This window comes from Streptomyces sp. 8N114 (genome assembly GCF_052245835.1).
In the GTDB taxonomy this organism is placed as follows: domain Bacteria; phylum Actinomycetota; class Actinomycetes; order Streptomycetales; family Streptomycetaceae; genus Streptomyces.
Map to the genome: position 1 here is coordinate 396,354 of NZ_JBQQBT010000004.1, position 57,671 is coordinate 454,024.

General features: G+C 71.7%; 47 protein-coding genes (2 of these 47 cut by a window edge). 31 read left to right on the forward strand and 16 right to left on the reverse strand.

What is annotated here, in order from left to right; genetic code table 11:
- Positions 1–1,031: the 5' portion of a bifunctional 3'-5' exonuclease/DNA polymerase gene (locus tag ACTWQF_RS12635; protein WP_443279414.1), read on the reverse strand. 739 nt of this gene lie to the left of the window's left edge; only the first 1,031 of its 1,770 coding nucleotides appear in the window; it begins with the start codon at positions 1,029–1,031; its stop codon lies beyond the left edge, outside the window.
- A gap of 139 nt (positions 1,032–1,170) precedes the next feature.
- Between ACTWQF_RS12635 and ACTWQF_RS12640 the strand changes: the two genes are divergently transcribed.
- The gene (locus ACTWQF_RS12640) at positions 1,171–1,446 is read left to right on the forward strand and encodes a GlsB/YeaQ/YmgE family stress response membrane protein (RefSeq protein WP_443279483.1); all 276 of its coding nucleotides are present in this window, start codon (positions 1,171–1,173) and stop codon (positions 1,444–1,446) included.
- A 135-nt stretch (positions 1,447–1,581) separates the two neighbouring features.
- Here ACTWQF_RS12640 and ACTWQF_RS12645 read toward each other — a convergent pair whose 3' ends face one another.
- On the reverse strand, positions 1,582–2,871 hold the full coding sequence (locus tag ACTWQF_RS12645) for a glycoside hydrolase family 18 protein (protein ID WP_443279415.1): 1,290 nt from the start codon (positions 2,869–2,871) through the stop codon (positions 1,582–1,584).
- Between the two features lie 355 nt (positions 2,872–3,226).
- Between ACTWQF_RS12645 and ACTWQF_RS12650 the strand changes: the two genes are divergently transcribed.
- On the forward strand, positions 3,227–4,402 hold the full coding sequence (locus tag ACTWQF_RS12650) for an acyl-CoA dehydrogenase (RefSeq protein WP_443279416.1): 1,176 nt from the start codon (positions 3,227–3,229) through the stop codon (positions 4,400–4,402).
- Between the two features lie 121 nt (positions 4,403–4,523).
- Positions 4,524–5,480 (forward strand): endonuclease/exonuclease/phosphatase family protein, encoded by a 957-nt coding sequence (locus ACTWQF_RS12655; protein ID WP_443279417.1) that lies wholly within the window; start codon positions 4,524–4,526, stop codon positions 5,478–5,480.
- 50 nt (positions 5,481–5,530) lie between these two features.
- Here the strand turns inward: ACTWQF_RS12655 and ACTWQF_RS12660 are convergent, their stop codons facing one another.
- The 3 genes from ACTWQF_RS12660 to ACTWQF_RS12670 form a co-directional block, all read right to left on the reverse strand.
- On the reverse strand, positions 5,531–6,244 hold the full coding sequence (locus tag ACTWQF_RS12660; protein WP_443279418.1) for a hypothetical protein: 714 nt from the start codon (positions 6,242–6,244) through the stop codon (positions 5,531–5,533).
- A 136-nt stretch (positions 6,245–6,380) separates the two neighbouring features.
- Positions 6,381–7,436, reverse strand: coding sequence for a Gfo/Idh/MocA family protein (locus tag ACTWQF_RS12665; RefSeq protein ID WP_443279419.1), 1,056 nt, complete (start codon positions 7,434–7,436; stop codon positions 6,381–6,383).
- Between the two features lie 119 nt (positions 7,437–7,555).
- On the reverse strand, positions 7,556–7,978 hold the full coding sequence (locus tag ACTWQF_RS12670) for a hypothetical protein (protein WP_443279420.1): 423 nt from the start codon (positions 7,976–7,978) through the stop codon (positions 7,556–7,558).
- Between the two features lie 237 nt (positions 7,979–8,215).
- Between ACTWQF_RS12670 and ACTWQF_RS12675 the strand changes: the two genes are divergently transcribed.
- The 5 genes from ACTWQF_RS12675 (at position 8,216) to fxsA (ending at position 14,419) form a co-directional block, all read left to right on the forward strand.
- Positions 8,216–8,656 carry an Lrp/AsnC family transcriptional regulator gene (locus ACTWQF_RS12675; RefSeq protein WP_443279421.1) on the forward strand — a complete coding sequence of 147 codons (441 nt, stop codon included), beginning with the start codon at positions 8,216–8,218 and terminating at the stop codon, positions 8,654–8,656.
- 92 nt (positions 8,657–8,748) lie between these two features.
- A complete protein-coding gene (locus ACTWQF_RS12680) occupies positions 8,749–10,389 on the forward strand; it encodes an amidohydrolase (RefSeq protein WP_443279422.1) in 1,641 nt (546 codons plus the stop codon).
- A 603-nt stretch (positions 10,390–10,992) separates the two neighbouring features.
- The gene (gene lnt / locus ACTWQF_RS12685) at positions 10,993–12,891 is read left to right on the forward strand and encodes an apolipoprotein N-acyltransferase (protein WP_443279423.1); all 1,899 of its coding nucleotides are present in this window, start codon (positions 10,993–10,995) and stop codon (positions 12,889–12,891) included.
- Positions 12,888–13,703: a polyprenol monophosphomannose synthase gene (locus tag ACTWQF_RS12690; RefSeq protein WP_443279424.1), complete on the forward strand. Its 816-nt coding sequence runs from the start codon at positions 12,888–12,890 to the stop codon at positions 13,701–13,703. Before lnt ends, ACTWQF_RS12690 begins: the two co-directional genes overlap by 4 nt.
- Positions 13,704–13,738: 35 nt before the next feature.
- Entirely contained in the window at positions 13,739–14,419 is a 681-nt protein-coding gene (gene fxsA / locus ACTWQF_RS12695) for an FxsA family membrane protein (RefSeq protein WP_443279425.1), read from the forward strand.
- 154 nt (positions 14,420–14,573) lie between these two features.
- Here fxsA and ACTWQF_RS12700 read toward each other — a convergent pair whose 3' ends face one another.
- Positions 14,574–14,963: an RNA polymerase-binding protein RbpA gene (locus tag ACTWQF_RS12700; protein ID WP_209238044.1), complete on the reverse strand. Its 390-nt coding sequence runs from the start codon at positions 14,961–14,963 to the stop codon at positions 14,574–14,576.
- Positions 14,964–15,276: 313 nt separating this feature from the next.
- On the reverse strand, positions 15,277–16,683 hold the full coding sequence (locus tag ACTWQF_RS12705) for an MFS transporter (RefSeq protein ID WP_443279426.1): 1,407 nt from the start codon (positions 16,681–16,683) through the stop codon (positions 15,277–15,279).
- Positions 16,684–16,926: 243 nt separating this feature from the next.
- Here ACTWQF_RS12705 and ACTWQF_RS12710 point away from each other — a divergent pair, with 243 nt between their 5' ends.
- Positions 16,927–17,721 carry an alpha/beta fold hydrolase gene (locus ACTWQF_RS12710; protein WP_443279427.1) on the forward strand — a complete coding sequence of 265 codons (795 nt, stop codon included), beginning with the start codon at positions 16,927–16,929 and terminating at the stop codon, positions 17,719–17,721.
- 20 nt (positions 17,722–17,741) lie between these two features.
- Here ACTWQF_RS12710 and ACTWQF_RS12715 read toward each other — a convergent pair whose 3' ends face one another.
- On the reverse strand, positions 17,742–18,488 hold the full coding sequence (locus ACTWQF_RS12715) for a glycerophosphodiester phosphodiesterase (protein WP_443279484.1): 747 nt from the start codon (positions 18,486–18,488) through the stop codon (positions 17,742–17,744).
- A gap of 140 nt (positions 18,489–18,628) precedes the next feature.
- Positions 18,629–19,309: a membrane protein YczE gene (gene yczE, locus ACTWQF_RS12720; RefSeq protein ID WP_443279428.1), complete on the reverse strand. Its 681-nt coding sequence runs from the start codon at positions 19,307–19,309 to the stop codon at positions 18,629–18,631.
- A 97-nt stretch (positions 19,310–19,406) separates the two neighbouring features.
- Here yczE and yczR point away from each other — a divergent pair, with 97 nt between their 5' ends.
- Complete coding sequence (gene yczR, locus ACTWQF_RS12725) at positions 19,407–21,032, forward strand: MocR-like transcription factor YczR (RefSeq protein ID WP_443279485.1); 1,626 nt, start codon at positions 19,407–19,409, stop codon at positions 21,030–21,032.
- Positions 21,033–21,119: 87 nt separating this feature from the next.
- On the opposite strand, the gene ACTWQF_RS12730 is transcribed toward yczR, so the two are convergent.
- The gene (locus ACTWQF_RS12730; RefSeq protein WP_443279429.1) at positions 21,120–22,661 is read right to left on the reverse strand and encodes a hypothetical protein; all 1,542 of its coding nucleotides are present in this window, start codon (positions 22,659–22,661) and stop codon (positions 21,120–21,122) included.
- A gap of 86 nt (positions 22,662–22,747) precedes the next feature.
- Complete coding sequence (locus ACTWQF_RS12735; protein WP_173868609.1) at positions 22,748–22,942, reverse strand: hypothetical protein; 195 nt, start codon at positions 22,940–22,942, stop codon at positions 22,748–22,750.
- Positions 22,943–23,132: 190 nt separating this feature from the next.
- On the opposite strand from ACTWQF_RS12735, the gene ACTWQF_RS12740 reads away from it, so the two are divergent.
- Positions 23,133–24,425: an amidohydrolase gene (locus tag ACTWQF_RS12740; protein ID WP_443279430.1), complete on the forward strand. Its 1,293-nt coding sequence runs from the start codon at positions 23,133–23,135 to the stop codon at positions 24,423–24,425.
- A 24-nt stretch (positions 24,426–24,449) separates the two neighbouring features.
- On the opposite strand, the gene ACTWQF_RS12745 is transcribed toward ACTWQF_RS12740, so the two are convergent.
- Positions 24,450–25,610, reverse strand: coding sequence for a pentapeptide repeat-containing protein (locus tag ACTWQF_RS12745; RefSeq protein ID WP_443279431.1), 1,161 nt, complete (start codon positions 25,608–25,610; stop codon positions 24,450–24,452).
- 119 nt (positions 25,611–25,729) lie between these two features.
- Here ACTWQF_RS12745 and ACTWQF_RS12750 point away from each other — a divergent pair, with 119 nt between their 5' ends.
- From ACTWQF_RS12750 to ACTWQF_RS12775, 6 genes are all read left to right on the forward strand, one after another.
- Positions 25,730–26,929 carry an acyl-CoA dehydrogenase family protein gene (locus ACTWQF_RS12750; protein WP_443279432.1) on the forward strand — a complete coding sequence of 400 codons (1,200 nt, stop codon included), beginning with the start codon at positions 25,730–25,732 and terminating at the stop codon, positions 26,927–26,929.
- Between the two features lie 211 nt (positions 26,930–27,140).
- Positions 27,141–28,838, forward strand: a complete 1,698-nt coding sequence (locus ACTWQF_RS12755) for a protein kinase domain-containing protein (RefSeq protein WP_443279433.1) — start codon at positions 27,141–27,143, stop codon at positions 28,836–28,838.
- An 84-nt stretch (positions 28,839–28,922) separates the two neighbouring features.
- Positions 28,923–30,029, forward strand: coding sequence for an NAD(P)H-dependent flavin oxidoreductase (locus ACTWQF_RS12760; protein ID WP_443279434.1), 1,107 nt, complete (start codon positions 28,923–28,925; stop codon positions 30,027–30,029).
- Positions 30,030–30,065: 36 nt separating this feature from the next.
- Entirely contained in the window at positions 30,066–31,613 is a 1,548-nt protein-coding gene (locus ACTWQF_RS12765) for an acyl-CoA synthetase (RefSeq protein ID WP_443279435.1), read from the forward strand.
- 163 nt (positions 31,614–31,776) lie between these two features.
- Positions 31,777–33,228: an amino acid permease gene (locus ACTWQF_RS12770; RefSeq protein ID WP_443279436.1), complete on the forward strand. Its 1,452-nt coding sequence runs from the start codon at positions 31,777–31,779 to the stop codon at positions 33,226–33,228.
- 18 nt (positions 33,229–33,246) lie between these two features.
- Positions 33,247–33,951 carry an alpha/beta fold hydrolase gene (locus ACTWQF_RS12775; RefSeq protein WP_443279437.1) on the forward strand — a complete coding sequence of 235 codons (705 nt, stop codon included), beginning with the start codon at positions 33,247–33,249 and terminating at the stop codon, positions 33,949–33,951.
- Between the two features lie 12 nt (positions 33,952–33,963).
- On the opposite strand, the gene ACTWQF_RS12780 is transcribed toward ACTWQF_RS12775, so the two are convergent.
- Positions 33,964–35,613 (reverse strand): acyl-CoA synthetase, encoded by a 1,650-nt coding sequence (locus tag ACTWQF_RS12780; protein WP_443279438.1) that lies wholly within the window; start codon positions 35,611–35,613, stop codon positions 33,964–33,966.
- Positions 35,614–35,853: 240 nt separating this feature from the next.
- Between ACTWQF_RS12780 and ACTWQF_RS12785 the strand changes: the two genes are divergently transcribed.
- From ACTWQF_RS12785 to ACTWQF_RS12815, 7 genes are all read left to right on the forward strand, one after another.
- Entirely contained in the window at positions 35,854–36,654 is an 801-nt protein-coding gene (locus ACTWQF_RS12785; protein ID WP_443279439.1) for a crotonase/enoyl-CoA hydratase family protein, read from the forward strand.
- Between the two features lie 51 nt (positions 36,655–36,705).
- On the forward strand, positions 36,706–37,671 hold the full coding sequence (locus tag ACTWQF_RS12790; protein WP_443279440.1) for a Zn-ribbon domain-containing OB-fold protein: 966 nt from the start codon (positions 36,706–36,708) through the stop codon (positions 37,669–37,671).
- Positions 37,668–38,792 (forward strand): thiolase domain-containing protein, encoded by a 1,125-nt coding sequence (locus ACTWQF_RS12795; RefSeq protein WP_443279441.1) that lies wholly within the window; start codon positions 37,668–37,670, stop codon positions 38,790–38,792. The genes ACTWQF_RS12790 and ACTWQF_RS12795 overlap by 4 nt, the downstream gene beginning before the upstream one ends.
- Positions 38,789–39,958: a thiolase domain-containing protein gene (locus ACTWQF_RS12800; protein WP_443279442.1), complete on the forward strand. Its 1,170-nt coding sequence runs from the start codon at positions 38,789–38,791 to the stop codon at positions 39,956–39,958. The genes ACTWQF_RS12795 and ACTWQF_RS12800 overlap by 4 nt, the downstream gene beginning before the upstream one ends.
- Before the next feature lie 114 nt (positions 39,959–40,072).
- Positions 40,073–40,291, forward strand: a complete 219-nt coding sequence (locus tag ACTWQF_RS12805; protein ID WP_019356239.1) for a DUF397 domain-containing protein — start codon at positions 40,073–40,075, stop codon at positions 40,289–40,291.
- Positions 40,292–40,322: 31 nt separating this feature from the next.
- Entirely contained in the window at positions 40,323–40,622 is a 300-nt protein-coding gene (locus ACTWQF_RS12810) for a hypothetical protein (protein ID WP_443279443.1), read from the forward strand.
- A gap of 37 nt (positions 40,623–40,659) precedes the next feature.
- Positions 40,660–41,157 (forward strand): hypothetical protein, encoded by a 498-nt coding sequence (locus ACTWQF_RS12815; RefSeq protein WP_443249719.1) that lies wholly within the window; start codon positions 40,660–40,662, stop codon positions 41,155–41,157.
- Positions 41,158–41,214: 57 nt separating this feature from the next.
- On the opposite strand, the gene ACTWQF_RS12820 is transcribed toward ACTWQF_RS12815, so the two are convergent.
- Positions 41,215–43,281, reverse strand: a complete 2,067-nt coding sequence (locus ACTWQF_RS12820) for an N-acetylmuramoyl-L-alanine amidase (protein WP_443279444.1) — start codon at positions 43,279–43,281, stop codon at positions 41,215–41,217.
- A 233-nt stretch (positions 43,282–43,514) separates the two neighbouring features.
- The gene (locus ACTWQF_RS12825; RefSeq protein ID WP_443279445.1) at positions 43,515–44,717 is read right to left on the reverse strand and encodes an aminoglycoside phosphotransferase family protein; all 1,203 of its coding nucleotides are present in this window, start codon (positions 44,715–44,717) and stop codon (positions 43,515–43,517) included.
- Between the two features lie 248 nt (positions 44,718–44,965).
- On the opposite strand from ACTWQF_RS12825, the gene ACTWQF_RS12830 reads away from it, so the two are divergent.
- Positions 44,966–46,546, forward strand: a complete 1,581-nt coding sequence (locus ACTWQF_RS12830; RefSeq protein ID WP_443279446.1) for a DNA-binding protein NsdB — start codon at positions 44,966–44,968, stop codon at positions 46,544–46,546.
- A 136-nt stretch (positions 46,547–46,682) separates the two neighbouring features.
- Here the strand turns inward: ACTWQF_RS12830 and ACTWQF_RS12835 are convergent, their stop codons facing one another.
- The gene (locus ACTWQF_RS12835) at positions 46,683–48,260 is read right to left on the reverse strand and encodes a PP2C family protein-serine/threonine phosphatase (protein ID WP_443279447.1); all 1,578 of its coding nucleotides are present in this window, start codon (positions 48,258–48,260) and stop codon (positions 46,683–46,685) included.
- A 302-nt stretch (positions 48,261–48,562) separates the two neighbouring features.
- Between ACTWQF_RS12835 and ACTWQF_RS12840 the strand changes: the two genes are divergently transcribed.
- From ACTWQF_RS12840 to ACTWQF_RS12865, 6 genes are all read left to right on the forward strand, one after another.
- Positions 48,563–50,041 (forward strand): HEAT repeat domain-containing protein, encoded by a 1,479-nt coding sequence (locus ACTWQF_RS12840; protein ID WP_443279486.1) that lies wholly within the window; start codon positions 48,563–48,565, stop codon positions 50,039–50,041.
- Positions 50,042–50,147: 106 nt separating this feature from the next.
- Positions 50,148–53,774, forward strand: coding sequence for a hydantoinase B/oxoprolinase family protein (locus tag ACTWQF_RS12845; RefSeq protein ID WP_443279448.1), 3,627 nt, complete (start codon positions 50,148–50,150; stop codon positions 53,772–53,774).
- Positions 53,775–53,944: 170 nt separating this feature from the next.
- Complete coding sequence (locus ACTWQF_RS12850) at positions 53,945–54,643, forward strand: GntR family transcriptional regulator (RefSeq protein ID WP_443279449.1); 699 nt, start codon at positions 53,945–53,947, stop codon at positions 54,641–54,643.
- A 120-nt stretch (positions 54,644–54,763) separates the two neighbouring features.
- Positions 54,764–56,302 (forward strand): hypothetical protein, encoded by a 1,539-nt coding sequence (locus tag ACTWQF_RS12855; RefSeq protein ID WP_443279450.1) that lies wholly within the window; start codon positions 54,764–54,766, stop codon positions 56,300–56,302.
- A gap of 19 nt (positions 56,303–56,321) precedes the next feature.
- Positions 56,322–57,206, forward strand: a complete 885-nt coding sequence (locus ACTWQF_RS12860) for a hypothetical protein (RefSeq protein WP_443279451.1) — start codon at positions 56,322–56,324, stop codon at positions 57,204–57,206.
- Positions 57,207–57,278: 72 nt separating this feature from the next.
- On the forward strand, positions 57,279–57,671 hold the 5' end (the start) of the coding sequence (locus tag ACTWQF_RS12865) for a hypothetical protein (protein WP_443279452.1). The gene runs 4,584 nt beyond the window's last position; 393 of the gene's 4,977 nt are visible here — the first part of the coding sequence; its start codon is at positions 57,279–57,281; its stop codon lies beyond the right edge, outside the window.

The following is a 57,671-nucleotide window of genomic DNA, read 5'->3' on the forward strand; positions in this document are numbered from 1 at the left end:
CGCCGCACCACCTTCGGGATCTGCAAGGCGCCGCCCCCGTTGGTCGTCCACCGGCCGGAGGCCGCACCGCCGGGTACGTACTCGGCGCGGAAGCGCCCGTCCCGGACCCAGGAGCGCAGCCAGCTCCAGCCGTGCGCGGTGTAGAGCCGGTACAGCTTCTTGTAGCGCAGCAGCGGCTCGACCGCGGGGTGGTCCACCTTCTGCAGCTCCCAGGCCCGCGTGGAGCTCAGCCGGACCCCCGCGCGGGCGAACGCCTGCAGCACGTCCGCGGCCAGGTCGGGCCGCACTCGTACGCCGGGTCCGAACGCCTGTGAGATCTCCTCCTCCAGCTCCACGAGGCGTCTGGGCAGCCCGCTGCCCGCATACCGCTCGCCCAGCAGCTCGTCCAGCAGCTCCCGGTGGATCTCCGCGCTCCAGGGCACACCGGCGTGCGTCATCTCCCCGGCCACCAGCGTGCCCGCCGACTCACCGGCCAGCAGCAACCGCATCCGGTCCGGATGCTCGGCCCGCGCGGTGCGGTCGAGCTGCGCCGCGTAGACCTTCAGCAGCGCCTCCAGCGGGTCCACCCCGTCCGGCAGCGGCACAGGGCCGGTCTCGAACAGCGAGGGCTGCGGGTCCGTCTCCCGCGGAGACGGCTGCCGGTCGGGGGGCACCGGCCGCCCGTGCAGCCGTGCCCAGGCAGCGGGCAGCGAGCGCGGCTCGCCCGCTCTGCCCTCGTGGCCCAGCAGCAGGGCTTCTGCCGTCTCCACGTCGTAGCACCGCTCCACCCGCACCCCGGAGCCCAGCAGCGCGGGCATCACCTGGGGAGTGGCACGCCACACCCAGCGGGTCGTCCCCGGCCGCGCCCGTACCGCAGCCGCCGCCGACTCCTCCGTACGCACGGGGCCCGCCGCCCGGCCCTGTGCGTCCAGCGGGCACACCCGCACCCGGCCATCGTCCGCCTGGGCCAGCGCCCACCGGCCTCCGGCAGGCGAGATACGGCCTTCGCCGGGCGCCTCCCGCGTGGCGTGCGGAACCCCCGTTTCGTTCATGTTCCGGAGTCTCTCAGCTGCCTCTGACAACGCCCTCCGGCCGAGCCGGCCCCGGCGTCACGCTCCGAGCATGCGCATATCTCCCGCCTTTCTGGACACTCGTCGGCAGCAGAGCGTCCTTCCGGCGGAGAGGGAAACCATGGACATATCGGGTGTCATCAGCGCGCTCGTCGTCGGTGTCGTCATCGGTGCGCTCGGCCGGCTGGTACTGCCGGGCAGGCAGCAGGTGGGGCTGCTGTGGACGATCGTGGTCGGCATCATCGCCGCGTTCATCGGTACCGGCATCGCGGACGGCGTCGGTGTCGCGGACACCAGGGGGTTCGACTGGATCGAGCTGATCATCCAGATCGCCCTCGCTGCGGTCGGCGTCGGCGCGCTCGAGAGGGCCCGCGCGGGGGGAGGGGTCCGCCGCTGAGAGGTGCCCGGCGCCTCTTGTGCCGGTGAGGGGGTGCCCCTGCCCGACGCGCAAAGCCCCCATGCCGGGTACGCTAGAGGCCCCGCGGCGCACCACCGCGGGGCCTCACAAGCGACTCGCCGAGAAGTGTGCTCTCTACCGGATGGACTTGATCAGCTCTCCGTCCGAGGTGTCGCCGCTCAGCTCCCAGAAGAAGGTGCCGCCGAGGCCCTGCTGGGAGGCCCAGTCACTCTTGGTGCCGACCGTCTCCGGGGTGTCGTAGCTCCACCACTGGTTGCCGCAGTGGGCGTAGGCGGTGCCGGCGGCCTTGCCGGTGGCCGGGCAACGGTCCTTGAGGACCTTGTAGTCCTCGATGCCCTGCTCGTACTTGCCGGGTGCCGGACCGGACGCGGTGCCGCCGGGTTCGGACTGGTTCACCCCGCTCCAGCCACGGCCGTAGAAGCCGAGCCCGAGCAGCATTTTGTCCATGGGGACGCCCATCTCCTTGAGCTTGGCAATGGACTCCTTGGTGTTGAAGCCCTCCTTGGGAATGCCCTCGTACGAGGTCAGCGGTGAGTGCGGTGCTGTGGGCCCCTGCGCGTCCCAGGCGCCGAAGTAGTCGTACGTCATCGGGAGATACCAGTCGACGTACTGTGCGGCCGTCTTGTAGTCGGTGGCCTCCATCTTCCCGCCCTTGGAGGCGTCGGCGGTGATCGCCGCGGTCACCAGCTTGTCGCCGAACTTGTCGCGGAGCGCCTTCATCACGTTCCCGAAGGCGTCCTTGCCGCTGGTGTCACAGCTGAGTCCGCAGGCGTTCGGGTACTCCCAGTCGATGTCGATGCCGTCGAAGAGTCCCTTCCAGCGGGAGTCGTTGAGCAGGTTGTAGCAGGACTCGGCGAACGCCGCCGGGTTCTTGGCCGCCTCGCCGAAGCCGCCGGACCAGGTCCAGCCGCCGAACGACCACAGCACCTTCAGGTTCGGGTGCTTCTGCTTGAGCTTCAGCAGCTGGTTGAAGTTGCCGCGCAGCGGCTGGTCCCAGGTGTCGGCCTTGCCGTCCACGCTCTGGTCGGCGGTGTACGCCTTCTCGTAGTCGGCGTAGCTGTCGCCGACGGTGCACTTGCCGCCCTGGACATTGCCGAAGGCGTAGTTGATGTGGGTGAGTTTGTCGGCCGAGCCCGAGGTCTCGATGTTCTTGACATGGTAATTGCGCTGGTAGACGCCCCAGTTGGTGAAGTAGCCGACCGTCTTGCCCGCGGCCGACGACTTCGCGGCCGTGGTCCGTGCCTGCCGCTTCTCGGTCCCGGCCGACGCGGTGGCCGAGAGCAGGGTCGCGGCCAGTACCGCCGCACACAGCGCGCCCAGGAAGGCGATGAGTCCGCGGCGGCGGTTAGGGGTCAGGCGTGGGGGTCTGGCGGTGAGGGAGCGTTGTCTGTCCGATCCGAGCATGGTCACCTCGCGTGTGGGGTGCGGGGGGTGTGGTGCAGCGGTCGTACGTTCGGGGAATCTAGAAGGACTAGACCAGTCCGTCAATGGTTCGTACCAATCCCCGTCCGCCGGGCCACACCTCCGGAAACGGCCCTGATCACCGTTCGGTTCAGCCCGGTACGCCGGTGACGGGCGGCCCGTGATCGGGCATACTCCAACTCGCCGCAGCCGCTGGTCAGCCACCCTCGCGACCCGACGGTGCAGTATCACGGCAGGGGCAGCGGCACCCCCGGTCCGCCCGCGGGCCGGTGTCCCTCGGCGACCCGCCCCACCCCGGCGCGGTTGCCGCAGTTCCTGACCCGAAGGAGAGCGCGCCATGCCTAAGGACGGTCCGCAGCCGGTGGAACGTGAACTGCCCACCGACGAGTCACGCGACCTACTGGGCCTCGTCCGCGATCTGGTGCAGCGGGAGATCAAGCCGGTGGCGGCCGAACAGGAGGCCGCGGGCGTCTTCCCCCGCGAAACCTTCCGGCTGCTCTCCGAGGCGGGACTCCTCGGCCTGCCCTACCCGGAGGAGTACGGCGGCGGAGGCCAGCCCTATCAGGTCTATCTCCAGGTCCTGGAGGAACTGGCCGCAGCACGCCTCACCGTGGGGCTCGGCACCAGCGTGCACTCCCTCGCCTGCCACGGGCTGGCCCACTTCGGCAGCAAGGAACAGCGCACCGAGTGGCTGCCCGACATGCTCGGCGGCGGCCTGCTCGGCGCCTACTGCCTCTCCGAGCCCTCCGCCGGCTCCGACGCCGCCGCGCTGCGCACCCGAGCCGTCCGCGACGGGGATTCCTGGGTGCTGAACGGCACCAAGGCGTGGACCACCCACGGCGGCGTCGCCGACTTCTACACCGTGCTCGCCCGGACCGGCGAGGAGGGGCCCTGCGGTATCACCGCGTTCCTTGTCCCGGCCGACTCCGAAGGGCTGAGCGCCGCAACTCCCGAACACAAGATGGGGCTGAACGGATCACCCACCGCGCAGGTCCACTTCGACGGTGTGCGGGTGCCCGAAGCGCGGCGGCTCGGCGACGAGGGCCAGGGCTTCACCGTCGCCCTCTCCTCGCTCGACTCGGGCCGACTGGGCATCGCGGCCTGCGCAGTCGGCGTCGCTCAGGCAGCACTCGACGAGGCGCTGGCCTACACGACGGAACGCGAGCAGTTCGGCCGCCCCCTCGCGGACTTCCAGGGGCTCCGTTTCATGCTCGCCGACATGGCCACCCGGATCGAGGCCGGACGTGCCCTCTATCTGGCGGCGGCCCGGCGGCGCGACGCGGGGCAGCAGTTCGCCCGCCAGGCGGCGATGGCCAAGTTGTTCTGCACGGACACCGCCATGCAGGTCACCACCGACGCGGTGCAGCTCCTGGGCGGCTACGGCTACACGACGGACTTCCCCGTCGAGCGGTACATGCGCGAGGCCAAGGTCCTCCAGATCGTGGAGGGCACCAACCAGATCCAGCGCATGGTGGTGGCCCGGCATCTGGCGGGCCCGGAGAGCAGGGGCTGAGCCGGCGTCGCGGAACGCGGCGGTCGCCGTTCGTGCCTCGTACGCGTACCGGCCACTTCCCCCTCACCCGACCGTCTGAGAATCTCCGGACATCGCGTACGCCCACAGCTGGAGGCGCCAAATGTCCGCAGCCGTACCGAACTTCACCCGCCGCCGCGGCATCCGTACGGCCGCGGCGGCGGCCCTCGGGCTGCCCCTCGCAGCGCGCGCCACGACCGCGCATGCCGCGACCGCGCCCGCCGCGCCGGAACAACCCGCGTCCGCGCCCGCGGACGAGCAGCGGAGAGCCGGGGAGGCGGCGGCGCTCCGCACGATGTCCTTCAACCTGCGCTACGCCTCCGACACCCCGCCCAACAGCTGGCCCGAGCGCCGGCCCGTCATGCGGGCGCTGCTCCGTCTGGAGCGGCCGCACCTGATCGGCACCCAGGAAGGGCTGTACCCGCAGCTGAAGGACATCGCGGCCGATCTGGACCGGACGCGCTACGACTGGCTCGGCATCGGCCGCGCAGGCGGCAGCCGGGACGAGTTCATGGCGATCTTCTACGACGTCCGGCGACTGCTGCCGCTGGAGTACGACCACTTCTGGCTCTCCGACCAGCCCAACCTCATCGGCTCCGCCACGTGGGGAAACACCGTCATCCGGATGGTCACCTGGGTGCGGTTCCGCGATCTGGCCACAGGGCGCGAGCTCTACCACCTCAACACCCACCTCGACCACCGGAGCCAGCCCTCGCGGCAGCGGTCGGCGGCGCTGATCGCCGAGCGCCTCTCCGGACTCGACCCGGCGCTCCCACGCCTGGTGACCGGCGACTTCAACGTCCCGGCGCACAGCAACCCCGTCTACGACACGCTGCTGGCCGACGGCAAGCTCACCGACACCTGGGAGGTGGCGGAGAGCCGCAGCAAGCTTTACGGGACCTTCCACGGCTACAAGCCGCTGGTCCCCGACGGCGACCGCATCGACTGGATCCTTGCCTCACCCGGCGTCCGGGTACGGCGCGCCTCGATCAACACCTATGAGCGCGACGGACAGTACCCGAGCGACCACCTGCCGGTTCAAGCCCTGATCGAGCTGTAGTCCCCCTCCGGGCCCCGGACAGGGGCCCGGCAGGCAAGCATGCCCACCCCTCATCCGCGCGCCGAGTCCCACACGTCCCTGGCCACGTCCGCGTTGAGTGCCACCCGCACCAGCCCGGCCGCCAGCGACGCCAGCTGGTCGCTCTTCACCATCGCTGCCAGCTTCTGGGGGGACTTGGGCAGGCCCAGCCGCTCCGCGCCCTGGAGCGCCTTGTCGTCCAAGTAGGGCTGGTACTCCGTCCACACCGCCTGGGCCTCCCGCAGGAAGATCGACACTCCCATGGGGCCGATGCCGGGGACCTCGCGCAGACCGCCTTCGACATCACCGCTCTTGTGCATCTTGCGCAGGTCGCCGCCCCACCGGTCCAGCAGCAGCTCGGCTCCCCGGCCGAGCTGGGTGGCGGTGCGCTCGTCGTAGCGGCGGTAGCCGCCCTCGCCGAGCGCGTCGACCCGCTGCTGCCAGGTGGCCTCCGCCATCCGTTTCGGGTCCTTCATCCCCGCCTTGATCAGCGCCCGCGCGCTGGCGACCGCGATGTCCGCGCGAATCCGTGCGCTCAGCAGCAGGGACAGCACCAGCAGCTGGTAGAGCGGCTGCGGAGTGTCACGCAGCGTGATGCCCGCTTCCTCCGCGTACGTCGTCCCGTGCCGCTTCAGCAGCTCCCGCACCAGGGCCTGCTGCTGGTCCTGCTTGCCGCCCTGCTTGGTGCTGGTCTTGGTGCTTGTCGACTTTCTCGTCCTGCTCTTCGTGCTCGTGTTCGCAGCCATAACGCCTCCTCGGCACCCGGGTCCCCAGCCGTACGGGATCCACGCCGGGCCCGCACGGAGCTACCCGGACAGCTGTTCCTCACCGGCACCCGGCCGAAAACCCGCTCGGCGGCCCGTCACCTCGCCGCGTCCCGGCTCACCATTCGGCCACCCTCGGCACCGGCACCGGGACAGAGCCCTCCGCCAGCGAGCGGGCGCCGGCCACTCCCACCAGGGAGGCGGCGACCGCGGGCCGGACCGGCACCCGGGGCGGCGCCCCCTCGGTCACCGTCCGCCGGAACGCTTCGACGACCAGCGCGGTGCCCGCCTCCGCCGGGTCCACGGGTTTGCCGTACAGCGTCGTCCGCGGCGGTCGGCGTATCTCGTCCCGCAACGAACCGCCGTTCGCCCACGGCTCGTTGCGCAGCCGTACCGACCAGGCGGACTCGCCCGGCGCGCGGAGCGACTCCGCGAGCCCGCGGGTGCCGCGTACCGACAGCCAGGACCAATGGCTGTCCGGCTCGCCCTGGAGGAACGTCTGCCGGGTGAGCGCCAGCGCCCCCGTCGACAGCTGGGTGACCAGCACCACCGCCATCGGGCGCTCGCTCGGCCCGACGGGATGCGCCGTGACCTCAACAGGCCAGGCCCCGGTCACGTCCAGCACGGGGGAGAGGGTGTGGGTGCAGTACGCGGTGGAGGCGATCCGGCCGCGCCAGTGGGTGGGATCGCCCGCCATCGCGACGACGTCCTGCGGGGCGAGGCCGTGCACGTAGTCGCACTCGATCAGCTCGACGGAGCCTACCTCGCCGTCCGTGACCAGCCCGCCGATCGCCCGCACATGCGGGTGCTCGACGTAGTTCTCCGCGAAGGAGTAACTGGCCGAGGACTTTTCGGCGGCCTCGACCAGCGCCCGGCCCTCCTCCTCGGTCACACACGCGGCGCACTCGCTCAGCACGTGCACTCCCCGTTCGAGGAAGGCGAGCGCCGGCTCGGTGTGTGCGTCGAAGTCGTTGGCCAGCACGACGGCTGACACATCGGCGCCCAGCAGTTCCTGCCAACTGCTCGCCGTACGGGCAGTGGGGAACTCGGTGGAGGCCGCCGCCAGCAGTTCGGCGTCGGGATCGCACAACGCCGCAATGTCGAAACCCGCGCGGGCGCACCAGCGGGCGAGCACCAGCCCGCGCCGCAGCCCCACCACCAGCAACCGTGTCATGCGGTCACCCTGGCCGGGCCCGCCCGCCGAGGCAACCGGATTACCGGCGGGCGGCGGTGACTTGGCGGCAGCGACCGGCGGTGCGCCAGGTCAACCCCGCGTATCGGTACGGCAGTCGGTCACTTCGCGCCGGCCCGTACCGGCCGGTCGTCGGGCCGTCCCGCGTGGGAGAACGGCTGGGTGCGCCAGTCCAGCCCCTCGGGCAGTGTCAGCAGTTCACTCACCGCGCGCTCGCGGGTCTCGCTGTCCCAGGGCGTGGCGTCCCGCACCTGGCCGCCCGAGCCCTGGCACACCGTCAGCCCGAACGGGTCCCAGGGTGAGGCGCACAGTCCGTGGCGCGGCAGTTTCTCCTCGTGGGTGAACACCGCGATCGCCTGGCGGCATTCGGGGCACTTGACGCGGAGACCTTCGTACATCTCGTCCTCAACGACCGGTCCTGTCAGCTCGGTGGAGACGTCCTGGCCGTCCGGGGGAGCGGCCGTTTCCTTCTCGAGCGTCTCGTCGTACCGGTGAGCGGAGCGGGCGGACTTCGTCGTGCGCATGTAATCCCCCTCGATGGAACGGCCGGGCGACTGGGCTCCGGCCACAGCAAGCACTTCCCGCCGTGCCACGCGCATAATCACCCCGTGCGGGAGGACGCGGGAGCATATGTGTGGCCTTCGTCACATGCCTGGGGCCCGTGCGTTCGCCCCTGACGCCCGCTCGTTGCGGCGCGCCGCCCGCTCGTGCCGGAGCGTTCTCGCTGCGCCGGGCGCGCGGGCGCAGTACGGTGATCCGCTGTGGAGGAACTCGACCGTCAGATCGTGGAACTGCTCGTCAAGGACGGGCGGATGAGCTACACCGACCTGGGCAAGGCCACCGGCCTGTCCACCTCGGCCGTGCATCAGCGGGTGCGCCGCCTCGAACAGCGCGGCGTCATCCGCGGCTATACCGCGCTCGTGGATCCCGAGGCCGTCGGGCTGCCGATGACGGCGTTCATCTCCGTCAAACCGTTCGACCCCAGCGCCCCGGACGACATTGCGGACCGGCTCGCGGACGTGCCGGAGATCGAGGCGTGCCACAGCGTGGCGGGGGATGAGAACTACATCCTCAAGGTGCGGGTGGCCACCCCCATCGAGCTGGAGCATCTGCTGGCCCGGATCCGCAGCCTGGCCGGGGTCTCCACCCGTACGACCGTCGTGCTGTCCACCCCGTACGAGGCACGTCCGCCCCGCATCTGAAACGCCGCTCCCGCGCGCCGGGGCGCGCGTGACTCCCCGTGGGCCCCCGACCCCGCGCGGGGAGGGCGCCCCGGGAGCGGGAGACTGTTCCCATGAGCGAGCGCACAACCCCGTCCCGGCCCCGTACCCTCCTGCTGCGCGGGGGCGAGGTGCACAGCCCCGCCGACCCGTTCGCGACCGCGATGGTCGTGGAGGGCGACAGCATCGCCTGGATCGGCTCGGAGGGCGCTGCCGACTCCTTCGCCGACGGCGTCGACGAGGTGGTCCACCTCGACGGCGCCCTCGTCACACCGGCCTTCACCGACGCCCATGTACACACCACGGCGACCGGCCTCGCGCTGACCGGACTCGACCTGTCCGGCGCCCCCACGCTCGCCGACGCGCTCGCCCAGGTGCGTGCGTATGCGAAGGCACGCCCGGACGACCGGGTGCTGCTGGGCACCGGCTGGGACGCGCACGCCTGGCCCGAGCAGCGCCACCCCCGCCGCGCCGAGCTCGACGAGGCGAGCGGCGGGCGGCCCCTGTACCTGACCCGGATCGATGTCCACTCCGCACTCGTCAGCACGGCCATGCTCGACCTCGTCCCCGACATCACCACTCGCGAGGGCTACCAGCCCGGCGCCCCGTTGACGGGCGACGCACACCACGCCGTACGGGAGGCCGCGTACGCCACGCTCACCCCGCGGCAGCGCACCGAGGCCCAGCGTGCCGCCCGGGCGCATGCCGCCTCGCTGGGCATCGGGGCGCTGCACGAGTGCGCAGGGCCCGAGATCTCCGGCCAGGAGGACCTGCGCGGACTGCTCGCGCTCGCCGCGGAGGAGCTGGGCCCCCGCGTCCACGGGTACTGGGCGGAACTCGTCACCTCGGCGGAGGAAGCCGCCCGCGTCCGCGAGCTCGGCGTCGTCGGCGCCGCCGGCGACCTCTTCGCGGACGGCTCCCTCGGCTCGCACACGGCGCACCTGTGCGCCCCCTATGCCGACGCGCCGCACACCAGCGGAAGCGCACTGCTGGACGCAGAGGCCATCGCCGCCCACGTCGCCGCCTGCACCGAGGCGGGGATCCAGGCCGGGTTCCACGCCATCGGCGACGGGGCGCTCCAGGCGGTCACCGAGGGGGTGCGCCGCGCCGCCGAGACCGTCGGCCTCGACCGCGTCCGCGCCGCCCGGCACCGGATCGAGCACGCCGAGATGCTCACCGAGCGCACCATCACCGACTTCGCCGACCTCGCCCTCACGGCCTCCGTACAGCCCGGGTTCGACGCTTCTTGGGGTGGCGCGGACGGTATGTACGCACGCCGCCTGGGCGCCGAACGCGCCGCCACCCTCAACCCGTACGCGGCGCTGCTGCGGGCCGGTGTTCCGCTCGCACTCGGCTCGGACAGCCCCGTCACCCCGCTCGGGCCCTGGGAGGCCATCCGGGCCGCCGCCTTCCACCACACCCATGAGCACCGGATCTCCGTGCGCGGCGCGTTCACCGCGCACACTCGCGGCGGCTGGCGCGCGCTCGGCCGCGACGACGCCGGAGTGCTGGTTCCCGGAGCGCCCGCTGACTACGCGCTGTGGCGCACCGGGCCGCTGGTCGTACAGGCTCCCGACACGCGCGTCGCCAACTGGTCCACCGATCCCCGGTCCGGCACCCCGGGACTGCCCGATCTGACACCGGGCGGTCAAGTCCCGGTCTGTCTGCGGACGGTGGTGAGCGGACGTACGGTCTACGCACGGCCGGACGAGTGATGTAGCAGACGGCGATACGGCCGAACGAGACCCCCTCTGCCCGTCGCCGTGACGCCGCCGTCTCCGCACTGACCTGGTACTTCACCGAAACACCCCAGGTGGCCGGGCTGTTGACAATGATTGCCCGGAGCCCGGTAGGTTCGGCCGCGTCCACCACAGGACGTCCGACCGGGGATCTTCCGCGCTGTCGTCGAACGCCGCTGGGCCACGGGGTGGTGTACCGCACCGGCGCACCACCACTGCGAGCCAGGTCCAGCGCCCGCGGCACCGGGACAGATGGTCACCGCCGGTCGGCGGGTGTGACCCGGGACGGGGCCCGGACGCTCAGTAGACAACGGCTTTCGGACGATCCGCAGCCAGCGGGTCCCAGGTCGGCCCGAAGGGCGCCGGGTCCCTGTTCGGGGACGAGCCGGACGTGGTGGTTGCGGGGTTCGCCGCTCCCGTCGTCCGCGATCAAGCGTCACGCTCCGCGATGCGGCAGACACCGTTCCGGTCCGCTTCCCGTGCTTTCCCGCCGCTTTACGATCCCGCGCCCCGCACCGGCCCCCGCGCGTTGTACGGTCGGCTCACACCATCGCACGACCTGCTAGGAAGGCCGCGACCTTGGCATCGGGCCCCGACACCACCTCCGCATCCGCCCCGGACGGCTCCCGGGAGCGGAAGGCGGCACCCGCCGCGCAGCGCAGCGCGCCGGGCGAATCAGCGCGCGCGGGCAGTGCCGACGCACCCACTGCCGACACGAGCAGTGCCGACACAGGCAGTGCTGACTCATCCACTGCCGACACGAGCAGTAACGTCCCGCCAGACAGTGGGCAGTCGGCGGTCCGTGATGCCGCCCGCCCCGGCCGGATGCGGCGGCTGGCGGCGCTGGTGCGGCGCGAAGCACGCCGCACCGGGCTGGCCGTGCTCAGCGGTGTCGCCCTCGCGTTCGCCTTCCCGCCGTACGGGGTCTGGCCGCTCTCGCTCGTGGCCGTCGCCGCGCTGAGCCTGCTCACCCGTGGACGGACGGGCCGCCAGGGTGCCTGGCTCGGACTCGCGTTCGGCTGGCCCTTCTTCGTCGTTCTGCTCAAGTGGCTGCATGTCGTCGGCTGGGACGCGACCATCGGACTCGCCTTCATCCAGGGGCTGTTCGTCCTCGGGCTCGGCGCCGGACTCGCCGTGACCTCGCGGCTGCCGGCGTGGCCGCTGTGGGGCGCCTGTCTGTGGCTGACCGAGGAATTCCTGCGCGACCGGCTGCCGTTCGGCGGCTTCTCCTGGGGACGTCTCGCCTTCGCCAACACCAGCTCCCCGTACACCCCGCTGGCCGCGCTGGGCGGTGCCCCGCTGGTGTCCTTCGCGGTCGCCCTGACGGGCACGCTACTGGCCGGCGTCGCGCTGACCGCCTGGCGGCTGCGCTCTCACGGAGCGCGCACCACCCGCGCGTACGCCACCGGGCTCGGCGCTCTGGCGCTCGCCGGGGTGATCACGGCCGCGGGGTTCGCGGTGCCGGTACCGACCAAGGCGGCCGACACCGTGCGCATCGCCGTGGTGCAGGGCAACGTCCAGCAGCCGGGCATGCACTTCCTCGGCCGCCCCATGCAGATCCTCAACAACCACGTCGAGGCCACTCTCGATCTGGCCGACCGGATCAAGAAGGGCAAGGAGCCCAAGCCGGATCTGGTGATCTGGCCGGAGAACTCCTCCGACCTCGACCCCTACAAGTGGCCCGAGGCGGGCGACCGCATCGACAAGGCAGTGAAGGCCGTCGGCGTGCCCGTCCTGGTCGGCGCCCTCGTCGACCACCCCACCAAACAGGGCTACGTCGAGAACCAGGGCATCGTCTGGGACCCGAAGAAGGGCCCCGGCGCCTCCTACACGAAGCAGCACCCGGTCCCGTTCGGCGAGTACGTCCCCTTCCGCGACCAGCTCAGCAAGGTGATCACCCGCCTCCAGCAGGTCCCCCGTGACTTCTACCCCGGCGACCACACCGGTGTCCTGCAGACCGGTCCGGCCCGCCTCGGCGATGTGATCTGCTTCGAGGTCGCCTACGACGAGATCCCGCGGGACACCGTCAACGACGGAGCACGCGCGCTCGTCGTCCAGACCAACAACGCCACCTACGGGCGAACCGGCCAGCCCGAGCAGCAGCTGGCGATGTCCAAGCTGCGCGCCGTCGAGCACGGCCGCGCCGTGGTGACCGCGGCGACGAGCGGCATCAGCGCCATCGTCGAGCCCGACGGCACCATCCAGCAGCGCACGGACGAGTTCACCCAGGACGTACTCAACGGGAAGCTCCCGCTGCGCGACCAGATCACCCTCGCCGACCGCGTCGGTGCCGCTCCCGAATGGGTGATCGCTATCGTGGGCGTGCTCGCGTGCGCCGGGGGATGGCTTTTGAACCGCAGGAGGCGCGGTGTCCGTACACAAGCCTGTACGGACACCGAAGCGCCGGACGCCGCCGACCGCGGGGACGGCGCCGACGAGCAAGACCGACAGGCTCAACCGGAGGGGCAGCACCAGTGACGGACGGCGGACAGCGGCGATACGGCCCGCTCGGAACGGCCCTGGTCATCATCCCGACCTACAACGAGGCCGACAACATCCAGCCCGTCGTCTCCCGGGTGCGCGAGTCGGTGCCCGAGGCGCACATCCTGGTCGCCGACGACAACAGCCCCGACGGCACCGGAAAGATCGCCGACGAGCTCGCCACCGACGACGACCACGTCCATGTCCTGCACCGCAAGGGCAAGGAGGGCCTCGGCGCCGCGTACCTGGCGGGCTTCCGCTGGGGCATCGACAACGGCTACGGCGTGCTGATCGAGATGGACGCCGACGGCTCCCACCCGCCGGAGGAGCTGCCCCGGCTGTTGACCGCGCTGGGCGGCGCCGATCTGGTGATCGGCTCGCGCTGGGTGCCGGGCGGCCGGATCGTCAACTGGCCCAAGTCCCGCGAGTTCCTCTCCCGCGGCGCCAGCACCTACTCCCGGCTGCTCCTGGACGTCGACGTACGCGATGTGACGGCCGGCTTCCGCGCCTTCCGCAAGGAGACCCTGGAGGGCATCGGCCTGGACTCCATCGCCTCCCAGGGCTACTGCTTCCAGGTGGACCTCACCCGCCGCACCGTGCACGCCGGGTACCACGTCGTGGAGGTCCCGATCACCTTCGTCGAGCGGGAGCGCGGCGACTCCAAGATGAGCCGGGACATCATGGCCGAGGCGCTGTGGCGGATCGCAGCCTGGGGCGTCGAGGACCGGGTCAAGAAGGTCCTCGGCCGCGGGGAGACCCATCGCGGGAGCCGCCGGGAAAGCAGCGGAGACGGCCGACGGGACAGCTGATCCCGGGGTTACGCGGCACCAGGCACACTGGAAGAATGACGACTCGCGCACCCTTCCCGTACGAGCCACAAGGACAGGACTCGGGCGGCGCAGACGGCGGTCCGGGGCAGGGAGCCGGGGCCCGTTCCGGCGGGAAGCCTTCGCCCCGACCGCCCCGGTCGAAGGGCCGAACCCTGCTGCCGCTGGCCGTCGCGGTGTGGGCCGTGCTGGAGATCTGGCTGCTGACCCTGCTCGGCCGGGCGGCGGGCGGGCTGATGGTCTTCCTGGTGCTGGCCGGGGGCTTCGTGCTCGGCGCCGCCGTGATCAAGCGGGCCGGACGCCGTGCCTGGCGCAATCTGGCCGACACGGTGCAGCGCGCCCAGGAGCAGGCCCGCGGGGGCGGCGAGCCCGGTGACAAACCGGCCGCCGAGAGCCGTGGCGGCAACGGGATGACGATGCTCGGCGGACTGCTGCTGATGATCCCCGGGCTGGTCTCGGACGCCGCCGCGCTGCTGTGCCTCTTCCCGCCGACTGCGAAGCTGCTGCGCGGCTCCGTGCAGCGCTCCCTGGACCGCCGCAGAGGTTTCCCGCCTGGGACCCTCGGCGACGCCTACCAGCAGGCACGCACGGCCGAGCAGCAGGTGCGGATGCACCGGCCGGACGGCAAGGTCGTCCAGGGCGAGGTCGTCCGCGACGACGAACAGCCCGGCCGCGAGGACGGGCAGCGGGGCAGCTGAGCCGTCGCTCGGCAGCGGGACGGATACCCGGTTCGGGGAGCAGTCCTGGGGGACAAATTCGGGGAGCAGCCCTGAGAGCAAAAGGGCCCGGGGCCACACGAAAACGTGTGGCCCCGGGCCCTCTCGCTGTGTTACTCGGTGCGCCGCCTCCTGGTCAGGCGGACTTGCGCTTGCTTCCGCTGTTGTCGTCGCGGGGGTGCACCGCGAGGTTCATGGTGCCGGAGCGCAGTACGGCGAGCCGCTCGGCGAGGACTTCCTCGAGCTCCTCGCGGGTACGCCGCTCCATCAGCATGTCCCAGTGCGTGCGCGCGGGCTTGCCCTTTTTCTCCTCCGGACCCTCGCCGTCCACCAGGAGCGCCTGTGCACCGCACACCTTGCACTCCCACTCGGATGGAATCTCGGCCTCTACCGAGAACGGCATCTCGAAACGATGGCCGTTCTGGCATGCGTACTCCACGGCCTGGCGCGGGGCCAGGTCGATGCCGCGGTCGGTCTCGTAGCTGGTCACCACGAGTCGCGTGCCGCGAAGAGCTCGCTCACTCATGAATTCGTGCCTCCCGGGCTGGTCGCCCACAGGACAGGTGTCGCTGTCGTCGTCATCCGGTCAACGTCCGGCCGCCGGTGAAGATTCCCGCAATCGGGAGATCGCCCACCTGTCACGCACCTCCAACCGTGACCGGAGGGCTGTGCGCCGCTGCTCTTTTGTGCCGCCGCTTCGTTGATCTGCGGTACCCCCCGGTGACCGGTTTGTCACAACTGACAGAAGATGTCACCCACTGTTCGCATCTCTTCGGCGTGCAGTAACGGTCCATCCCGGTGGGCCAAAGGCGTACACTACCGGCCCAGCACCCGCAGGTCTAAATCCGGTCCGGTGCGACGTTGCCCACGGCCGCTGCCGCACGCTGTACGGGTACCCGCAGCAGCAGCGCGAAACCGACCGCGAAGAAGACGACCAGCGACAGGATCGCATTCCGGTAGTCGCCCGTCAGCTGATACGTCACCCCGAAGACCAGCGGTCCGAACCAGCTGGTGCCGCGGTCGCTGATCTCGTACAGCGCGAAGTACTCCGCCTCCTTGCCGGCCGGCACCAGGTGCGAGAACAGCGAGCGGGACAGCGCCTGGCTGCCGCCCAGCACCAGGCCGATGGCCGCCGCCAGCGCATAGAACCAGACGGGGTTCTCGCGCGGCAGGAAGTATCCGGCGCCCACCGTCACCGTCCACGCCACCAGCGACCCCAGGATGGTCCGCTTGGCGCCGTAGCGGGCCGCGAGCCTGCCCAGCCCCAGCGCGCCCACCACGGCGAGGACCTGCACCAGCAGGATGGCCCCGATCAGCGTCGTCTGGTCCAGCCCCAGCCCCTCGGAGCCGAAGACCGACGCCTGGGTGATCACCGTCTGGATGCCGTCGTTGTAGAGCAGGTACGCCAGCAGGAACAGCAGCGTCAGCGGGTAGCGGCGCAACTGGCGCAACGTTCCCGCCAACTGGCGGAAGCCCTGGCCGAATGCCGCGCGCCCGGTCCCATCCGGGATGTGGGCCGCTGCGGGCCGTTCCCGGAGCCGCAGCAGCGGAACGACGGTGAAGATCGCCCACCACAACCCCGCGGAGGCCAGACAGATCCGTACGGCCGTCGACTCCGCGACGCCCAGTGCCTCGTGCCCCAGGAACAGCGCCAGGTTCGCCACCAGCACCAGCGCGCCCGAGCCGTAGCCGAAGGCCCAGCCGCGCGAGGAGACCGCGTCACGCTCCTCGGGCGGGGCTATCTGCGGCAGGAAGGCGTGGTAGAGCACGATGGACACGGCGAAGCTGACGTTGGCCACCACCAGCAGCACACCGCCCAGCAGATAGCGGTCGCCGTCCAGGAAGAACATCCCCGTCGTCGCCCCGGCACCCAGGTACGCGGCGGTGCCGAGCAGCGGCTTCTTGCGTCCCGTACGGTCGGCGAACGCCGCGGCCAGCGGCATCACCAGCACCGACAGCAGTACGGAGGCCGAGACCGCGTACGGGAAGAACGAGCCCGCCCGCACCGGTATGCCCAGCGGGTGCACATAGCCGTCCGCGTCGGCGGCGGCCTTGGTGACCTCGGTCAGATAGGGGCCGAGGAAGACGGTGAGAACGCTTGTGGAGAAGACGGAGTTCGCCCAGTCGTAGAAATACCAGCCGCGCTGCTCGCGGCGGCGCTCCCTCAGGTGCGCCAACTCCCCGGAATCCGCGCCCTCTTCCGGTGCCTGCGGTGCGTCCGGCGCATCGGCTGCGACCGATCCCATCCCCGTTCCTCCCCGTTGACATGTTCTGCCGTCCGGTGCCGGCGGCCTCGAACGGATCCCGGAACTCGAACGATCTTCGCAACCGGTGCGGGGAGACTACAGCCCGGCTGCCGCGGGCCGGAAAGTCACGCGCGACCAGCCCTCCGGCCTGGCATCCTGGCTCCGCCCCGAGCCCGACCGGAACCCAGGAGCCGACCCGTCATGCGCGCAGACCCTGATCAATCAGCCCCCCGAAGCGCGGAGTTGACCGAGCGCCACGCCGACATCGATGGGCGGCACGTCACTTACCTGGACACCGGCGGCCCCGGCCCTGTTCTGCTCGCCCTGCACGGCCACTTCGGGCGCGGACGGATCTACGCCCCGCTGGCCCGCGCGCTGGCGGGCCGTTACCGCGTGATCGCCCCGGACCAGCGTTCGCATGGGCGCTCCGACCATGCCAGGACGTTCTCGCCCGAGGCGTACGCCGACGACGCCGTGGCCCTGCTGGATGTGCTCGGCATCCGCAGCGCCGCCGTGCTGGGCCACTCCATGGGCGGCGCCGTCGCCTTCGTGCTGGCGGCCCGCGCCCCGGAGCGGGTCGATGCGCTGCTGGTCGCCGATATGACCGTGCTCAACCAGGAGCCCGAGGCGCACCCGGTGCTCGACTGCTCGTCCTGGCCGCGCCGTGCCCCCACCCGGGAGGCGCTGGGCGCCGCGATCGAGGCGCACGGCATTCCGGACGCGGGCTACTTCCTGCAGAGCGCGGCGCAGTTCGAGGACGGCTGGGGCCTGCTGTTCGAGACCGGCGACATGATGGCCTCGCAGCGCGCCTTCGCGGGTGACCTGAGCGCCCACTGGCGTGCCTCCGGCCAGCCGGCGCTGCTGCTGCGGGCCGAACACAGCTTCATGCTCTCCGCGCACATGGCGCGGCGGATGGTGGCCGAGCGCCCGGACACCGAACTGGTCACCTTTCCCGGCTGCGGGCACTGGCTGTACGAGGACGACCCCGACGGCTTCGCCCGGGAGGTCGGCGGCTTCCTGGACCGGACGCTCGGCTGAAGCGTCACCTCCTGGGCCGGTTACTCCTGGGGCCAGGCGCCGTGTTCCTCGAATACGTCGCGCAGCATCTCCAACTGGTCGGTCATGATTCCGTCCACGCCCAGTTCCAGCAGGGCCGCGGCGCGGGCCGGGTCGTTGACCGTCCACACATGCACCCGCAGCCCCCGTGCGTGTGCGGCCCGTACGAAGGCACGGTCCACCACGCGGACCCTGCCGTGCCGTTCGGGTACCTGCGCGCACCCCGCTCCTGCGGGCAGCCGCCATGGCAGCCGGTAGGAGCGCATCCGCAGGGCGAGCACTCCGCCGGTGCCCAGCGAGGTCAGCAGCCGGGGGCCCGCGAGGGCCCGTGCCCTGGCCACCCGCGCCTCGGCGAACGAGCCCACGCACACCCGGTCCCAGGCCGACTCGCTCTCCAGCAGCTCCAGCAGCGGGACGAGCGCGCTCTCGGTCTTCACGTCGATGTTCCAGCGCACGTGCGGGAAGGCACGCAGCAGTTCGGCGAAGAGCGGCACCGGCTCACGGCCCGCGACGCGCGCCCGGCTCACCTCGGCCCAACTGAGCGCGGCGATGGGGCCGCTGCGGTCGGTGGTGCGGTCCAGGGTGGAGTCATGGAAGGCCACCAGTGCGCCGTCCGCCGTGGTGTGCACGTCGGTCTCCAGGTAGCGGTAGCCGAGCTCGACGGCACGGGCGAAGGCCACATGGGTGTTCTCCAGCCCGGAGGCCGCACCGCCCCGGTGCGCGAAGGCCAGCGGCACGGTCGAGGCCAGGAACGGATGGCCGGCACCGGGGGAGGGGCGGCCCTTGGTCGTTCGTACGTTCGTCACTGCGGCAGTATCGCCGTCGCGGTCGCCGCCGCAGTGCGGCCGTCACCGCGGAATCCGCCCGTCCCGCCGGTACCGTCCCGCGGTCACCGTCGCAGTGTGGTGTGCCCCTCCGCGCCGCCGCCCTGGGCGACCACCCGCGACGCCTCGCCCGCTCCGGCGCTGCCCGGCAGCGCGAAGAAGCGCAGGAAGAACTGGGCGAGGGGGCCGATGGCCAGCGCGTACAGCACGGTGCCCACACCGGCCGAGCCGCCCAGCAGGATGCCGGTGAGCAGGACGACGACCTCGATCCCGGTCCGCACCAGCCGGATCGAGCGGCCCGTCACCCGGTGCAGTCCGGTCATCAGCCCGTCGCGGGGGCCCGGTCCGAAGCGGGCCGAGATGTAGAGCCCTGTCGCGGCGCCGTTCAGCACCACTCCTCCGAGCAGCAGCGGGATGCGGTAGGCCAGCGCGTCCGGCTGCGGCAGCAGCCACAGCGTCGCGTCCATCGACAGGCCCACCAGGAAGACGTTGGAGACCGTGCCCAGGCCGGGACGTTCGCGTATCGGCCACCACAGCAGCAGCACCATGGCTCCGACGATGATCGAGACCGTGCCGATGGACAGCCCGGTGTGCTCGGAGACGCCCTGGTGGAAGACGTCCCAGGGGTCCAGGCCCAGTCCCGCACGCACCATCAGCGCCGCGCTCGCTCCGTACAGCAACAGCCCTACGTACAGCTGGGTGATCCGTCGGACCAGATGCCTGTCAGAACCCCTCACTATGGACAAAGATCTACCCTTTCTCGTGCCACTGGACTGTCTGTGGCACCCTGTGGCATGGAAGCAGGCCGTTTCAATGGCCAATCCTGGAGAGGTGGACCGGATCATGGCGCACTGGAACTCCGCCGTCGGGGCCGCTCAGCTCGCGCGGCTCCTCGGCTCGCAGCACCCCGTGCGGTGGGAGGGCCCGGGGGTGGCGCGGGAGAGCTCGGCCGTGGCAGGCGCGGTCGGCGTTGCCGAAGCGCCGGTCGCCGGTGTGTCCGGCGTGGGCACGGCGCAGGCCACCCGGAAGGTGCCCGCCTACCGCTCCCTGGCCGAGGGTCTGCGGCTGCTCGTCCTGGAGGGCCGGATCCCTGTCGCAACCCGGCTGCCCGCCGAGCGGGAGCTGGCCGCTGCACTGTCGGTGAGCCGCACCACGGTGGCCGCCGCCTTCGAAGCCCTGCGCTCCGACGGGTTCCTGGAGTCCCGCCGCGGCTCCGGGAGCTGGACGACCGTACCGGCGGGCAAGCCGCTGCCCACCCGTGGCCTCCACCCCCTCCCGCCCGAGAACGAGGGCACCGTCATCGACCTGGGCTGTGCCGCGCTGCCCGCGCAGCCGCTCATGAACGAGGCGTTCCAGGGCGCGCTGGCGGCCCTCCCGCCCTACGCACACACCCACGGCGACTACCCGGCGGGCCTGCCCGTGCTCCGCGAGGCGCTCGCCGACCGCTACACCGCGCTCGGCGTGCCCACGATGCCGCAGCAGATCATGGTCACCACCGGCGCGCTGGGCGGGGTCGGCGCCTTGGTGCGGATGCTGGTCCCGCGCGGCGAGCGCATCGCCGTCGAACACCCCTCCTACGCGAATGTCCTGCAACTGCTCCGCGAGACGGGCGGCCGCCTCGTCCCCGTCCCGATGGCGAGCCACCTGGCCGGCTGGGACCTCCCTGCCTGGCACCGCACCCTGCGTGAGTCAGCGCCCCGGCTCGCGTACGTCGTCCCGGACTTCCACAACCCCACAGGCACGCTCGCCGGCACCGAACAGCGCCGCGAACTGGTCGCGGCGGCGCGCGCCTCGGGGACCGTACTGATCGCCGACGAGACCATGGCCGATCTGCCGCTGGGCCCGCCCGGTGCCACCGGAACGCCGAGCACCGGCTCTCCGGGGCTGGAGATGCCGCGGCCGATGGCCTCCTTCGACCCGGGCGGCTCGGCCGTGATCACGGTCGGCTCGGTCAGCAAGTCCATCTGGGCGGGGATGCGGATCGGCTGGATCCGGGCAGCTCCCGAGATCATCCGCAGCCTCACCGCGGCCCGCGCATACGTCGATCTGGGCAGCCCCGTGCTCGAACAGCTCGCCGTCGCCGAGCTGCTGGGCGGGAACGGCTGGGAGCAGGCCGTCACCGAGCGCCGCGCCCGGGCACGGGAGAACCGCGAGGCGCTGACGGCGGCGCTCCGCGACCAGCTGCCCGACTGGGAGTTCGACGTCCCGCACGGCGGCCTCACCCTGTGGGTGCGCACCGGCGGGCTCTCCGGTTCCCGGATCGCGGAGGCCGGCGAACAGCTCGGCGTACGGGTGCCCTCCGGGCCGCGCTTCGGTGTGGACGGTGCCTTCGAGGGGTTCGTACGGCTCCCGTTCACCATCGGCGAGCCGCTCGCCAGGGAGGCCGCGTCACGACTGGCAGCCGCCGCCGAACTGGTGCGGTCCGGCGCGCCCACCCCCTCCGACGTACCGCGGTCTTACGTGGCCTGACGGCCGGCGCCCCGTAAGGGGCGCGGGGAACTGCGCGACCAGCCACAACACGCCTGCAGCCTGCGGGCGTCGGGTAGGGGCACTCACCTAGCCAGAACCCGGGAGGGACGCGGACGCGGGGGCGCGCACCGGCTCGGGCAGGAGCTCGCGGACGGCGCTCCGCTCGGCCTCGCCCGCCGTCTCGTCCAGCGGGTCGGGGGTGGCGGGCACCTGGAGCCGCAGCACGGGCCCGTCTCCCAGGCGTGCGAAGCCCCGGCCGCGCGGTGCGTCCGGTGCCGGGGCGGTCTGCGGGGCCTCGCCCAGCACGGCGCCCGCCTGTTCGGGCGGGACGGCCCCCAGTACCACCCGGGCCCTGGTGTGCGTGAGCACCGCTTCCCCCAACTCGTCCGCACCGTGGAACTGTTCGGCCACCGCCACGGTCACCCCCGCGGCGCGGCCGTGCCGCAGCGGGACCCGCAGCAACTCCTGCGGGTCGGCCCAGCCCTCGGCCCGCGCCGGACAGCTGAGCGCCGCGGGCCGGTCCACCAGCACCCACAGCGGCCGGCGTACGTCCTCCGGGGTGTTCTCGCCGCGCTGCCGGGCCCGGCTCGTCTCCAGCAGCCTCCGCTCCGTCTCCCGTGCCGCCCACTCCAGCGCGGCCAGCGCGCCCGGCAGCGTGGACTCCACGCCGAGCACCCCGCACCGCGCCGCGAAGGACGCGAACTCGCCGCCCCCGTCGCCGTCCACGATCAGCACCTCGCCGTGGAACAGCGCCTGGAGGGCGAGCGAGCGCAGCAGCGAACTGGTGCCCGAACCCGGTGTGCCGACGGCCAGCAGATGCTGTGCGGTCGAGCGGGGACCGGTGTGCCACATCACCGGCGGTACGGCGCGGGGGGCGACCTCACCGGCGAAGTACACCGGTACCGTCCAGTTGACCTCGCAGCCGTCCGTGAAGCCGAGCAGCGTCTCGCCGGGCGCGGTCACGAAGGGCTGGGCGTGGATGCCGGTGGGCAGCGGCTCCAGCGCCGTCATCTCCAGCAGATTGCACTCCTCGTCCCAGCAGAAGCGGTACTCGCGCCCGCGGCCGGTCTTGGCCGCCAGCAGCTGTTCGACCCGTAGCCGCTCGGAAAGTTCCCCGTCGCGGAAGGAGGCCGGATAGCGCAGCAGCAGCCCGCTGATCCGCCCGTCCCGGAAGGCGAACTCCTCGAAGGCGCGCTCCCACCGCCCGTCGTACGCGTACAGCGGCTCGGGGCGCGGATCGCCGTCCAGTGCGAAGTACGGAACCAGCGCCTCGTACAGCGCCTGCAGGCGCGCCCGCTCCACGTCGGTGGGACTCTTCCGGAACGTGAGCGGCCGCCCGGCCGCGCTCTGCCTCCCGTACCAGGCCGTGGCGCCCAGCGCGCCGAGCGTCGCCAGGGCCGGGCCGTAGGGCAACAGCCACAGCAGCACCCCGCACGCCGCGACGACGAACAGCGTGGGACCCCGCCGTTCCCTGGGCGTGCGCTCCCACCAGGCCCGTCCCCTCCCGGCCAGGCAGCGCGCCCCCTTGCCGAGCACGAACAGCGGATGCAGTACGTCGAGTACCGCGTCGGTCCCGGCACGCACGGCTTCCCGTGCGTGCCACCGCGACGGCATCGGCCACCGCCCCACACTCAGCTCCTCCCGGCCCGCTGACTGATGCCCGGCCTGTCGGCCACCGGTCGCTTGTCGGCCACCGGTCCGACTGTCGGCGCCGGTCAGAGCTTGAGCCCGCCGAGCAGGCTCGCCAGGCTCTCGCCCCCCGCCTTGATGCTGGGTGCCATGGCGGTGCCCGCCAGGTAGAAGCCGAAGAGGGCGCACACCAGCGCGTGCGAGACCTTGAGGTTGTCCTTGCGGAAGAAGAGGAAGACGATCAAGCCCAGCAGTACGACGCCCGAGATCGAGAGAATCACCAGTCACTCCTGATGTAGGGGACGGTCACCATGAGTTTCACCAGCTTCACAGATCGGACGGATCGTATGAAACTGGCATCTGGGTGATTCATCGGCTAACGCCCCTGAACGGGTCGTGTCGCTGCCGGGCTCCCGGTGGAAGCCCCACCTCGAACCGCCGCAGGCAGCCCGCCGCAGAGGAAAGGCCCCCATGAACGAGAAGGACCCCATGACCGTTGCCGCGGACGCGGTGCTGGCCGGGCTGTCGGACATCCGCGAGGGCCTCGAATCCCTCTACAAGGACCTCCATCAGCACCCCGAACTCGGCTTCCAGGAGCGCCGTACGGCAGGCCATGTCGCCCAGGCGCTGAACGAGTGGGACTACGAGGTCACCGAGGACGTCGGCGGGACCGGGGTCGTCGGCGTGCTGCACAACGGTGACGGGCCCACCGTCCTGCTCCGCGCCGACATGGACGCGCTGCCCGTACGCGAGCAGACCGAGCTGCCCTACGCCTCGACCGGGACAGGTACCGATGCGAACGGTGTCGAGCACCCGGTGATGCACGCCTGCGGCCACGACGTCCATGTCACCTGTCTGTTGGGCGCGGCCCGGCTGATGTCGGCCGGGACCGACGTCTGGCGGGGCACGCTCGTCGTCCTGTTCCAGCCGAACGAGGAGAACGGTTCCGGGGCCCGCGCCATGGTCGACGACGGGCTCGCCCGGCGGATTCCCCGCCCGGACGTGGCGCTCGGCCAGCATGTGCTGCCGGCGCCCGCGGGGACGCTGCTGACCCGCTCGGGCGTCATGATGGCGGCCTCCGACAGCCTGCGGGTCACCTTTCACGGGCGCGGCGGGCACGGCTCCATGCCCGAACGGACCCTGGATCCCGTGGTGCTGGCCGCGGCGACCGTCGTACGGCTGCAGACCGTCGTCGCCCGGGAGACCGCCGCGGTCACGCCCGCCGTGGTGACCGTCGGGGCGATCCATGCGGGCAGCGGGCCGAACATCATCCCCGACAGCGCCGAGATCCAGCTCAACATCCGGGCCTTCGACGAAGAGACCCGCTCCCGCGTGCTGGCCGCGGTCCGCCGGATCATCGCCGGTGAGTGTGCCGCCTCCGGGGCTGACCGCGAACCGGAGTTCGAGACGCTCAGCGAGTTCTCGGTGACCGAGAACGATCCGGAGGCCACCGACCGGGTCGCGGGGGCCTTCGCCGCCTACTTCGGCCAGGACCGGGCGCGGACCACCGGTCCCATTCCGGCCAGCGAGGACTTCGGCGAGTTCCCCGCCGGGCTCGGCTGCCCCAGCACCTACTGGGGCCTGGGCGGCACCGATCCGGACACCTACCGGAAAGCGGAGCGGGCCGGGACCGTCGAGCGGGACATCCCCGGCAACCACAGCCCGCTCTTCGCCCCGGTGATCCAGCCGACCTTGGACACCGGCGTACGCGCCCTGGTCACCGCCTCCCTCGCCTGGCTGGCCCCGCGGCCGAAGAGCGAGTGAGGCGTAACGGCCCGGGCCCGCGGGTCAACCGCGCTCGATCCGGTCGCGTACGTCCGGGTCACGGGCCGGCTCCGGGGGGAGCTCGGTGTGCGAGTCCAGCTTCGCGGTGAGCAGTTGACGGGCCGTCACCACGGTGGTGTGCGTCGACTCCCATGCCGAATTCCCGCCTGCCGAGTCGCGGGTCCGGGCGGTACGCAGGTCGGCGCCGCGCAGATCGGCCCCCTTCAGCTCGGCGCCGTGCAGGTCGACGCCACGCAGGTCGGCGCCGCGCAGATCGGCGCCCCTCAGGTCGGCGTTCCGGAAGGACGCGTCGATGGGGCGTGCCTTACGCAGGTCGGCGCCCGCGAGCTGGGCGCCCTCCAGCCGGGCCCGGACCAGCAGCGCGGAACGCAGATCGGCGTCCCGGAGATTGGCGTCCGGCAGCCGGGAGCCGACGAAGTAGGCGCTGTTCAGCTGTGCACGGGGCAGGTTGGCGCTCACCAGCACCGCGCCGCTGAGATTGGCGTGGGCAAGCCTGGCCCGACCGGCACGGGCGCTGCGGCTGCCGGGTTCGGCGCCGCTCCCTTGGGCCGCTGCGCGGACGCTCACGTTGGGCAGGTGCGCCTCGCGCAGATCCACCGCCGCGCGGTTGTCGCGTTCCGGCCTGCGCTGCGCCAGTACCTCGAAGGCGGCCTGCACGTCCGCGGCCGGCCGCGCGGACGCCGCGTCCTTGCCCTCCGCTCCCTTCGCGTGGGTGCGGATGTAGGCGGAGAGCACATCCACGATGGAGGGCTGGTCCCGGGGGGAGTCCTTCATGATGCGCTGGAGCGCGTAGATGCCGCCGAGCCGCACTTCCGGCGCGGTGTCCCCCAAGTTGCTGACGGCAGAGGTGTAGCGGTCGGTGATCTGCCCCTCGCGGGTGACGCCCACCTCCTTGAGGGCCTGTTCACGGGTGACGAGCACGGTGGCCATGGCCGCGATGGCGGTGACAGCGACCGCCAGCACCTCGATGGCCCGGGGCCACCGCTCCTGCTTGACCGCGGGAGTGTCAGCGGCTTCGGCGGTGACCGGCGCATGTGGTGCGGGTGCACGCTCCGGCGCGCCGCGCCGCTGTCCGATCTGCCGTGGGCCGACTGGCGCGCTGCGTGCAGCTTGCCGCCGCAGGCGCTTGGCCCGTTCCCCCGACCGTGCCGTCACTCTGGCCATACGGGTATTCCACCGGACCACCGGGCTCCGCGCGAGAGTGCGGCGGCCATTCCCTTGTGGTGGAACGCGTTCTACTGTGTCGCCGCCAGCGGGCACACCGTCGTGGAGCGGAGGGGACCGTGTATCTCGAATACACCACCGAACAGCAGGAGCTGCGCACACGGTTGCGGGAGTACTTCACAGGCCCGGGCGGGCTCGTACCCGAGGACGCGCACAGCCGGTACGCCGAACCGGCGGCGCAGAAGCAGTTCTACCGCGAGACCGTACGGCAGCTCGGCCGGGACGGGTGGCTGGGCGTGGGATGGCCACGTGAGTACGGCGGGCGCGGGATGAGGGCCGTTGAGCAGTTCATCTTCTTCGACGAGGCCGCGCAGGCGGGCGTCCCGCTGCCGCTGATGGCGCTCAACACGGTCGGACCTACCCTCATGCGCTTCGGAACCGCGGAGCAGAAGGAGTACTTCCTGCCCCGGATCCTCTCCGGCGAACTGGACTTCGCCATCGGCTACAGCGAGCCCGACGCGGGCACCGATCTGGCCTCCCTCACCACCCGCGCGGTCCGCGAGGGCGACACCGAGACCGGGCACTACATCGTCAACGGGCAGAAGATCTGGACCACCAACGGTGACACCGCCGACTGGGTGTGGCTCGCGGTGCGCACCGATCCCGACGCCAAGCCGCACAAGGGCATCACCCTGCTGCTCGTACCGACCAGCGACTCCGGCTACTCGTGCACCCTCATCACCACCCTCGCCTCGCACGACACCACGGCCGGCTACTACGAGAACGTGCGGGTGCCCGCGAGCCGCCGGGTCGGTGAGGAGAACGGCGGCTGGCGGCTGATCACCACTCAGCTCAACCACGAGCGGGTCACCCTCGCCGCGCACGGCAGCATGGCCGTCCGCGCTCTGGAGAACACCCGGCGCTGGGCGCGGCAGACCAAGCTCTCCGACGGGCGACGGGTCATCGACCTGGGCTGGGTCCGCACCCGGCTGGCCCGCGCCCACGCCCGGCTGGACGCGATGAAGCTGCTCAACTGGCAGATGGTCGACGCCCTCGACAAGGGCACGCTGACCCCGCACGACGCCTCGGCCGTCAAGGTCTACGGCAGCGAGGCGCGCCGCGACGCCTACGCCTGGCTGATGGAGGTCGTGGGCGCCGCCGGCCCCCTCAAGGAGGGCTCGGCGGGCGCGGTGCTGAGCGGCGAACTGGAGCGCGGCTACCGCAGCGCGGTCATCTTCACCTTCGGCGGCGGCAACAACGAGATCCAGCGCGAGATCATCTCCTGGATCGGCCTGGGGATGCCACGCGTACGACGCTGACTCCTGGGCTGCCTCCCGCGCTTGGGGCACAAGTCGGCTCACGGCTCGGCACTTCTGTCCCACGTACGACACCGAACACCCCTGTACCGCAGCGAACCCGTCAAACGCGTACACCTCGCCACCGGTTGGCATACACAGGACGGAGCGAGGCAGCCATACTGGGCAGACAGGGGAGGGACGAAAGCGGCAACGACGGGGGCGAGAAGCAGGGATGGCGCAGAGCACCCTGATCCATGGTCGGTACCGGCTGCTCGAGCTCGTGGGGCGCGGCGGCATGGGCGAAGTGTGGCGGGCCCGCGACGAGTCACTGGGCAGGCGGGTGGCCGTCAAATGCCTCAAACCACTGGCCCGGCGGGACGACGAGGCGTTCCTGCGCGTCCTGCGCGAACGCTTCCGGCGCGAGGCGCGCGTGGCCGCCTCGCTCCAGCACCGGGGCGTGACGGTGGTACACGACTTCGGCGACGACGAGGGCCTGCTCTACCTGGTCATGGAGCTGCTGGAGGGGCGGAATCTCAGCCAGCTGCTGGAGGAGAACAAGCGGCAGCCCCTCCCCGTGGCCGAGGTCGTGGACATCGCCGAACAGGTCGCGGCAGCGCTGGCCTACACCCACGACCAGGGTGTGGTGCACCGCGATCTGAAGCCCGCCAACGTCATGCGTACCGAGGACGGCGCCGTCAAGATCTGCGACTTCGGCATCGCGCGGCTGGCCCACGACATCGGCTTCACAGCCAAGCTCTCCGGAACCGGAATCGCCATGGGCACCCCGCACTACATGTCGCCCGAGCAGATCGCGGGCTCCGCCGTCGACCACCGCAGTGATCTGTACTCGTTCGGGTGCGTTCTCTACGAGCTCGCCACCGGCGCGCCCCCGTTCGAGGGCGGCGACCCCTGGGCCGTACTCGTCGGCCACCGCGACACCCCTCCCGTACCGCCGCGTGCCCAGCGCCCCGAGCTGCCGCCCCCGCTGGAGGCCGCCGTTCTGCGGCTGCTGGCCAAAGAGCCGGACGAACGCCCCGCCGACGCCACCGCGTTGGCGGACCAGCTGGCCGCGGCACGGGCCCATCTGCCGGGCACCGGTACGCCACCGCTCGCCGGGCCGGTGACGAGTCCGGGTGCCATGACCGGCCCGGGCGTTGCGGTGGGCCCGCACGCCGCGCCGCTGTGGATGCCACGGTGGACACACGGCATGGACGGCGGCCTCCCGGCGAGCGGCACCCTCACGCTGCGGACCCCGCCCGCAGGAGGAGCGGCGGGACCGGACGGGCTCGCCGGGCGGTGGACCGGGGGCGTCGCTCCGGCCGAGCTGCCCGAGTCCGGGGAGGTCACCCGTGCGGCTCCGCGGCAGACCCCGTCGCGTATACCGCAGCAGGCCCCGCGGGTCCCGGCCCCGGCAACCTCTGAGCGGCGCCCCCAACAGCGGGAACGGCTCGCCGTGCTGGCGGGCAGGCACAATGCCGGGCTGCGGCTGGGCCGGCTCGGCCGTTGGGGGGAGGCGTACGAGGTGCACCGCGTGGTCGCCGCCGAACGCGAACGACTGCTCGGCCCGTACCACCCGGACACCCTCGCCAGCCGCTACGAGACCGGCTCGGCGCTCGCCCGGCTCGGGCGGCACCCCGAGGCACTGGAGGAGTACGTCCGCACCGCCGCGGGCCGGGTCACCGTGCTGGGCCCCGACCACCCCGACACGCTCGCGGTGCGCCACGAGCTCGGCCATGCGCTGGGGCGGCTCGGCCGCTGGGAGGAGGCGCTGGACGTGCACCGGCAGGTGGCCGCCGTCCGGGAACGGGCCCTCGGCTCCGCCGATCCCGCGACGGTGGCCAGCAGGAACGACGAGGCACACTGCCTGGAGCGGCTGGGCCGCACCGGGGAGGCGGCCGAGGTCTACCGCGAACTGGCGCGCAGGCGCTGAGAGGCGGCCCGTCCGCGGCAGCTATCTGACGCCGCATCAGAAAATGTCTTCCCTCCGCGACGCCGCTGCGGCATCCTGCCGCCCATGCAGACGGAGCTGAGCAGACAGCTGGGAGCAGAGCACGCCATCTTCGGCTTCACGCCCTTCCCCGCCGTTGCCGCGGCGCTCACCAGGGCGGGCGGCTTCGGGGTGCTCGGCGCCGTGCGCTACGGCGCCGCCGACGACCTCAAACGCGACCTCGACTGGCTGGACGCGCACACCGACGGACTGCCGTACGGCCTCGACGTGGTGATGCCCGCGAAGAAGGTCGAAGGGGTGACCGAGGACGAGATCGAAGCGATGATCCCCGACGAGCACCGGCAGTACGTGCGTGACGTCCTCGCCGAGTACGACGTACCGGAGCTCCCGGAGGGCGAGCGGGGCGGCTGGCGGATCACCGGCTGGATGGAGAGCGTCGCCCGCAGCCAGCTGGAGGTGGCCTTCGACTATCCCGTCAAACTCCTCGCCAACGCGCTGGGTTCACCGCCGCCCGATGTGATCGAACGCGCCCACCGGAACGGCATCCCGGTGGCAGCGCTCGCCGGGAGCCCCCGGCACGCGGAGCGGCACAAGGAGGCGGGCATCGACATCGTGGTGGCCCAGGGATACGAAGCCGGCGGCCACACCGGGGAGATCGCCTCCATGGTGCTCACGCCCGAGGTCGTACGCGCCGTCGACCCGCTGCCGGTGCTGTGCGCGGGCGGCATCGGCAGCGGCGAACAGCTCGCTGCCGCACTGGCGTTGGGGGCGCAGGGTGCCTGGCTCGGCTCGGTGTGGCTGACCACCACCGAGGCCGACCTCGGCTCCCGGGCACTGACCCGCAAGCTGCTGGCCGCCGGGCCCGCCGACACGGTGCGGTCGCGCGCCCTCACCGGGAAGCCCGCGCGGCTGCTGCGCACTGCGTGGACGGAAGCCTGGGAGGCCGGGGAGGGGCGGCCGGGCACCCTGCCCATGCCCTTGCAGGGGCTGCTGGTGGCGGAGGCCAACTCGCGGATCCAGCGGTACGAGGTGGAGCCGCTGCTGGGCACTCCGGTGGGGCAGATCGTCGGTTCCATGAACAGCGAACGGTCCGTTCAGGCCGTCGTCGACGACCTCACCCGCGGTTTCGACCGCGCCCTCGCCCGCCTCAACGCGACTGCGGACCGGCATTAGGGGCTTCTTCGAACTCCGCCCGAAAGGAGAGCCAAGGTGGACGCACCCAACGGGTTCTGGGCGCAGGCCCAGCGGGATCCCGGGCGTACGGTCCTCGTAGCGCCGGACGGCGAGGAGTGGTCCGCGGCCCGGCTGCACGCGGAGTGCAACAAGCTCACGCACGCCTTCAGGGCAGCGGGACTTGCGGCGGGCGACGCGTTTGCGACCGTTCTGCCCAACGGCCCGGAGTTCATCGCCGCCTACCTCGCCGCCGCCCAGTCCGGCCTCTACCTGGTCCCGGTCAATCACCATCTGGTGGGCCCGGAGATCGCCTGGATACTCTCCGACTCCGGTGCGAGCGTTCTGGTCGCGCACGCCCGGTTCGCGGACACCGTGCGGGCGGCCGCCGACGAGGCGGAGCTGCCGGACGACCGGCGATACTCCGTCGGTCGGATCGAGGGCTTCCGCCCGTACGCGGACCTCCTCGACGGCCAGTCATCCGAGCCGCCCACCCACCGCACCAGCGGCTGGGTCATGAACTACACGTCAGGCACCACCGGTCGCCCCCGCGGCATCCGGCGGCCCCTCTCGGGCAAGCGTCCGGAGGAGATGCATCTCGGCGGCTTTCTCGGCATCTTCGGCATCAAGCCGTTCGACGACAACGTCCATCTCGTCTGCTCGCCGCTCTACCACACCGCCGTACTTCAGTTCGCAGCCGCCGCACTGCACATCGGGCACCGGCTCGTGGTGATGGACAAGTGGGATCCCGAGGAGATGCTGCGGCTGATCGACCGGCACTGCTGCACGCACACGCATATGGTGCCAACCCAGTTCCATCGGCTCCTGGCGCTGCCCGAGGAGACGCGGGCCGCCTACGACGTCTCCTCGATGCGGCACGCCATCCACGGCGCCGCGCCCTGCCCCGACCATGTGAAGCGGGCGATGATCGAGTGGTGGGGCAGCTGCGTGGAGGAGTACTACGCCGCGAGCGAGGGCGGGGGAGCGTTCGCGACGGCCGAGGACTGGCTGAAGAAGCCCGGCACGGTCGGCAAGGCGTGGCCGATCAGCGAACTGGCGGTCTTCGACGACGACGGAAACCGGCTCGGCGCGGGAGAGCTGGGCACTGTCTACATGAAGATGAGCACCGGCGGTTTCTCGTATCACAAGGACGAGGGGAAGACCCGCAAGAACCGGATCGGGGACTTCTTCACCGTCGGCGACCTGGGCTGTCTGGACGAGGACGGCTATCTCTTCCTCCGCGACCGCAAGATCGACATGATCATCTCCGGCGGGGTGAACATCTACCCCGCCGAGATCGAGGCCGCCCTGCTCACCCACCCCGCCGTGGCGGACGCCGCCGCCTTCGGGGTCCCGCACGACGACTGGGGCGAGGAGGTCAAGGCCGTCGTCGAACCCACTCCGGGCCATGAGCCGGGGCCGGAACTGGCCGAGGCGATCCTGGCTCACTGTGCGGGGCGACTCGCGCGCTACAAATGCCCCAGATCGGTGGATTTCACCAACGAGATGCCCCGTGACCCCAACGGCAAGCTCTACAAGCGCAGACTGCGAGCACCGTACTGGGAGGAGCCGCAACGGCCGCTGTGACGGGCGTCACTTTGTGGGACCAGACGGGTACGTCTGGGAGTGATGCCCAACGGAGACCTCGTGGCCACTTCTCACCCCTCCCTGGCGCGGCCATGATGATCAGGCGGTGTCGTGGGTGCCGCCCACGGCGACGCCGTCATACGCACCAACGTCAGGAGGACCCATGGCCGGGCTCTGGAGCGGCGAGGGTGTACTGCGCCGCAAACCCATCGAGCACATCGAAGAGACCGAGGCAGCCGGAACGCAACTCGTCCGCACCCTCGGCCTGCGGCATCTGACCGCGATCGGCGTCGGTGGCATCATCGGAGCCGGCATCTTCAGCCTCGCGGGAACGGTCGCCAACGGCAAGGCGGGCCCCGCCGTGCTGATCTCCTTCCTCGTCGCCGGACTGGCCAGCGCGTGCGCGGCGCTCTCCTACGCGGAGTTCGCCGGGCTCATCCCGAAGGCGGGCTCCGCCTACACCTACGGCTACGCCGTTCTCGGCGAGCTCGCCGGCTGGTTCATCGGCTGGGACCTGCTGCTGGAGTACACCGCCATCGTCGCGGTGGTGGCCATCGGTATCTCCGGCTACTTCTCCTTCCTCCTCGGAGAGACGGGCATCGATCTGCCCGCCTGGATGCTGGGTGCGCCGGGAACCGGGGACGGGCACCGCGTGGACCTGTTCGCCGCGGTGCTGTGCCTGCTGATCGCCTACCTGCTCACCCGGGGCATCAAGAGCGCGGCGCGCTTCGAGCTGATTGTCGTGGGCCTCAAGGTGGCAGTCGTGCTGCTCGTGATCGTCGTCGGCGTCTTCCACGTCAAGACCGGCAACTGGCAGCCGTTCTTCCCGTACGGCCTCTCAGGCGCCTTCACCGGCGCCGCGACCGTCTTCTTCGCCGTCTTCGGCTACGACGCGATGAGCACGGCGGCCGAGGAGTCCACCGACGCCCAGAAGCACATGCCCAAGGCGATCATCTACTCGCTGGCCATCTCCATGGTCCTGTACGTGGCCGCCTCCCTGGTGCTGACCGGCATGCAGAACTACAAGGACATCGACCCGGACAGCGGCTTCTCCACCGCCTTCAAGTCCGTCGGGCTCAGCGGTGTCGCCGACATCATCGCCGTCGGCGCCATCATCGGCATCCTGACCGTGATGTTCACCTTCATGCTCGGCGTCACGCGGGTGTGGTTCTCCATGAGCCGCGACGGGCTGCTGCCCGAGTGGTTCGCCAAGACCGACCCGGTACGCCATGTGCCGGTCCGCGTCACCTGGATCGTCGGCGTCGTCTCCGCTGTCATCGCGGGCCTGCTGCCCATCCAGGAGGCTGCCGAGTTGACGAACATCGGCATTCTGCTGGCCTTCGTCGTGGTCTGTGTCGCGGTCATCGTGCTGCGGTACCGGCGGCCCGACCTGCCGCGCACCTTCAAGGTCCCCGGCATGCCCGTCACCCCGGCGCTCGGCGTGGTCTTCTCGATCTGGCTGACCACCTACCTCACCGCGGAGACATGGCTGCGCTTCGCCGTGTGGTTCCTCATCGGCCTGATCGTGTACTTCGGCTACTCCTACCGCAAATCCGAGCTGGCCAGGCGGCCCTCCGACACCTGGCCGCCCACCTCCGGGAAGCGGGACGACTAGCGGGGTACGGTCCCCCGTATGAGCGAAAACGGAACGCAGATGGTTCGCACGGGCGGCGTCCGGCTCAGCTATCGCTCCTGGGGTGCCGAGGAGGGGGTCCCCGTCGTCCTGCTGCACTGCCTCGGTGAGGACGGCGAGGACTGGCGCGGCCCCCTCATCTCGGGGCTCGCCGGCGCGCATCCCGTCCACGCGCTGGACCTGCGGGGCCACGGCGGGAGCGACTGGCCCGGCAGCTACGGCATGGACGACTTCGTCGGCGATCTGCGCGGGTTCCTGGACGAACTCGGCATCGACAAGGCGATCCTTGTCGGCCACTCCTTCGGGTCCGTCGTCGCCTACCTGTTCGCCCAGGAGTACCCGGAGCGGGTGGTCCGCCTCGTACTGGAGGAGACCGGAGCCATGCGGCCCGTACGGCCGCCGCAGGAGGTGCCCGAACCGCCGCCGGGCGCCCCGCTCTTCGACTGGGAGGTCAAGGTCCAGTGGACCCGGCAGCGCAATGACCCCGACCCGCGGTGGTGGGACCGGCTCCCGGCCATCACCGCGCCCACCCTGCTGGTGGGCGGCGGCGACCGCAGCCACCTCCCGCAGGAGGACCTGCGTCTGATGGCCGACCGCATTCCGCAGGCCCGCGTCCTGACCATCGACGGCGCGGGGCACCTGGTCCATGAGGCCCGCCCGATGGAATTCACCAGGGCGGTCCTGGATTTCCTGGCGGAGAGCTGAGGGGCCGCTTCTTCACGCCGCCCCCTCGATCAGGGTCCGGCGGGCCCAGCGGTAGTCCGCCTTGCCGCTGGGCGACCGTTGAATGTGCTCCGTGAGCACGACGGTGCGGGGCACCTTGTATCCCGCGAGCCGCTGCCGTGCATGCTCCCGTACCCCCTCAGCGGTCAGCGGCGAAGCCGGATCCCGCAGTTGGACGACGGCCGCGACGCGGTGCCCCCACTTCTCGTCGGGGATGCCCGCGACGAGCGCGTCGTAGATGTCGGGGTGGGACTTGAGGGCTTCCTCCACCTCCTCGGGGTAGACCTTCTCACCCCCCGTGTTGATGCACTGCGAGCCTCGCCCCAGCACGGTGACGACTCCGTCCGCGTCGACGGTCGCCATGTCGCCGAGCAGCACCCAGCGCGCGCCGCCGGCCTCGAAGAACGTCTCGGCGCTCTTGGCGGGGTCGTTGTAGTAGCCGAGCGGCACGTGCCCGCGCTGCGCGAGGCGCCCGATCTCGCCGGGCGGCACCGGCCGGTGGGTGGCCGGGTCGACCACGGCGGTGCGGTCGTTGACGGTGATCCGGAAGCCCTTCGCCGGGCCGGAGTCCGCCGTCGCGGTGCCGTTGAACCCGGACTCGGAGGAGCCGAAGTTGTTGATGAGCGTGGTGTGCGGCACCAGCGCCGTGAACTGCTCCCGCACCGTCTCGGAGAGGATCGCCCCGGAGCTGGAGACCACGAGCAGGGACGAGCAGTCGGTGCCGCGCAACGGTCCGCCGAGCGCGTCCACCAACGGCCGCAGCATCGCGTCGCCCACCAGCGAGACCGCGGTCACCTTCTCGCGTTCGACGGTGCGCAGTACCTCCTCCGGTACGAACTTACGGTGCAGCACCACCTTCTGGCCGTAGTTGAGCCCGATGAAGAGAGTCAGCGTGGAGGTGCCGTGCATCAGCGGGGGAGTGGGGAAGAACACCAGCCCCTCGCCGCCGGCCGCGACCCGCTCGGCCAACTCCTCGGGCCGGGAGACGGGTTCGCCGGTGGGCGCGCCGCCGCCGAGCCCGGAGAAGAACAGATCCTCGGAGCGCCACATCACCCCTTTGGGCATGCCCGTGGTGCCGCCGGTATAGATGAGGAACAGATCGTCCGGGGAGCGCGGACCGAAGTCGCGGTCCGGTGACTGCGCCGCCTCCGCTTCGGCGAATTCGGCGACGCCGATGGGAGCGACGGTGAGCGCGATGTCCGGCCCGGGCTGCCTCGTGCGCGGCCGGCCGCCCACCCGCACGAGGTGCCGCAGCTTCCGGGCACACGGTGCCGCGGCGGCCACCCGCGCCGTGAACTCGCCGTCGAAGACGAGCGCGGTCAGGTCGGCGTCCCGGTACAGATAGCTCAGCTCGTCCTCGACGTACCGGTAGTTGACGTTGACCGGGACGGCGCGGACCTTCAGACAGGCGAGCAGGGTCTGTACGTACTCGACGCCGTTGTACAGGTGCAGCCCGACATGGTCGCCCGGTGCGATGCCGGCGTACGTCAGGTGGTGCGCGAGCCGGTTGGCCGCGCGCTCCAGCTCGGCGTAGGTCAGCCTGCGTTCGGCGCCCGTACCGGGGTGATCCAGGTAGACCAGTGCTTCGCGGTCCGGGACCGTGTCGACGATCGACTCGAACAGGTCGGCAAGGTTGTACTCCACGGCGCGCTCCTCCATGCCTGGCCCGGCGTGCTCGTTTCGCGTACGTGCTCGTTCCGCGTGCGCCCCCGTGCTTGCTCGCGTACTGGTGTCTCCCGGCGTCATCAGAGCACCGGCGAGCGGAGACGGGAAGGGCTGTCGCACCAGAAATATGACGCCGCGTCAGAAAACCCTTGAACTCCGCGCGGCATTACTGCAACCTGTTCCAGGTCCTGAGGCGGCCCGCAGACGGGAGGATCCGCGATGGGCGGCACCGAACATCTGACCGTGGAGCGCGTGGGTGCCACCCTCGTGCTCACCCTCAACCGTCCCGAAGCCAAGAACGCCCTCTCCCTGCCGCTGCTCGTCGGCCTGTACGACGGCTGGCTGGAGGCCGACGCGGACGACGCGATCCGCTCCGTCGTCCTCACCGGCGCGGGCGGCACCTTCTGCGCCGGCATGGACCTCAAGGCCCTCGCCGGTGACGGCATGACCGGGGAGCACTACCGCGAGCGGCTGCGCGAGGACCCCGACCTGCACTGGAAGGCGATGCTGCGGCACCACAGGCCGCGCAAGCCCGTCATCGCCGCCGTAGAGGGGCACTGTGTGGCGGGCGGGACGGAGATGCTCCAGGGCACGGACATCCGCGTCGCGGGCGAGAGCGCCGTCTTCGGCCTCTACGAGGTGCGCCGCGGCCTGTTCCCCATCGGTGGCTCGACGGTGCGCCTCCCACGGCAGATCCCGCGTACGCACGCGTTGGAGATGCTGCTGACGGGGCGCCCGTACAGCGCCGAGGAAGCAGCACGTATCGGGCTGATCGGCCGCGTCGTATCCGACGGAGCTGCGCTGGAGGCGGCACTGGAGATCGCGGAACGCGTCAACGCCTGCGGCCCATTGGCCGTCGAGGCGGTGAAGGCCTCCGTCTACGAGACGGCGGCCATGACGGAACAGGAAGGACTGGCAGCCGAGTTGAAGCGCGGCCGGCCCCTCTTCGACACGGCGGACGCCAAGGAGGGCGCCCGCGCCTTCGCGGAGAAGCGGGAGCCCCGGTTCCGCCGGGAGTGAGAACTCCCGCCCGCCGACCTGCCTCAGCCAGCGAAGGAGAGGTACCCACCCTTGAATGCGGCCGCCTCACAGGCAGCGCTCAGCGCACCCCTGGTAGTCGAGTTCCCCTTCACGCGCTCCCTCGGCCCCGTCCAGAGCGCCTTCCTCACCGGCCTCCGCGAACGGACGGTCCTCGGCGTCAAGGCGTCGGACGGCCGCACCCTCGTACCGCCCACCGAGTACGACCCCGTCACCGCCGAGGAGATCCGCGACCTGGTGGAGGTGGGCAGCACCGGCACCGTCACCACCTGGTCGTGGAACGCCACCCCGCGCAGAGGACAGCCGCTCCGGCACCCCTTCGCATGGGTGCTGGTCCGGCTCGACGGCGCCGACACCGCCCTCCTGCACGCGCTGGATGCGCCAGGGGGCCCCGGCTCGGTGCGCACCGGCATGCGCGTCCGTATCCGCTGGGCGGAACAGCGCGGCGGCGCCATCACGGACATCACCTGCTTCGAGCCCGACGGCACCAGCGCACCCGACCACCGGGCGGAGCCGCACAGCGGTGAGTTCGCCGACCCGGTGACGGGCATCGTCGCCGAGGCCCGCCTCGACTACACCTACACGCCCGGCCGCGCGCAGACCCGCTACCTCAACGCACTGGCGGAGCACCGCACCCTGGGCGAGCGCTGTCCGCAGTGCCGCAAGGTGTACGTTCCGCCGCGCGGTGCCTGCCCCACCTGCGGGGTGCCGACCGGGGAGCAGGTCGAGGTCGGCCCGCGCGGGACCGTCACCACCTTCTGCGTGGTCAACATCAAGGCCAAGGGCCTGGACATCGAGGTGCCGTACGTCTACGCGCACATCGCCCTGGACGGCGCCGGGCTCGCACTGCACGGCCGTATCGCCGGCATCCCCTACGACCAGGTGCGCATGGGCCTGCGCGTCGAGCCCGTATGGACCGAGGGCGGACGCTATCCGGACCACTACCGGCCCACCGGCGAGCCCGACGCCGACTACGAGACGTACAAGGAGCTGCTGTGACGAGCCGAGCGGGGCACAGCCGAGGGGGGCGCAGGGACGTCGCCGTCGTCGCCTTCGCACAGACGGCGCACGTACGCGCGGCGGACAACCTCTCCGAGGTCGAGATGCTGATGCCGGTGCTGCGCGAAGTGCTCGAGAGGACGGGGCTGTCGGCGGGAGAGATCGACTTCACCTGCTCCGGCTCCTGCGACTACCTGGCAGGCCGCGCCTTCTCCTTCACCATGGCGCTGGACGGGGTGGGCGCCTGGCCGCCGATCTCCGAGTCGCACGTGGAGATGGACGGCGCCTGGGCGCTCTACGAGGCGTGGGTGAAGATCCTCACGGGCGAGGCCGAGACCGCACTGGTGTACTCGTACGGCAAGTCCTCCGCCGGCGATCTCCCGGAGGTCCTCACCCGGCAGCTCGACCCGTACTACCTCGCCCCGCTGTGGCCCGACTCCCTCTCGCTCGCGGCGCTCCAGGCCCGCGCCCTGATCGACGCCGGCGAGACCGACGAACGGGAGCTGGCCGGAATCGCCGCGCGCTGCAGGAACGCGGCCGAGGACAACCCGTACGCCCAACTGGGCGGCTCGCCCGGCGCCGGCACCCTGCTGGAGAACGCCTACCTCGTGCAGCCGCTGCGGCTGCACGACGTCCCACCCGTCACCGACGGCGCCGCCGCCGTGGTACTCGCCGCAGGGGACACAGCGCGCCGGCTGAGTGGGCGTCCCGCGTGGATCAGCGGCATGGACCACCGGATCGATCCGCACGTCCTGGGCGTACGTGATCTCACCGACTCGCCCTCCACCCGGCTGGCCGCCGAGCGTGCCGGACTGTTCGACCCCGGCGCTCCACCACCGGACATCGCCGAACTGCACGCTCCGTTCACCTCTCAGGAAGTCGTACTGCGCAAGGCGCTACGCCTCGGCGAGGACACCGCCGTCAACCCCTCGGGCGGCCCCCTGGCGGCCAACCCCGTCATGGCGGCAGGGCTGGTCCGGATCGGCGAGGCCGCGGCACGCGTGTCCCGGGGCGAGGCCCGCCGCGCGGTCGCGCACGCCACCTCGGGGCCGTGCCTCCAGCAGAACCTCGTCGCGGTCCTGGAGTCCCACGACGGCGGAGCGGAAGGAGAGCGCGCATGAGCGGCAAAGAGCCCGTAGGCGTCGTCGGCATCGGCCAGACCAAGCACGTCTCGGCGCGCCGCGACGTCTCCCTGGCGGGGCTGGTGCGGGAAGCGGCAACACGGGCGCTGGAGGACGCCGAGCTGGGCTGGGCCGACATCGAGGCCGTGGTGATCGGGAAAGCCCCCGACTTCTTCGAGGGCGTCATGATGCCCGAGCTGTATCTGGCCGACGCACTCGGCGCGGTCGGCAAACCCATGCTGCGGGTGCACACGGCCGGCTCGGTCGGCGGCAGTACCGCGCTGGTCGCCGCCAACCTGGTCGCGGCACGGGTGCACCGCACCGTGCTGACCCTCGCGTTCGAGAAGCAGTCCGAGTCGAACGCCATGTGGGGCCTGTCCCTGCCCGTGCCGTTCCAGCAGCCGCTGCTGGCGGGCGCCGGCGGATTCTTCGCGCCGCACGTCCGCGCCTATATGCACCGCACCTCGGCCCCCGGCCACATCGGTGCGCTCGTCGCCTACAAGGACCGCCGCAACGCGCTGAAGAACCCGTACGCGCACCTCCACGAGGAGGACATCACCCTGGAGAAGGTGCGCTCCTCGCCGATGCTGTGGGACCCCATCCGCTACTCGGAGACCTGCCCCTCCTCCGACGGGGCCTGTGCGATGGTGCTGACCGACCGCGCCGGTGCCGCCCGCGCCCCGCGTCCGCCCGCGTGGGTGCACGGCGGCGCCATGCGCAGCGAACCCACCCTCTTCGCGGGCAAGGACGCCGTCTCACCGCGTGCCGGCAGCGACTGCGCCGCCGACGTCTACCGGCAGGCGGGCATCACCGAGCCGCGCCGCGAGATCGACGCCGTGGAGATGTACGTGCCCTTCTCCTGGTACGAGCCGATGTGGCTGGAGAACCTCGGCTTCGCCAAGGAGGGGGAGGGGTGGAAGATGACCGAGTCCGGCGCGACCGAGCTCGACGGCGATCTGCCCGTCAACCCCTCCGGCGGAGTACTGTCCACCAACCCCATCGGCGCCTCCGGCATGCTCCGCTTCGCCGAGGCCGCACTACAGGTGCGCGGCATGGCGGGCGCACACCAGGTGCCGGGCGCGCACCGGGCGCTCGGGCACGCCTACGGGGGCGGTTCGCAGTTCTTCGCCATGTGGCTGGTCGCCGACGAGCCACCCACTCGCTAGCCGCCTGTACCCCCTCGTTCTCCCGTCCGTTTTCCCCGTGCCGCGCCCTGTCCGAGCGGCCGGGGCCGTGGTTAGGGTGGCGCCGGGACGACGTCGACCGGGAGGAGCACCAGCGTGGCCGACAGCACCATCGGGCAGCCCGAACTCGACCTCAGCCGGGCGCAGTGGCAGTCGAGCAGCCGGGGCACCGGCGATGTCGAGATCGCCTTCGTTGAGGGGTTCGTGGCGATGCGGCACGGCCGCCAGCCCGACAAGCCCGCGCTCATCTTCGATCCGGGCGAGTGGCGTGCCTTCGTGCGCGGGGCGCGCGAGGGCGAGTTCGATCTGACGTAACGCGCCTCGACAGCCTTGCCCCCTCGGCGAGTTGAGCACCGAGGCCGTTGACGCACTCGTCCGGGAGACCTTCGCAGGTGACGCCGACGCCGCGTACCGCTGCCTGGGCCGCGCACTGCGGGAGCCGCCCGCGCGGAGTGACCGCCCCGCCGTCGTGTACGAGCCTGCTGCAGCGGCCCTCCGCTCCGAAGCGCCGGCCGCCACCGTCCACCATCTGCGCGCCGCCCTCGTGGAACCCGCCTGCGAGGAGGAGCCGCGCCTCCCGGCCCTGCGCGCCCTTCCCGCCGCTGCTGCCGGGAAATCCCGCGGGCCCGCGGTAACGGGGCACTGACTGGGGGCGATCTTCGGGGGCCACGTACTATTGCGGCATGTCGTTCCTCCGCCGCCGCAGCGCCGCCGTGCCCGCAGGCCCGGACTTCGATGTCCTGGCCATGGACCCGTCCGACTGGCCGGGGAATCTCGGCGCGGGCCTGCTGCCCGCGCCGGACGGCAGCTGTCAGGGCGTCTTCCTCCGGTATGACCTGTTCGGCGGACGCGGCCCTGCGATGATCATCGGCAATCTCCCGGAGGGCTCCCCGGCGCGGGACGTCGCCGAGGGCGAGGTGCCGTTCGAGGTGGCGCAGCTTCTCTCCGCGCTGGAGAACGACGAGCATGTCGAGGTCGTCGGCACCGAGGACGACCCCGTGATGCACGAGGACAACCTGCTGATCGTGCGCCGTATCAAGCTGTCCGAAGACCGGATCTCCTGCGTCCAGTTCGACCGCAGTGACGGCGTGCTGGTCACCATCGCAAGCTGGGACCGGCCCATCACCAACGACCTGTACGCGCTCCTCAAGCCGCTGCCGGCCGAGATGTTCCAGCAGTGAGCCGGTAAGCGCACGCAGCGAGGGCGGCCGGCACCGCGTGCCGACCGCCCCGCGAGGTCAGCGGAGCACCCGGACGTCCTCCGCCTTCACGAACGCCACCCGGTGACCGAGCTGGATCTGGTAGTACCGCTGCTTGCCCCGCACGACCTGGAAGTTCTTCGCGTCGGGGTCGTATGTGACGGCGTACAAATACTCGCCCGGCGTCTTCAGGCCCGCCACGTAGCGCTGTCCGGCCGCGACCTTGTACGGCAGCGGTGAGAGCGCCTGCACCGGCACGTCCTTGGGGTACGCGGCCTCTTCCGGGTAGGCGCGCCCGTACACCGGGATCTCCTCACGCCCGGCGCGGGGTGTGATCACGGTGCCCCGCCCGGGGACGGCGGTCGGCCGGCCGGACGGGTTGTGGAACCACGCCTTCTGGCCGAGGTACCAGATGGCCGTCCAGTCGCCCTTCCGGTCCGCGACCGCGTACTGCTGACCGGTGGTCGCCCGTGCACCGGTGTCGTTCACTCCGGTGGTCGAGGGCGAGCCGTCAGGCCGCAGCCCGACGTCCTTGACCAGCGGCGAGGAGGCGTCCGGCGCCTGGTGCAGCCGCACGGCGGAGGAGCCGTGCTCGGGGCAGGGCTTGCCCGCGGACTCGCACCCGGTGAACACCGGCTTGTGCTCGTCGTAGGTTGGCCGGATCGTCACCACGCCCGACGCCGGCCCCGCCTTGGGGGCGAAGGGCTTGCCCATCAGCGCGAAGTAGTGCTGCCAGTCCCAGTACGGCCCCGGGTCGGTGTGCATGCCCTTGATGCCGGACGTGGTCGACCCCGGCACATTGTCGTGGCCCAGAATGTGCTGCCGGTCCAGCGGGATGTCGTACCGCTCGGCGAGGTACTTCACCAGCCGCGCCGAACTGCGGTACATCGCCTCCGTGTACCAGGCGTCAGGGTCGGTCAGGAACCCCTCGTGCTCCAGCCCGACCGACTTGGAGTTGACGTACCAGTTGCCGGCGTGCCAGGCGGCGTCCTTGTTGCGCACGTGCTGCGCCACATGTCCGTCGGACGACCGGAGCGTGTAGTTCCACGAGACGTACTTGGGGTTGGTGACCAGATCGAGCGTCGTTTCGTACGTCGCTTCGGTGTCGTGGACGATGATGTAGTCGATCTTCTGAGACTCGGGCCGCCGCGCCTTGTCGTGGTTGCCGTAGTCCTCTTCGCCGTTGTCGTCGGTCCACTTCTCGTACGGCGCCGGATACCACTCGCAGTCCACGCTCCGCGGGCACTCCGCTCCGCCGCCGGCGCGGCGTGCCCGTTCGGACGTCTGCGGGGTACGCAGCTTCGGCGTGGCTCCGAGAGTGACGGTCTCGCCGGTGTCGGTGGTGCGGTGCTCGCCGGTGCGCAGTACGCCGAACACCTCGTCGGCGAACGCCGTGGAGTTGGGGCTGCCCCGGCCGCCGCCCGGGAACGCGGCCACGGCCTCGTACCAGTCGGCCGGGTCGGCGCTGAGCGGATGTCCCAGCCGCCGCTGCGCGTCCGCCAGCAGGGCGGCGCCGCCCCGCACGTTCGCCTCCGTCGAGGAGCGGAGCCGGGCGGGGGAGAGCCCGGTCAGCTGTGCGGCGCGCTCCAGCGTCCGCAGCCGGGCCGGCGGCTTCCCCTTCAGCTGTGGCTTCGCGGCCTCGCGGGCGACGCGGGCAGGGCGCGCGCTGTCGCCCCTGGCGTCCTCCGTACCGCCGTGTCCCTGCTGCCGGGACGAGGCCAGCGCCGTGCGGGCGTCGGTGAGGTGCATGGGGCCGTAGCCGCCGGAGACGCTGGGCGCCCCCTGGTGCGCGTCCCAGCGCGACTGGAGGTACGAGACGCCGAGCAGCAGCTTCTCAGGTACGTGGTATCGGTCGGCGGCAGCCGTGAACTGCTGCTGGAGCGCGTCGTGGCCGGGCTGGTCCGCGGTCGCCTGCGTACTGGACGCCAGCAGCGGAACCACAAGGGCTGCTGCCGCCGCGCCGACCACCGCACGACGGACGTAACGTCCGGTGGCCTGTCCCGCAGTGCGTCTGTCGCCGCGTCTGTCGCCGCGTCTCGTGCGGCGTCTGTCGCTGCGGCCGTCGTCGGCAGGGGTGCTGTCGTGGTCACGGAAGGATCGTGGCAATGCCGCCTCCTCGGACTGGGGCGCCGTGGGATCACGTGCGCGAGCAGTCCTCAGACGTACCCACTGGCCGACGATCCGTCAATCACTCCGCACGGTGGGTACTTTCCGGCGCGGGCACGCGGGGCAACAGCGCACGTCGCCCTGGCCGCAAGGCGTGCCGGACACCCGGGGCGTCACCGGTGCAGACCGGTGACGCCGCCGATGACACACCCGGACGGGTGACCGATCCGGATTCAGCGGGTGCCAACCGCAGCGCGCACCGCCTTCCGCGCAGTCGCGCAGTCGTCGTGCAGCCTGCGCAGCAGCAGCCGCTGCTCCTCGCCCGTCGGTACCCCACCCGCCCGGACCGCGGCGGCGGCCTCTGCCGCCACCTGCGGGGAGGATTCCCGCATGGTGCGCTGCACCGCCATCTCGTAGGTGCGGATCTCCCGGGTGAGGATCAGCATCAGATTCACCAGGAAGGCGTCCCGCGCAGCGGGCCCGGCCGCCTGTGCGAGCTGGCTGATCTGGCGGCGCGCCAGCGGGGCGTCCCCGAGCACCGCCCACAGCGACGCCAGGTCGTACCCGGGCAGATACCAGCCCGCGTGCTCCCAGTCGACGAGTGAGGGGCCTGTCGGACCCAGCATGACGTTGGTCAGCAGGGCGTCCCCGTGGCAGAACTGCCAGGCCACACCGCGCCTGCCGCCGGGACGGCCGGACTGCGCCAGTCCGTGCAGCAGTTTCTGCAGGTCGCCCAGATCGCGGTCGGTCAGCAGCCCCTGCTCGTGGAAGCGGGTCAGCCGCGCCGGATAGTCCAGCGGGCGCTGGAACATCGAGGGCGGCGGCTCCCACTGGTTGATCCGGCGGAACGAGCCGATCACGGCCCGCAGATCCGTACGCGGCGGGGCTTCGAACGGGTGCCGCTGCGCCGCCGCCACCCTGCCGGGCACCCGCTCGATCACCAGCGTGCAGGTGTCCGGGTCGGCCGCGATCAGCCGCGGGGTCCGCACGGGCGGACGGTGCCGCACGAAGGCCCGGTATGCCGCTATTTCGTGCTGGAAACGCTCGGCCCAGGCGGGGGAGTGGTCCAGCAGACACTTGGCGATCACGGTGTTGCGGCCCGCAGTGCCGGCCAGCAGTACCGAGCGTCCCCGCCTGCGGAGCAGCTGGACGGGAGTGAACTCCGGGCAGATCCGGTGGATCGAGGCGATGGCGGCACGGAGCTGCGCGCCTTGCGGGCCGGACAAGTCCAGCCTCCCGCTGACGGGTTGGGACACGGTACCGGGCGCGCGAAGATCCATGCGTGCGCCGGCGTGCGGCCCGGAGGGGCCCGGTACGCGCACGGGATCGCGCGACGGATCGGGAGCCAGCACTGCCGGGCCCCTTCCGTATGGCTGCGGCGCGGGGGCCGCACGCGGCCGGCGCTGCACGGACACGGGGGATGGTGCTGAATACATGGGCGCGCGAGATCCCTTCGTGTGCCGACGGGTTTCCGCGCCGCCCCGGCTGTCCGCCCGGACCTGAGCACCCTGGGGAATGCGGGGCCGGACAGAACGACCGGGGTGGCGCGTTCCTACAGGACACCCGGGCGCGGGTGGCACACCATCTGGCGGACCCTGGCGAACCCTGGCGAATGCTCTCGGGGCCGCCGTACCGCGTCGTACGGAAGCTACTGTCAATTCAGCCGAGAACCTGGGGGCTTGACGTGAAAAAGGGACCCAACGCACGCCTCGCGGACCTCTTCGCCCTCGCCGGCTGGTCGAAGGGCGAGCTCGCCCGGCTGGTCAACCGGCACGCGGCGGCGATGGGGTACGCGCAACTGGCGACGGACACCTCACGGGTGCGGCGTTGGATCGACACGGGGGAGACTCCGCGCGACCCGGTGCCCAAAGTGCTGGCGTCCCTGTTCACCGAGCGACTCGGCCGTGTCGTGACCATCGAGGACCTCGGGTTCACCAGGCCGGGACAGACAGCTCAGGGGGAGCCCGTCGAAGGGTTGCCTCTGCAGTCCGGGCAGATCGCCGCGGTCCTCACCGAATTCACGGGAATGGACCTCATGCTCAACCGACGCGGCTTGGTGGGTGCGGGCGCCGCGCTCGCCGCAGGATCGGCACTCACCAGTGCCATGCACAACTGGCTCGGCGCGGACCCGGCCGGGGCCTCCGCGCAGAGCGCCGGGGGAGGGGCCCACGCCGTCCCGGCGGGCCACTCGTCCTACGACCGTTACGAGGCGGCCCCGGTGGGGCTCCAGGAGATCGAGGCGCTGGAGCACTCCGTCGAGATCTTCCGCGCCTGGGATGCCGCACGCGGTGGCGGCCTTCAGCGCAAGGCCGTGGTGGGCCAGCTCAACGAGGTGGGCGGCATGCTCTCCTACCACCACCCCGAGCATCTGCAACGCCGCCTGTGGGGCGTCGCCGCCAACCTCGCGGTGCTCGCGGGCTGGATGTCGCACGACGTGGGACTGGAGCCCACCGCCCAGAAGTACTTCATCATCGCCGCGCACGCCGCACGGGAGGGCGGCGACCGGCCGCGTGCGGGCGAGGCCCTCTCCCGCGCCGCCCGGCAGATGGTGCACCTGGGCCGTCCCGACGACGCCCTCGACCTGGTGCTGCTCGCCCAGTCCGGGTCCGGCCACGAAGCCCTGCCCCGCACCCGGGCCATGTTCAGCACCATCGAGGCGTGGGCGCAGGCCTCCATGGGCCGGGGCCAGGAGATGCGCCGTACCCTGGGCCGGGCCGAGGAGCTGTTCGCCTCGGACAAAGGCGATGTGCCGCCGCCCAGTTGGATGCAGATGTTCGACGAGGCGGATCTGCACGGCATGGAGGCGCTGGCCTTCCGTACGCTCGCCGACCACGAGCCGGTCGCTGCGCGGACGGCGGAGCAGCACGCCAAACGGGCGCTGGCGCTCCGCGAGGAGGGGCGGCAGCGCTCCCAGATCTTCGACTACATCTCGATGGCCTCGGCCTGCTTCATCTCCGACGACCCGGAGCAGGCCGACCGCTACGCCCGCCTCGCCCTGCTGTCCATCAACGAGAACTCCTCGCACCGCACCTGGGACCGGCTGCGTGAGATGTACCGGCTCACCGGCAAGTACGCCAAACACGGAAAGATCGGGGAACTGCGCGCTGAGATCCAGGATGCGCTGCCCCGGGCACCGAAGCCCTCCCGGAGCGGCCGGGGTCTCAAGGATGCCGACGAGCTGCAGCGCGCACCCGGCGACGTCCGGGACATCCACGGTGCGCGAGGCCCCAAGGGGACAGGACCCAAGGGGGCCAGGTCCGTGTGAGGCCCGGGTGACGCAGGAGCAGGTGGAGTGAGCCGGAGGGGCCCCTGACGGCCGCTTCGGCTCACTGGCTCATGTCACCGGTTTTCGCGACTCGGCGGGGCACACGGTTGTACGACTCGGCGGGGCCGCACCCGGGTCACAGGGTCACGCGGGCGACCAGGACACAGGCATCGTCTTCACGCTCCCTGTCGGCGAACTCCTCGGCGACGGCCCGGACGCACTCCTGCGCCGAGCCGGCCGCGCCGAACCGGGGGGCGAGGCCCAGCATGCGGACGCTGCCCGCGTGCAGCGCCGACTGGCGGGGTGCGCCCTCGCCTGTCGTGCGGCCCGGAGGTGTCCCCGGAGCGTCGTCGGGCGCCAGTCCGTCGGTGTGCAGCACCAGCAGGTCGCCGGGCTCCAGTTGCTCGGTGCGCTGCCCGTACGTCGCCCCGGAAGTGACGCCCAGCAGCACACCCTCCGGGCGCCGCAGCACCCTTCCGACGCCCTCCCGGAAGAGCAGCGGCGGCGGGTGGCCCGCCTGCGCCCAGGTGAGGGTGCACGAGCGCGGTTCGTAGCGGCAGCACACGGCGCTGCCCAGGGACGGCTGAGCTGAGGAGTCGAGCAGTTGGTTCAGATGCCCCATCAGCGCGCCCGGCTCCACACCGGCCAGCGCTATCCCGCGGACGGCGCCCAGCAGAATCGCCATGCCGGAGGTCGCGGTGACACCGTGCCCGGTCAGATCGCCGGCCGTCAGCAGCGTCGCACCGTCCGGCAGTTCCATCGCGTCGTACCAGTCGCCGCCGATCAATGCGCTGGACGCGGACGGCAGATAGTGCGCCGCCAGATCGAGTGCGCCGGTGGTCCGTTCGTCGCCGTGCGGGAACCGGAGGGAGCCGCGCCAGGGCGGCAGTACGGCTTCCTGCAGCTCGACGGCGAGCCTGCGTTCGGTCTGTGCGATGTGCCGTTCGCGCTGGAGCGAGTCCCGCGTCTCGCGCACCGCGTGCTCGCTGCGCCGCAGTTCGCTGACGTCCCGCACCACGGCCCACATCGAGGCGGTGCCCCCGTCGTCGTCGAGCACCGGCTCGCCGACCATGTGGACCGTGCGCACCGCGCCGTCGGGCCGTACCAGACGGAACTCCTGGTCGATCGCCCGGCCGTCCACCAGACAGCCGGTGAACGCGGTGGCGAGCGAGGTCTGGTCCTCAGGGACCACCCAGGAGGGCAGCTCGTCCAGGGAGAGGGGGCCGTCCTCCGCGGTCCTGCCGAAGATCCGGTACAGCTCGGGCGACCAGGACACCGCGTCCGTCAGCAGGTTCCACTCCGCGCTGCCGACCCGGCCGACCAGCTCGGAGGCAGGTCCCTCGCCGGGCGACACGGCGGTGCCGTAGGCCGCGCCGGACGTCTCCGCCGTGGCCTTCCCGGGCGGCTGGTCGGCGGACGGCCACGCCCGGGGGGCCTCGGGGGGCATGCCCTCTCGTAATTGGTCGAGCTGGCTGCCGAGGTCGTCGAGTTGGTGCACGGCCAGCTCGCAGAGCGCGCGCTGCCACCGCGTGCGCGGGTCCGCACCGGAGACCCCTGGGTCCGGTTCGCCCCCTTCGCTCCCGCTTCCTCCTGCGCCTCGTCGCACGGCGTCGAGGCCGCCGCGCAGGGTGCGTGCCTGGGTGATCAAAGCGTCCAGTGTGCCGCGGTCCGGCGGCTGCGGTGATGAGCGGTCCGCATGGAGGTGGGAAGCCATAGAGAGCTCCGATACGGGGGGAGAGTCGGTTACGACTGTGGCACAGCCCGCGACTGACCGTAAGGGATTCGGCCACACTCGATGCGGTGGTGCTGCTGTCATATGTCGATGCGGGTCGTCGGCATACGCCCCTGGGGTCGCCGGGTGCGGCGGAATGTTTGCTTCCGGGTAGGCTCCAGCTCTTGACCGGGCCCTCGCTCCGAAAGGTAAAACGCAGGAGTAGAACCGCGGTCACCGGCAAGAATGCCGGGCAACGGAAATCCCGTTGCCAGCCGAATACCCCGCACCGGATGCTGACTCTTATGTTCGTCGATTCCGTCGATTCAGACATAGCGCCCAGCGGCACGCTGCTCGGCCTCCTCCAGAGGGGCCGCGGCGACGGGACGCTGCACGCCCTTGCGGCGCCGCGCGCCGAAGCGCTCAGCGCGCTGCGGCACTGCGTCCTGCACGACCCCAGGCGCGACTGGCAGGTCGAACACCGCTCCCTGTACTACGCCCGTCTGCACAGGGAGCTGGACGCCGGGCTCGACGACATCGCCGCACACCTCTTCGACCCCGCCGACCTGCTGAGCACCCCCGAGGAGGCCGAGGTCCGCACCGGGCTGGCGCTCTCCGTCCTCGGCCACCTCGCCTCCTACGCCACGGCGCAGGGCGACAGCTGGCAGGAGAACGCTCCGCTGCGGCTGCTGCGCCGCTACGCCACCACCGGCACCAACTGGCAGTGGGCCTTGGACGAGCTCGCCGTCCGGGACGACGACGCCGGGCTGCGCCCGCTGGGCCCCGCCATCCTGGCCCGCTTCCCCAAGACGCCCGAGGGCGACGCCGAGCTCGCCGAAGCCGCGCGGGACGCCTTCGAGCCCCGCCCCTGGCGGCTGTGGGCGGAGGATTCCGCACACCCCGGACAGGCCGACCGGCTGCGGCGCGCCCAGGAGTGCCGCTCCTTCGACCGCTGGCAGCGCCAGCTGCGGACCCCCGGACCCCGGCCCGGGTGGAGCGTGCGCGAGATCCTCGAATGGGCCCAGGACGGATACGAACAGCACCCCCGCCAGCACCGCGAGGCACCCGCGGCCCGCTGCCTGTCCGCCGTCGCCGGGCCCGAGGACCGGCCGCTGCTGCTGGCCGCCGCACGCGGCCCGCACGAGGCCGCGCGGGTTGCGGCCCTGCGCCACCTCGCCGACCACAACGATCCCGATGTGCTGGATCTCATCGAAGAGGCCGCTGCCGACCCCGCGGGAACCGTCGCCGGCGCCGCGCTCTCCTCCTTCGCCCGTATGCGTTCACTGGCCGCGCTGGAGCGGGCCAGGCGCTGGGCCGCAGCGCCCGAGGGAGCCCTGCCGCCAGGGCTGGCGGCCGTCGCCGCCGAGATGCTCGCCTGCCGGGGCGGCGAGCAGGACGCCGACGCCGTTCTCGCGGCCCTGCGCCGCACCATCCGCCTGGAGGGCCCCGACAGCGCCGCGCTGTGGCCGCTCGTGGACGGCGCCGGGCGGCTGTCCATCAGCTGTGCGGCGCCGGTGCTACGGCACATCTACCGTGAGACCGCCTCCTCCCAGCTGCGCGGGCGCACCGCACGCTCGCTCGCCGCCACCGATCCGTCCTTCCCCGCCGGGTTCGCCATCGAGTGCCTGTGGGACTGCGAGGAGACCACCCGCCAGGTTGCCGCGGAGTGCGCCGCGACGGGTGACGCGCGCGTGGTGGAGCGCCTTCGGCGGCTCGCCGCGGATCCGGCCGAGGAGGCCGGCGTCCAGACCGCCATCCGCGGCCGCCTGACTCCGCCCGCCTGACGCCGGCTGTTTGACCCCGACCGCCTGAGGCCGGCCGCCGCTGAGCCGACGGTTCTCGGCGAAGGCTTCATCTTGCGGTGGGGCCTGCCGAAGGCACCATTGGAGAGTGGCTGGTCGGTGGGAGTTCTGGGTTGACCGGGGTGGGACGTTCACGGATGTGATCGGACGGCGGCCCGATGGCACGCTCGTCAGCGAGAAGGTGCTGTCCCACGATCCGGGGCGGCCCGACCAGGACGCCGCGGTCGCCGGGATCCGCAGACTGCTGGAGGTACCGCCCAGGGACCCCGTGCCGGCCGACCGGATCGACGCCGTCAAGATGGGCACCACCGTCGCCACCAACGCCCTCCTGGAGCGCAAGGGCGAGCCGACGGTCCTGGTCACCACCCGGGGCTTCCGGGACGCCCTCACGATCGCGTACCAGAACCGGCCCCGCATCTTCGACCGGCACATCGTGCTGCCCGAGGCGCTCTACGACCGTGTCGTGGAGCTCCCGGAGCGGATGGGCGTCGACGGCACCGTCGTGGAGCCGCTCGACCGGGAAGCTGCAGCGCGCGAGCTGCGCGAGGCGCGCCGCGCAGGCTTCCGCAGTGTTGCCGTCGTCCTGCTGCACGCCTACCGGCATCCCGCGCACGAGCGCGAGGTCGCCCGCCTCGCGCGTGCGGCGGGGTTCGCGCAGGTGAGCTGCTCGCACGAGGTCAGCCCGCTGATCAAACTGGTGTCGCGCGGAGACACCACCGTCGTGGACGCCTATCTGTCGCCCGTGCTGCGCCGCTACGTCGAGGAGGTGGCGCGCGAACTGAGCGGCGTCCGGCTGATGTTCATGCAGTCGAACGGTGGGCTGCGCGAGGCCGGGCACTTCAGGGGCAAGGACGCGGTGCTCTCCGGCCCCGCCGGTGGTGTCGTCGGGATGGCCCGCAGTTGCGCCGAGGTGGGGCACGAGCGGGTCATCGGGTTCGACATGGGCGGTACGTCCACCGATGTGTCGCACTATGCAGGTGCACTTGAGCGGGTGTTCGGGACGCAGGTGGCGGGCGTGCGGATGCGGGCGCCCATGATGGACATCCACACCGTGGCGGCCGGCGGCGGCTCGGTGCTGCACTTCGACGGTGCCCGTTACCGCGTGGGCCCCGACTCGGCGGGCGCGGTCCCCGGGCCTGCCTGCTACCGGCGTGGCGGCCCGCTGACCGTCACCGACGCCAATGTGATGCTGGGCCGTATCCAGCCCGCGCACTTCCCTGCCGTCTTCGGCCCGCAGGGCGACCAGCCGCTGGACCCCGAGGCGGTCCGGGCGGGCTTCACCCGGATCGCCGAGGAGACCGGCGACGGGCGCACCGCCGAGCAGGTCGCGGCCGGGTTCCTGGAGATCGCCGTGCTCAACATGGCGAACGCCGTCAAGAAGATCTCCGTGCAGCGCGGCCACGACGTCACCCGCTACGCGCTGGCGAGCTTCGGCGGCGCCGGCGGTCAGCACGCCTGCGCGGTCGCCGACGAGTTGGGCATCCGCACGGTGGTCGTACCGCCGCTTGCCGGGGTGCTGTCCGCCTACGGGATCGGCGTGGCGGACGCCACCGCGCTGCGGGAGCAGTCCGTCGAGGGCGAGCTGGCCGAGGAGCGGCTGGCCGACGTGCGCGACCTGTGCGCCCGGCTGGAGCGGCAGACCCGGGAAGAGCTGCGGGCCGACGGCATTCCGGACGAGGCGATCAGGACGACCGCCCGGCTCCAGCTGCGGTACGCCGGAACGGACGCCACGCTGACCGTCCCGCTGGGCGGCGCGGACCGGATGACACAGGACTTCACGGCCGAGCACCGGGCGCGCTACGGCTTCGCCATGGACAAGCCGCTGGTGGTCGCCACCGCCGTCGCGGAGGCAACCGGCGCGGCGGGACCCGTCAGCGCGCACCCGGTCACTCCCGAGCCGGGCGAGGGCAGTCCCGAACCCCACGACATGGTGCGGATGTTCACGGGCGGAGGGTGGCAGGACACTCCGCTGTACCGACGGGAGGAGCTGCGTCCGGGGCAGCGCGTGACCGGACCCGCGGTCGTCGTGGAGGCGGACGCCACCACCGTGGTGGACCCGGGCTGGGCTGCCGGGGCCGATCCGCACGGACATCTGCTGCTGACCCGGGTACAGGCGCGGGAGGCGGTGTCAGCGGCGGGCACCGAGGTCGACCCGGTGCGGCTGGAGGTCTTCAACAACCTCTTCATGGCGATCGCCGAGCAGATGGGCGTCCGCTTGGAGAACACGGCGCACTCGGTCAACATCAAGGAGCGGCTCGACTTCTCCTGTGCGCTCTTCGACCCCGAGGGCAATCTCGTCGCCAACGCACCGCACATCCCCGTGCATCTGGGCTCGATGGGCGACTCCATCAAGGAGGTGCTGCGGCGCACTGCGGGACAGATGCGTCCTGGCGATGTCTACGCCGTCAACGACCCGTACCACGGCGGCACCCACCTGCCGGACATCACCGTGGTGACGCCGGTCTTCGACCAGGAGGGCGGCGGGGAGGCGGAGGGCCGCCGGCTGCTCTTCCTGGTCGCCTCGCGGGGCCACCACGCCGAGATCGGCGGCCTCACCCCCGGCTCGATGCCCGCCTTCAGCCGCACCGTCGAGGAGGAGGGCGTGCTGTTCGACGCCTGGCTGCTGGTGCGCGACGGGAAGCTGCGCGAGGAGGAGACCCGCGCCCTGCTCACCGGAGCCCGCCACCCCTCCCGCGACCCCGACACCAACCTCGCCGATCTGCGTGCCCAGATCGCCGCGAACGAGAAGGGCATCGCGGAACTGCACAAGATGACCGACCAGTTCGGTCTCGATGTCGTACAGGCCTACATGCGGCACGTGCGCGACAACGCGGAGGAGTCCGTACGCCGCATCATCACCCGGCTGAGCGACGGCAGTTGCACGTACGAGACGGACAGCGGCGCCGTCATCCAGCTGTCCGTCACCGTGGACCGCGAGAACCGTACGGCGCTGCTCGACTTCACCGGCACCTCGCCGCAGCGGGACGACAACCTCAACGCGCCCCGCTCCGTGGTGACGGCCGCGGTGCTGTATGTCTTCCGGACGCTGGTGGCCGACGACATCCCGCTCAACAGCGGCTGTCTGGCGCCGCTGGAGGTGCGTATCCCGGAAGGCTCGATGCTGGCGCCCGTGTACCCCGCCGCAACGGTCGCGGGGAACGTGGAGACCTCCCAGGCGGTCACCGGCGCCCTCTATGCCGCGCTCGGCGTCCAGGCAGAGGGCTCGGGGACGATGAACAACGTCACCTTCGGCAACGACCGTGTCCAGTACTACGAGACGGTCGCCAGCGGCTCCGGTGCGGGGGACGGCTTCGACGGCGCGGACGCGGTGCAGACCCATATGACCAACTCGCGGCTGACCGACCCGGAAGTGCTGGAGTTCCGCTACCCGGTGCGGGTGGAGGACTTCCATGTGCGCCGGGGCAGCGGGGGCACGGGCCGCTGGCGCGGCGGGGACGGAGTGGTGCGGCGGCTGCGCTTCCTGGAACCGGTCACCGTTGCGCTGCTGACGGGACACCGGCGTGTTGCCCCGTACGGCATGGCGGGTGGCTGTCCGGGCGCGCTGGGCGGCAATGTCGTCGAGGGCGCGGATGGTACCCGTACGGAACTGGCGGGGCGTGACGTGGCCGAACTCGGCGCAGGCGAAGCCCTCGTGCTGCACACCCCGGGCGGTGGCGGCTACGGCACCCCGCCGTCGCCGCCACCTCCCGGCTGACGCGCCCCGTATCGCGCCGTCGGTCCCCTGGGCGCCGCTTCACGCGGGCCGTGGCGCGCAGTTGGGATGACGTAGGTAGTCACTGTCCCTTAGCGGCAAAGTAGAGGATTGTTGAACGATTCCGCAATCCTGTTGTTGTCTCGTTCTGGGAACTGCGGTTCACTTCGGCCATGAGCGACAACGTGCTGGAGGAACTCAGCGAAGATCGAGGGCGGTTGGGACGCACCAGCACGGCGGAGCGCGTGGCGGTCATCCTGCGCACCCGGATCATCGAGGGCGGTTTCCGGCCCGGCATGCGGCTGGCGGAGGAGGAGATAGGCAACGCGCTGGGCATCTCGCGCAACACCCTGCGCGAGGCGTTCCGGCTGCTCACCCACGAGCGGCTGCTGGTGCACGAGCTCAACCGCGGCATGTTCGTCCGCAAGCTCACCGTGGAGGACCTTGAGGACCTCTACCGCGTCCGCCGCCTTGTCGAGTGCGCCGCGCTGCGGCAGCTGGCGGCGCCGCCCTGTCCGCCGCCGGACATGACGGCCATGGAGACGGCGGTCGCGGCGGGGCGGCGCGCGGCGGCCGAGCAGCGCTGGCGCGACCTGGGCACGGCCAACATGCACTTCCACCAAGGGCTCGTCGAGCTGGCCGGAAGCCCGCGCACCGACGAGATGATGCGCGGAGTGCTGGCCGAACTCCGGCTCGTCTTCCACGTGATGGAGAACCCCCGCCGATTCCACGAGCCCTACCTGCCGCGCAACGAGCAGATCCTGCGTACGCTCCAGCGCGGCGACGCGCCCGGCGCCGAGCGGCTGCTCGCCGTCTACCTCGACGACTCCCGGCACCAGCTCGCCGAGGAATACGCCCGCCAGCTACGCTGACCGGTCGGGCGCGAGCGGCACACCGTCCTCGGCGGCCCTCCCGAACCGTGGCAACCGTCCCGGATCGCGACAACCGTGCCGTTTCGGATCTTGTCAGTGCGACCGCTTAATGTGTCCGTCGTGACTGAGAGCGCCACCACGACGAGCACCCCGGCCAGGACAGGTGTATCCGCACCCTCCCCGGCCCCGGGCCCCGCGGCCGACGAGGGCCTGGCCCGCCGCTTGCGCGCGCTCGCCTGCACGGCGCCGCTGCACGACCTCGACACCCGCAAGGCCAACCTCGCGGGGGAGTACAGCACCTACGAGATGGCCGAGCTGGCGCTGGCCGCCATCGACCTGGTCACGCTCCAGATGGACTTCGACACCGGCGCCGATCACGAACAGATCGTCGCCAAGCTGCTGCCCCGCGTCGCGGCCCAGGCCCCCACCCGTGATCCCGCCGAGCACGAACGGGTGGCGCGCTGGGTGCTGGAGAACATGATCAACGTCGGCAGCGTGGACCGCGGCTTCCGCGCCGTCTACGGCACCTTCAACCCCGACGGCACCTACGTACGGCGGGGCTACGACTTCAAGCTCATCGAGGAGGTGCCGGGGCCCGGCGGCAGCGTCTATCTGCGCACCACCGACGAGGCCGTCAACGTCCTGGTCGGTGCGCTGGACACGGACGTCACCAGCGCCCAGATCGCCGCCGAGGTCAAGCTGGAGGTCCTCATCAGCCGCGGCCGTCTCGCCGACGCCCAGCTCGCCGCCGAACAGGCCCGCTACCGCACGGTGCAGTACGCCGAGACGCTGCGTCGCACCCTGGAGGCCACCCGGCGCGACGTCCGTGCCGTCGACTGGCTCAGCGCCGTCCCGGACATGATCAGCGAAGCCCTCGACCATGTCGCCGACCGCTACCGCCACGAGAACGCCATCCTCACCAACATCCGCAAGGCGCGCGACGAGGCCGCCTCCGAACGCGGCCCCGATCACAAGCGCCGCGCCGCCGAGCTCGTCGACATCGTCAAGGACTGCATCCGCCGCCACACCCAGCTCCAGTCCAGGCTGCTGGAGGCCGGCCCGCTCTTCCGTGCCGAACAGGACCGCCAGTCCTTCGCGCCGCCCGCCGCCCGCGCCGGACTCGACCTGTACGGCCAGCTTCTCGCGCCCGTACTGCCGCTGCCGCTGGAGCAGGCCGCGCGCGTGACGGACGCCTTCTTCGCCCGCGGCACCGGGCTGCGTACGCCGGGCGCCGTACGGCTGGGCGACCTCACCGACATGCTGCTGACCCCGCCCGCACCACGGGAGCATCTGGGCGCCGAGATGCCCGAACCCGATCTGATCGCCACGCCTGACGACAGCCGCTTCAGCGAGGAGCAGCTGGCGGCGGCCATGGAGCTGTTGGAGCTGCCGCCCGATGCGCCCCGCCGGCTCTCCGGGCTGCTGGCCGATGCCCGCCGCCGCGACCCGGAGCTGCCGTACCTCATCGCGCTGCTGGCCGTCCACGCCGCGAGCCCGCCTGTCGGCACGGCGTATCGCCAGGGCGAGCAGCGGTTGTTGTTCGCCGTGGACGACGGCACCCCGCTGGACGACCCGGAATTCGGCGGAGCCGACCTCATCGTGGGCACGGCACTGCTGGACGCGGCCGGGATGGCGGCCGACCGAACGGAGGCGGCGTGATGCGTGAACTGGAGCAACCATGAATGACTTCGCACCGGAGCCCGACCCGGACGAGGGGGTCGGCAACGGAAGCCCCGCACACCCGGTAACCCCCGCGGACGCGGCCGACGCGGCCCGCCTCGTCTCGTTCGGCCTGCACCCGAAGCTCGCCCCCGCAAGAGACGCCGAGTACACCGAACTGCTGCGCCGCTACCGCGAGGAACCGGCATTCGCGCGGCTGGCCGACGCCGTGGCCACCGGCCTGGGCCTTGTCGTACTTGAGGTCTCCACCCGCGCGGGCATGGCGCTGGCCGCCGCCGAGGACTCCGTCTTCGCGGTCCGTATGGGCGACTACGCCCGGCGGGCCGGCGCGGACTCGACGGACCGCTTCCTGCACGGCCTCGCCCATCTGGCCTGCGCCGCCATGGCCTTCCCCCGCCCCGAGGACCTGGCCGACGACGGCTACATCGGCCGCATCACCGTCAACGGCGTGGACTCGTTCGTCCGCCAGGCGTGCCGCAAGCTGGAGGAGCGGGCCGAGGCCGAGGGCGAGAACACCGACCCGGCCACCGACGCACCGGGGCTGGAGGCGTCCTGGCGGGTCTACGCACGGCGCAGCTCCACCGGCGCCACCAAGGACGCCCGCAGGCTCGCCGGTTCCACCACCGGCATCATCGCCAAGGCCGTCGCCTTCCTCGCCGACTCCGGGTTCCTCCAGCGCACCGGCGACGACGCGGGCGGCACCTACCGCACCACCGCGCGCTACCAGCTGCAGGTCCGTGACATGGCGGGCAGCGCCGCCATGGCCGAGCTGCTGGAGCTGGGCGTCGTCCCGGTCTCGGACGGTACGGCCAGCCTGCTGCCGCCGCCGGACGGCGACGATCAGGAGCTGGCGCCGGACGCCGGACTGCCCTTCCACTCCTGACGGCCACTTCTGAAAGCCGCGGGCCACCCCGCACCCCGCCCACCGCACGCCACCAACGAGAGCCCCGCCGCCATGTACGAGCTGTCCCGGATCCGCCTCTACTCCATTGGGCCCGCCGGTGCGCGCTACGCCGACACCGTGCTGGACCTGCGCGGAGTGGGCGAGCCCGTGCCCAGCCCGGCACCCACGCAGGCGGACTTCTTCGAGGAGGAGCCGCAGGGCCCGCCCTGCCGCCCGGCGCCCGCAGGTGTGCTCTTCCTGGAGAACGGCGGCGGCAAGTCCGTGCTGCTCAAGCTGATCTTCTCCGTGATGCTGCCCGGGCACCGCAACACCCTGGGCGGCGCCAGCTCGGGCGTGCTCCGTAAGTTCCTGCTCGCCGACGACTGCGGCCATGTCGCCCTGGAGTGGCAGCACACCAGGACCGGCGAGACGATCGTGGTCGGCAAGGTCAGCGAGTGGCGTGGC

Excerpts from the sequence above, each read along its gene's own strand:
- ACTWQF_RS12680 (WP_443279422.1), top strand. The coding sequence starts at position 8,749 with ATGAGCGAGCGCACAACCCCGTCCCGGCCCCGTACCCTCCTGCTGCGC.
- ACTWQF_RS12770 (WP_443279436.1), top strand. The coding sequence starts at position 31,777 with ATGGCCGGGCTCTGGAGCGGCGAGGGTGTACTGCGCCGCAAACCCATC.
- ACTWQF_RS12640 (WP_443279483.1), top strand. The coding sequence starts at position 1,171 with ATGGACATATCGGGTGTCATCAGCGCGCTCGTCGTCGGTGTCGTCATC.
- ACTWQF_RS12825 (WP_443279445.1), bottom strand. The coding sequence starts at position 44,717 with ATGTATTCAGCACCATCCCCCGTGTCCGTGCAGCGCCGGCCGCGTGCG.
- ACTWQF_RS12705 (WP_443279426.1), bottom strand. The coding sequence starts at position 16,683 with ATGGGATCGGTCGCAGCCGATGCGCCGGACGCACCGCAGGCACCGGAA.
- ACTWQF_RS12700 (WP_209238044.1), bottom strand. The coding sequence starts at position 14,963 with ATGAGTGAGCGAGCTCTTCGCGGCACGCGACTCGTGGTGACCAGCTAC.
- ACTWQF_RS12800 (WP_443279442.1), top strand. The coding sequence starts at position 38,789 with ATGAGCGGCAAAGAGCCCGTAGGCGTCGTCGGCATCGGCCAGACCAAG.
- ACTWQF_RS12775 (WP_443279437.1), top strand. The coding sequence starts at position 33,247 with ATGAGCGAAAACGGAACGCAGATGGTTCGCACGGGCGGCGTCCGGCTC.
- ACTWQF_RS12660 (WP_443279418.1), bottom strand. The coding sequence starts at position 6,244 with ATGGCTGCGAACACGAGCACGAAGAGCAGGACGAGAAAGTCGACAAGC.
- ACTWQF_RS12745 (WP_443279431.1), bottom strand. The coding sequence starts at position 25,610 with ATGGCCAGAGTGACGGCACGGTCGGGGGAACGGGCCAAGCGCCTGCGG.
- yczR (WP_443279485.1), top strand. The coding sequence starts at position 19,407 with ATGGCGCACTGGAACTCCGCCGTCGGGGCCGCTCAGCTCGCGCGGCTC.
- ACTWQF_RS12755 (WP_443279433.1), top strand. The coding sequence starts at position 27,141 with ATGGCGCAGAGCACCCTGATCCATGGTCGGTACCGGCTGCTCGAGCTC.
- ACTWQF_RS12850 (WP_443279449.1), top strand. The coding sequence starts at position 53,945 with ATGAGCGACAACGTGCTGGAGGAACTCAGCGAAGATCGAGGGCGGTTG.
- fxsA (WP_443279425.1), top strand. The coding sequence starts at position 13,739 with ATGACGACTCGCGCACCCTTCCCGTACGAGCCACAAGGACAGGACTCG.
- ACTWQF_RS12860 (WP_443279451.1), top strand. The coding sequence starts at position 56,322 with ATGAATGACTTCGCACCGGAGCCCGACCCGGACGAGGGGGTCGGCAAC.
- ACTWQF_RS12655 (WP_443279417.1), top strand. The coding sequence starts at position 4,524 with ATGTCCGCAGCCGTACCGAACTTCACCCGCCGCCGCGGCATCCGTACG.
- ACTWQF_RS12785 (WP_443279439.1), top strand. The coding sequence starts at position 35,854 with ATGGGCGGCACCGAACATCTGACCGTGGAGCGCGTGGGTGCCACCCTC.
- ACTWQF_RS12835 (WP_443279447.1), bottom strand. The coding sequence starts at position 48,260 with ATGGCTTCCCACCTCCATGCGGACCGCTCATCACCGCAGCCGCCGGAC.
- ACTWQF_RS12670 (WP_443279420.1), bottom strand. The coding sequence starts at position 7,978 with ATGCGCACGACGAAGTCCGCCCGCTCCGCTCACCGGTACGACGAGACG.
- ACTWQF_RS12760 (WP_443279434.1), top strand. The coding sequence starts at position 28,923 with ATGCAGACGGAGCTGAGCAGACAGCTGGGAGCAGAGCACGCCATCTTC.
- ACTWQF_RS12740 (WP_443279430.1), top strand. The coding sequence starts at position 23,133 with ATGAACGAGAAGGACCCCATGACCGTTGCCGCGGACGCGGTGCTGGCC.
- ACTWQF_RS12840 (WP_443279486.1), top strand. The coding sequence starts at position 48,563 with ATGTTCGTCGATTCCGTCGATTCAGACATAGCGCCCAGCGGCACGCTG.
- ACTWQF_RS12645 (WP_443279415.1), bottom strand. The coding sequence starts at position 2,871 with ATGCTCGGATCGGACAGACAACGCTCCCTCACCGCCAGACCCCCACGC.
- ACTWQF_RS12815 (WP_443249719.1), top strand. The coding sequence starts at position 40,660 with ATGTCGTTCCTCCGCCGCCGCAGCGCCGCCGTGCCCGCAGGCCCGGAC.
- ACTWQF_RS12650 (WP_443279416.1), top strand. The coding sequence starts at position 3,227 with ATGCCTAAGGACGGTCCGCAGCCGGTGGAACGTGAACTGCCCACCGAC.
- ACTWQF_RS12665 (WP_443279419.1), bottom strand. The coding sequence starts at position 7,436 with ATGACACGGTTGCTGGTGGTGGGGCTGCGGCGCGGGCTGGTGCTCGCC.